Source organism: Vogesella lacus, assembly GCF_979366295.1.
This window is the reverse complement of the sequence record NZ_CEETQT010000006.1, coordinates 169,425-226,073: the sequence shown is the minus strand read 5'-3', so window position 1 is coordinate 226,073 and position 56,649 is coordinate 169,425. Positions and strand designations below refer to the sequence as shown.

Sequence of the window (56,649 nt, the reverse complement as noted above, 5' to 3'; positions counted from 1 at the left end):
GACGCGGGCTGGTGGCCGCCGGCACAGGCACCGCTGCGGCAGCCTATGTGCTGAACCGGCCGTTGAGCAGCATTGCCGATTACGATTTGCGCCTGCGCAATATGGCCAACACCGCCTATGCCGATCAGGGCTTGGCCGGGCGACAAGCTGGCCTGCGCGAGATGCGTGAAGTCATTCGCCACAGTGGCGGCAACCGCGATGCAGCGGCCGAGGCGCTGGACAATATGATTGCCAGTGGCAGCCTGGGAGAAGGCAAGGCTGGCCGTCAGGCCGCTTTCGACATGCTGCCGGTGGTGATGAAGTACGCGACTGCCGGCGATGCGAATCCCAACGAGCTGGTGGATATTGCCCTCAAGGCCAGAAAGACGTTCGACATCCGCAATCCGGCCAAGGCGCTGGAAATGGCACTGCAAGGCGGCCAGCTTGGCGGCTTTGAAATGAAGAATATGGCCAAGTGGCTGCCGGCACAGATGGCGGCCGCCTCGCTGGCCGGCATGAAGGGCGAAGCCGGCCTTGCCAAGCTGGTAGCACTCAATCAGAGCGCGGTGACCACCGCCGGCAGCAAGGACGAAGCCGGTAATAACGTCGTCAACTTTCTGGCCAAGCTGAATGCCAGCGAGACCGCCGGTGATTTCAAGAAAGTCGGCATCAACTGGCACCAGCGCCTGATCGACGGGGCCAAGGCCGGGCGGGATGCGGTAGATGTGTTTGGCGACACCATAGACGGTCTGCTGCAAAAGAATGCCGCCTACAAAAAGCTGCAGGGCGAGTTGGCCAGCGCCCCGCCTGAGGCACGCAAGGCCAAGCTGGATCAGATGTCGGCCATCCTGCAGGGCGCAGTCGTCGGCAAAATTTCTGCCGACCGGCAAGAGCTGATGGCCGTGCTGGCCTATCTGAACAACCGGCAGGAACAGGCTGCCAACGAGCGCAAGATTCTGGCGGCCAAGCCCGGCGAAGCAGCCGACATCAACCTCGCGCTGATCAAGGAAAGCGAAGCCTGGAAAAGCCAGCAGTTCGACAACACCGTGGCTGAAAAGCAGTTCGACGCCATGAAAGGACTGTCCGAAACCGTCGGTGACACCAAGCTCAAGCTGGTGGACTACGCCGCGCAATATCCGGGGCTGTCAACGGCGCTGGTCGGGGCGACAACCGCGCTGACGGCACTGGCGGCGGCAGCGGGTGCGGCCAGCCTCAGCAGCATGCTGACGGGCGCGGGTAGGGCGTCCGTGTTGTCCGGGGTGGGTAGCAAGGCTGCTGGTGCCTTGCGCGGCCCGGCTACCGGCATGCTGGCCAGGGCAGGTGTTGCCGGAGGTTTGTCATGGCTGGCGCTGCAAGGAGCCAAGGCGGCCGGTCTGCCGGATGTCAACCGTGCCCAAGGGCAAAAAGACCTGAAAAACGGCGATTTGCTGGGCGCATCCCTGCATTTGCCGGCGGGGGAATTCCTGTCTGCATGGTGGCGTAACGAGCACAAGACAGCTGCGCCGCCGGCCCGACCCGCATCGCCTTTTGCCCCGCCCGCCAGCTCGCCCTATCCGGCACGCAATGCCCCGGCCAGCCTGCCGGTGCCGCAGCTGTCCGTATTGCAGTCGGCAGTCAGTGCCAGCGCGCGCATGGATGCCGCCGCGCTCAAGTTCCAGCAGGCCGCCAGCCAGCCGCAGCCGGTGCATGTCACGGTAGACGTTAAAAACGGCAATATCGTCGCGGCCGTTAACGCCGCCAACAGCTTTACTGCCCGGAGAAACTGATGGCCTGGCAAGACACCCTGCTGGATGCCTCGTTCCGGGGCATCGTCTTTGATTGTGAATCCACCCGCGACAGCGCCCGCCGCGATGTCGTGCAACACGAATACCCGTACCAGGACGGCGCGGATACCGAAGACCTTGGCCGCAAGGCGCGGCAGTTGTCGCTGACGGCAGTATTCTGGGGCGATGATTACGATACGCGGCTGCAACGCTTCCTGCAGGCGCTGGATACTCCCGGAGCCGGCGAGTTGATCCACCCGGTATTCGGCAGCATCAAACAGGCGCAGCTGCTGGATTACAGCATCGAGCACGATGCCGACAGCGTGGATGCCTGCCGCATCAGTCTGAACTTTGTCGAGCACACCACCGGCCAGCCATTTTTTGTCCAGCAGCTGGCCGTGCAGAAAGCCGCCCAGACCAGCCAATTGGCCAGCATCAGCCGAGGTGCCGGCATCAAGGTCTTTGCCGGCATCATTGACCGCTTGCGGGCGCTGGCCAACCCCGCCCAGCTGGCGGCCATGCGTGGCTTGCTGGCCGCCACGATTGGTGCCATCCGTGCGCAGCTGCAAGAACTGATCAGTGTCGCGCTTGACCTGATCGACGCCCCTCATGCCTTTGCCGCCGATGTGCTTGGCCTGTTCAGCCAGCTTGCCGACCTGCGCGGCTTTGATGCCGAGGTCTGGTTTGCCGACTGGCAAAGCCTGAGCAAGCAGCTGGATAGCCTGGTGCTGTTGCCGGAAAAGCTTGCAGCTGGCAAGAGTCTGAGCGATGAGCCGGCCGGTACCGTGCCGGGCATGGGTACCGGGGATGGCACTGGCACAGGCTCTGGCACCGGATCAGGAGCAGGCACCGGGTCAGGTACTGGAACCGGGTCAGGAACCGGCTCGACCGCTGGCAATCTGGCCACGGCACTGGCGGGGCTGGATGGTGGTACTCGTTTTGTCACCGCGTCCGCCTTGCCCACCGCCACGGTTACTGCCGTCAGTCTGCTGCTGCAGCTTGGCAAGGCCACCACGCTGGCAGACACCGCCGCGCAACTGCTGGCCATCGAGGCCGAGCAGCCGCGATTGTCCCCGGTGGAGATCCAGATCCTTGCGGCCGACGTGCGCCATGCCGTGCAAGCCACCATCGACCTTTATCGCCGCGAGCTTGACCTCGAGACGGCACGCCCGGTGGTTGAAGCCTTGAAAGACACCGCATTGGCCGTGCAGGCAGCAGCGGCCAGCATCATCACCCTGCGCCCGCCCTTGATACGCCGCCGGGTCGAGGCGGCGGCCAACCTGCATCTGCTGGCACATCACTGGTATGGCGACTACACCCGCGCCGCCGAACTGGCACGGCTGAACCCGCAGTTGACCAACCCGAATTTCATTGCCGCCGGAGACACGCTCAATGCCTACGCCCGATAACACCGTCACCCTGCTGGTAGGCGGCAAGGCACACGGAAACTGGCAACGCTACGAGATCGACAGCGACTTGCTGATTCCGGCCGATGCCTGGCAATTGCAGCTGGGTTTGCAAGACGGCCAGCTGCCGCCAGCGGTACAACCCGGTGCCGACGTGACGGTGATGGTTGGCCGCGACGTGGTGTTGACCGGCCGGATTGACGATATCGACGACAGCATCAGCCACGACGGCCATACCCTGAGCCTGTCCGGCCGCGATCTGGCCGCCACGCTGGTGGATTGCAGCGCCCCGGTGTTTACCGCCAAGCAAATCACCTTGGCCGAGGTGGTGGCCAGCGTGGTCAAGCCGCTGGGCATTCAGCGGGTAAAGGTACTGGCCAAGGGCGGTGCGCGTGACAAGGTCAGCATTGATCCGGGCGATACCGCCTGGGACGTACTGGCACGCGCCGCCGAAGCTGTCGGCCTGTGGCCGTGGTTTACGCCCGATGGCACGCTGGTGGTCGGCGGGCCGGATTACAGCACCCCGCCGGTCGCCAGCCTGATCCTGCGCCGTGACGGCAAAGGCAATAATGTGCAAAGCCTGAGTCGGCAGCAGAGTCTGGCCGCGCGCTATTCCGACATCACCGTCCTTGCCCAGGCACACGGCACGCAGGCAGATGCAGGCCGCCACGCGCTGAAAGCCCAGGTCAAAGACCCGGCGGTGACCGTCTACCGGCCAAAGATCGTGCAAGACGCCGATGCCGAAAATATGGCCGACACCCGCGCCCGTGCACGCAAGCTGCTATCTGACAGCCGCCTGCAGGGCTTTACCCTGACAGCGACGGTCACCGGCCACCGCATCAGCAGCGGCCAACTGTGGCAGCCCGGCCAGCGCGTGCATGTCCTCAGCGAACCGCACGGCATTGATGGCGTGTATTTCCTGATGGCGCGCAAATTCCAGGGCGGCCGGGAGCAAGGCACAACCACCACGCTGACGCTGAAAGAAGATGGCGTGTGGGTGCTGGATGCGCATCCGGACAAGCGTGACAAAAAGCGCGCAAAACGCCAGAAAAAGGACGATGGCCTGAACGCCATCGACGTGGGTTAAAGCATGATTCAGGACATCGACAAACGCATCCGCCGTGCGCTATCCGGCATCCGCCAGGCTTTCCGTGGTGTGCTCACCCGGACAAGCAACGCACCCGGCAGCCTGCTGGTACAGGGCGAAGGCCTGGCCGCCGAACCGCTGCAGGATGTGGAGCTGTTCCAGCAGTTTGGCTTTACCTCCAATCCGCCACCCGGTACCGCCATCATCGTGTTACCGATGGGCGGGCGCACCAGCCACGGCATCATCATCGCCACCGAAAACGGCCAGTACCGCGTGCAAGGCCTACAACCGGGCGAAACCGCCATCTTCAATGCCTTTGGTGACACCTTTGTCTTTAAAGACGGCCAGATCGACGGCACCACCAAGACCTTCACCCTGACGGCGACCGAGAGCATGAAATTCGACAGCCCAACAGCCGAGTTCACCGGCGCGGTGACGGTGCAGCAGCAGCTGTCCGGTAATGGGGGGTTGGCGGTTCAGGGCGGAAACGGTGCCACGTTTAGCGGCGATGTGCAGCAGACCGGTGGCAGCTATGTGACGGATGGGGATGTGGTGGCGAGCGGCAAGAGCCTAATGCATCACAACCATCCTGGTGATTCGGGCGGTGTTACGGGCACTCCAAACTAATTCAGCCAACTGTAACGTTGGCTGAATCATTCCATCTAAAAAAGCTCATAAGCGGCGAAAGATACGTGGGTCAACGCCAATGGATCCGACTCACTTCAGGCTTGACCATAAGAACGTTAGCTAGCTCATCATGTAGTTCAAGAAATGCTTGATCATGTGCGGGGTTTGTGAATTTTGTCTTGGACTGGTTGTCTTGACTGTAAGTAAAGAGGTCCGCCGGTACAGTCACATCCCACCCTTGGCGGCGGCGGAACTCTGCAATCAATGACCCAAAGGTAGGTTCTCTGTGTAGGACGTGGCACGATTGGAGATCAAGCAGTTCTTGAGTAACCTCACAGCGAGGCTCTGGCTTGCCACAATGAGCCTGTCTTAGCCGATTGATTTTAGTCTCTACCGCTACGTGACATGCATCACGAAAGTCTTCTTGGATTGTGCCCTTAACGCCATCCACTGCCTTCGGGAGCGAGAAGTCGGTAAAAGTCCCATCAATACGCATAACATAAAAACAAGATGTATTTCCGTGTTCTGGAGAACGATCTTTATAAAAGTGCAGTACTCCGGCTCCTTTTTTTATCGCAGCCTCGTGGTGATTTTCGAGCAAAGCAAGCAACGCTGCGTGGTGCGCTGCATCTTCTACTTTTTGCTTATCTACATACTGATCAGAGATGTTGCGGAAGAAACCTTTCGCACTTGTCTTCGTTTGGAACTCCAGACCCTCACCCAAATATACCTTCTTCGCCATCTTCCTCTCCCGTGACAATGATTAGTGCATATTATTTACACCTGTAACATGTAAGAGCGCAAGACTTGCTACGTACCAAAAGTACTGAAGCCCTTCCACTCCGCCCACCCCTACCATGCCCATCACACTGCAGGGCATGGACGCCTTACTCTCCCCCGACACCGCCGATTACACCGGCACCCGCACCGATACCCTGGCCAATGCCGTCTATCTGCGCCTGAGCACGCCACTGGGCAGCTGGTGGGCTGATCCGCTGCTGGGCAGCCGCCTGCACGAGCTGCAACGCGAAAAAGATGTCAGCCGCGTGGCGGTGCTGGCGCGTCAGTACACCGAGCAGGCATTGCAGCCGCTGCTGGATGATGGCCGCACCACGCGCCTTGCCGTGACGGTCGAGCGGCAGCCGGGGCGGCTGGCGTTGCAGGTCGAGGTGGCTGATGCCAGCGGCCGCCACCAGACCTTTACACATGTAGTGGTGGTGGGCTGATGTTTCCCGTTCCCGATTTCGACGCGATCCGCGCCGCCCAGCTGCGCGATATCCGCAACCGCCTGCCCGATGCCGATACCGGCAGCGACAGCGACTGGTTTGTCCGCGCCAGTGCGACAGCCAGCGCCATCGAAGGCTTGTATCAGCATCAGGCCTGGCTGGCGCGGCAGATCTTCCCCGACACCGCCGACGAAGACTTGCTGCTGCAACACGCGGCCTTGCGGGGTCTGTACCCGAAAGCCGCCACGCCAGCAGAAGGCCGGGTGCGGCTGGCCGGCACGGTCGGCACGGCCTTTGCCGCCGGCATCGTGCTCAAGCGCAGTGATGGCCTCAGCCTGCAAACCTTGGCCGCCGGCGTCATTGGCAGTGGCGGTAGCGCCGAGGTGGCCGCCCGTGCGGTGTTGCCAGGCGTGGCTGGCAATACTGCCGCTGATACACCGCTGGTGCTGGTGACGACACCGTCCGGGCTGGATAGCCGTGCTACGGCGCTGGCCCTGGGGGGCGGCACAGACACGGAGTCCGCAGCCAGCTTGCTGGCCCGGCTGCTGGATGTGTTGCGCCGGCCGCCTGCCGGGGGCAATCGCTGGGACTTTCGCCGCTGGGCGCTCGAGGTGCCCGGTGTGGCCGCCGCGTTTTGCTATCCGCTGCGGCGTGGGCCTGGCACCGTTGATGTGCTGGTGACAGCCGATGCCGGCCTGCCTTCAGCCAGTACGCTGGCGGCGGTGCAGGCTTATATCGAGGCGCGCCGGCCGGCGGGCATGCAGGACGTCAAGGTTCTGGCCCCGGTGATCCGCACTGTGAATTTTCGGGTGGCGCTGCGTGTAGCCGGCCAGCTGGCCGACTATCAGGCCACCGTCCAGCAGCAGCTGGCGGGCTGGATGGCACAGCTGGCACCGGCGGATGACGTGATCAAAAGCCAGGCCGAGGCGCTGATCAGCACCATTCCCGGTGTGATCGACCGCGCAGTGCTGGAGCCGGCCACCAATATCAGCGCGCTGAACAATGACAGCACGGTCGAGTGGTGCCAGTTGGGCAACGTGGTGGTGGTGCCCTTATGAGCCATGCCCGCCTGTTGGCCAGCCTGCTGCCACCGCTGAGTTATGCCACTGAAGCCCCGTGCCTGAAGGCTGGCCAAGTGGCGGAAGGTGCCGCCCTGGACGCCGCGCAGGCCAGTGCCCGCGCCATGCTGACCGACCAGCCCTGGCTATTGGCCGACCCGCGTTTGCTGGCCGACTGGGAGCGGGTGCTGGCGATCACGCCGGCCGCCACAGCCACCACCGCCGAGCGGCAGCAACAGATTCGCGTGCGCCTGCTGGCCACCGGTGGCCTGACGCTGGCGTACTTCAAAAAACTGCTGGAAGCCAGCGGCTACAGCGTCTTGCTGGACGAGCCGCGCGGTTTTCGGGCCGGCGAGCATAGTGCCGGTAACCGCCTCTACGCCCCGGCTGCCGTGCGCTTTTACTTCCGCATCCGCCTGCGTCGCAATGGCCAGCCTGTGAGTGCCAGCGACAAGGCAGCACTGGCCGCGTGGCTGGAAGACATCAAACCGGCCTACAGCCACTTCGATATCGAGGACTAGACATGAAGCGCATCGATACTGCCGATGGCAAGTTCAACGATGGCGACCCGTTTGCCGGCGTGCAGGGCACGGTTGTCACCGCTGCATGGCTCAATGCTGTGCAGGAAGAGATTCTCACCGTTATCACCCGTGCCGGTCTGACGCTGTCAGCGAGTCCGGATCAGCTGGCTAATGCGATTGATGGTTTGTTGGCCGCTCACCGTACACAAAGCAATGCGCTTTATGCAGCCAAGACCCTGCCGGTTGCCAGCGAGGTATTGCGCGGCATTGTCGAGCTGGCAAGTAATGCCGAAGCATTGGCGGGTGCAGATACCAGCCGTGCCGTGACGCCGGCTTCGCTGGCTGCTGTTGTGGCAGCCCACCTGGCTGCTATCGACCCGCATCCGCAATATCGCGATGCCAGCAATCTTAATGCAGGTCAGATTGCGGCCACATTACTGCCAGTGGCCTCTGTCCCTCTGCGATCAACCAATATTGTGGCAGGTACGGATCTGAACACGATTCTGGAGCCGGGTTTTTACACCCAGACCGCTAACTCATATGCCCAAAGCGGCAGCAATTACCCGGTTCCGAAGGCTGGCTCATTAGTGGTTCAGCGCGCTGCCGGGATAACCCAGCAGTATTTCACTTACAACGATGGCGCACCGGAGGTTTACTTCCGGGCCATGTATGAGTGGCCTGCCGGCAACGTCAAATGGTCGCCGTGGAACCGGATTATTCATAGCGCAAACGCGAACGAGATGATCCGGACGCCCGCTGCCCGCTTTTACTTTGCCCATTGCTGATTACAGGAGATCTCTATGCCATCCGGCGTATTTTTTGCAGGCATTGCGCCTGCCGGCCAGCTGGTCGATACCGGGCTGGTGCCTGCTGGTCGATACCGGGCTGGTGCCTGCTGGCACCGTGCGCACCGTTACCATTCGCATTACTACCGACTATGTTCCGGTCGATCTGCAACTGTATGCGGGGCCAACGGTTACTGCCGACCGCGCACGCCGATTGGAACCCAGAAAACTGACCATCAAACCAAATGGCCTGTACCTGCTGAGCGGTGAAGTCATCGGCGCGGGTGAGCGCGTGGTGGTGCAGGCATCCGCCGAGTGCGTGGTACGCATCACCGGCTTTGAGGAGATGGCATAAATGGTGGCAAGACTGATCAGCCCGCAAGGGAGCGATATCCCGTTTGCTGTCTTGCCGGGGCAAGACATTTACGGCACGGGTCGGGTACGGGTGTTTACTTCTACCGAGAGCTTTATCGCCACTACAGATCGCGCCCGCGTGTCGTGCATCGCCCCCGGTGGTCGCAGTGGCAACAGCGGAGCCAGCGGCAATGGCATTGACGGGGCCAGTGGTGGCTCGGGTGGTGGCGGCGGTGCGGGTGGTGGTGGCGGCTTTGCTCAAGCGGAAATTGGCCTCGTCGTTGGCGATGCCTACACCGTGACGGTGACGCCAGCCGGCACGGTCTCGTTTTCAAACCTGATCAGTGCGACAGCCGGTTTGGCTGGCACCAACGGGGCGGCTGGCACCGCAGCGAGCAGTGCCACGGTTGCCGGCAAGGGAGGCGCTGGCGGTGTCGGTGGCAATGGCGGTACGGGTGCTGGCGGCCAGATCAACCGCCAGGGTGGTAAAGGCGGCAATGGTGGCGCGGGCGTGGATGGCATTGTCGATAGCGTGGGCTACGCCCCTGCCCAGTCGGGTGGCGGCGGCGGTGGCGGCGGTAGCAGCGGCCTGGACGGTGGTCAGGCGGGCGGCAACGGTGCGCCAGCCACGCGGAATTCAGATGCCAATTCGACCGCAGCAGGACAGCCAGGGGGGGGGCGGCGGCGGTGCCGGCACCGGTGGCGATGGCGGCCATGCGGCCACCAGTACCTCTGGCGCGGGTGGTGGTTCCGGTGGCTCGGCCACAGGTGCCCAGCCGGGCGTCAATATCTCGGGCAACAGCACGGGAGAAAGCGATATCTACGCCTTCAGCCCACGCTCGCCGGTAGATATGGCATGCCGGGGTGCTGGTGGCACGCTGACGCAAAAGCCGGGTAGCGGGGGCGGCTCGGCAGGTGGCAGTAGTGGCGATGTCGGCATTGCCGGTATCGGTGCCGGGGCTGGCGGTAGTCCGGGGGCCACCGGGCAAACCCAGCAAACCAATGGCAATAACAATGTGACAGCCGCACCAGGTGTGGCCGGCATCGCGGTGCGTACTGTCCCTGGGCTGGGTGGTGGCGCGGGAGCACCCGGAGGTGCCGCCGGGCCAGGGGCGGGCAACCGGATTGACGGGGGTATCCCGCTGGCCGGTGCCGGCGCGGCGGGTGCCAGTGGCCAGCCGGGTGGCTTGGGCTGTGTCGTCGTCGAGTTTTAAAGGAGAACCATAATGGCCAAAGCGTGGATGATTGACGGTGTAGTACACGATGTCGTGCGGGGCGACCCGGTGGCGCTACTGCACCCGGACATTGCTGTTTACTACGACACCGATGTGGCGGATACGGTGCAGCCTGGCGCAAAGTTGATCGACGGCGAGTGGGTCAATCCCGCTGTCGAGGTGCCAATGCCCGATACGCCAGTAGTGCCGCCAGTGAAAGTCTCGCCGGTCGAATTCCGCTTGCTGTTCACTGCGCAAGAACGGGTAGCGATCAATGCGGCCCGTGCGACCGATCCGGTGATTGATGACACCTACAGCATCATCGAAGACCCGCGCCTGACGCATGTCGATCTGGGCCTACAGTCGACACGCGATGCGATTGACTACCTGATTGCCAAGGGGCTGGTCGATCCGGCCCGGCGTGACGCGATTCTGCTGGGGGCCTTGCAATGAGCCGCGTCTATCTGCTGCTGTTATATCCGCTGTGCGTTCTCGCCTCGGTATTAGCGGCGCTACGCATGGCCTGGGCGATTGCAGCCAATCCGCAGCGCGCCTGGCGTTTGGCGGTGGCGCATGACCAACTGGCCAATGCAGCAGCCAACGGCGATGAGGATGAGACCATCAGCAGCCGTGCCGGCAAGGCGAAACGTGCCGGCCGCCGCTGGGGCTGCGTGCTCTGTGGTCTGCTCGACCGGCTAGACCCGCAGCACTGTGACAAAAGCATCGAAGAAGACGAAGGGCAACAGCCAGGCGTCTGAATCAGAGAGACAGCGACCGGGCGGGTGCTACGAACACCCACCCAGACAGCTGACCCGCAGAGATAGCCTGCAAGTCAACCCGAGGCTGCCGCCTTCAGCGCTGAAAGCGCGGCAAGTTTAGCGGTTTTTTTGACACTTGCAGATGAAAAACGACATCCGTTGCGGTGCATGCCATCGCAAACTGGCAGAAGGCCAGTACATCACCCTCAGCATCAAGTGCCCGCGTTGCGGCACGCTGAATCACCTGAAGGCCGAGCGCCTCGATCAAGAGCACCACCGAGTGCCGCAACCTGGAGAATGTCATGGACGCCAGTCCCATCATTCCTTGGCTGGGCGGCAAACGACGCCTGGCTGACAAGCTGTTCCCGCTGTTCCCGCCGCACGAGTGTTATGTCGAGCTGTTCTCCGGCGGGGCAGCCCTTTACTTCTTGCGGCAAGTGCCTGCGCCGGTCGAGGTGCTTAACGACGTCAATGGCGAGTTGATCAACCTGTATCGGGTGGTGGCCAACCATCTGGAAGAGTTTGTCCGCCAGTTCAAATGGGCACTGAGCAGCCGCGAGGTGTTCAAGTGGCAACAGCAGACCCGCCCCGAGACGCTGACCGACATCCAGCGCGCGGCACGCTTCTTCTACCTGCAGCACCATGCTTTTGGCGGCAAGGTCGACGGCCAGAGCTATGGCACCGCGACGACCGCGCCGATGTTCAATCTGTGCCGGATCGAAGAAAACCTCAGCGCCGCCCATTTGCGGCTATCCGGCACCAATATCGAGAGGCTGTCGTGGCAGGACTGCCTGAAACGTTACGACCGGTCGCACACCTTCTTCTACGCCGATCCGCCATACTGGCAGACCGAGGGTTACGGCGTAGCCTTCGAGCTTGACCAGTACCTGCAGCTGGCCGAAGCGATGCGGACATGCAAGGGCAAGGTGATGGTCAGCATCAACGACCACCCCGACATTCGCGAGGCGTTCAAGGGATTCTGGATGGAAGGACTGGACATCAAGTACAGCACCGGCAACGTCCAGGGCAAGCCACAAACCAGCCGGGAGCTAGTCATCACCAATTGGGAGCCGCAGACAATGGGCGGCCTGTTCTAACGCCTAAACAAAAAGCCCTGCCAAAGAGCAGAGCTTGTGCCAAATCCCCCGCAAAACGGGCTATCGGCGGTGTGCCAAAACAATCGCAAAACTGTGCCAAATCGCGCGCAAGGCTACAGTATGTGCCCCCTGTGTGGATGCCCCCTTTTATGCCCCCCGAGACGGGGGCATGTCAAGACACGCTATGACACGTCGTGAGAAAAGAAAAAACCCCGAAAGCTAGTGCTGTCGGGGTTTTTGAGTCTTCATGACACGTCATGAAGTGTTTGTTTGGTGGAGCCGGCGGGAATCGAACCCGCGTCCGGAAATCCTCTACGAAGAGTTCTACATACTTAGTCGTGTCATTTGGATTTAACCGCTATCACGCCGACGGACAGGCTGGATATTGGCGAGTTACCTTAAGTTTGATACCCAACCAAGTAACCCGATTGAGTACGATCTGATGTTAAGTGACTCTGCGGAGGTTGCCCTCACAGCCCATCAGCAAACTGCTGCAGAGTCCAGCCTTAAGCGGCTAGAGCGTAAGTTTCGTCGTTTGCGACTATATATTTTCAGCGTTTTACGGGGTAACTGAAATCCCGGTATGCCCTCATCCGCTTTGCAATCCCCGTCGAAACCAGGTCGGCCCCAGATGTGAGAATTGAAGTATAACTTGAAATGCCCGTGGATGCTAGCCGGCTGGCGATGTGTCTTCGTTTAGCCGGTTGGCAAGTACGGCATTGTCGCGGCCGGCCTTTTTGGCGCTGTATAGCGCGCGATCGGCTTCTTCGTAGAGTGCTCGCGCACTGGATTGCTTGTCGGGTATCTGACTGGCGATGCCGATGCTGACGGAAACACGCCCCAGCGGGCTCTTCTCGTGAGGCAGCTGCAAGCTCAACAGCTCGTGTCGTAACTCTGCGGCCAACCTTTCTGCCTGGGTTTCGTCATGCCTTGCCGCCAGAATGGCAAACTCTTCACCGCCGATGCGCGCTGGCAGCAGGCTGTCGTGCCGGCAGACTTTCTGCATGACGCTGGCCAGGGTGCGCAGTGCATCATCGCCAGCGGCATGGCCGTAGTGGTCGTTGAAGCGTTTGAAGTGATCGACATCAACCAGTAGCAAGGAGAGTGGCAGTTCGTTGTGGCGGCATTCTTGCAGGGTCAACAGGAAGCGGTCGTCAAACTGGTGGCGGTTGGCGAGGCCAGTGAGCTTGTCGGTGAAGGCCAGTCGCTTGAAATGATTGTGTTGCAGCAGCTGATTGAGGACGCTGCTTAGCGGTATCAGCAGGGCAAGCGAGGCGAGAGGCAGGTAGTAATGCCAGAGGTATTGCAGCGCCATCATGCCGGCGATCAAAGCTGCACTGACGGCGAGTGCGGCCAACATCTGGCGTTTTCGTGGCCGTCTTAGGCCCAGGATTTCCCAGGCGGTGGCCAGCAGAAAGATGATGGCGGCCGTGATGGGCGTGCTGACTTTCTGTAGCGTGCTGTTTTGCTGGATGGCCTGTGCGGTGGCTGCCTGGATACTGACACCGTTAACACTATTGTCATTGCCAAGAATCGGCGTTTGGTAGCGATCGCCGAGCCCGCCGGTGGTTACGCCAATAATCACGGTCTTGCCTTGTAACGCGCTGACCGGACCACTGCTGTCGAGCACATCAACAATGGAGATGGTCGGATAGCCCGTGCTGCCCAGCAGGTGAGGCAGAATGCGCTCGTCACGGTTTATCCATTCTGCTGTGCGCAGATTGCTGACCAGACTGTCAGTTTTGGGGGTGTTGCCCGAAAGCAGGGCTGCAAAAGCCGGCAGGTGGGCGCTGCCGATGCCGCTGGCAAGATAGGTGCGGCGAATCTGGCCGTCAGGGTCTGCGGGGTAGTCAATGATGCCTACCCCTTTGGCGGCGCGGGCAAACTGCGGCAAGGGCAGGGTTTCCTGCAGCTGACCGTTATTGTTTTCGGCAATGGCGGGCAGATAGACGTTGCCATGCGTGCGTATGGCTTGGGCTAGCGTGATGTCAGATTGAGGGGAGGTCGAGGCTTCGGCCAGCACCAGATTGACGCCGAGCTGGCGTGCACCTTGCAGCTTGGTGATGGATTCGGCCAGCAGCTCGCGCGGCCAGGGCCAGCGTCCCAGCCGACTCAGACTCTTTTCGTCAATCGCGACGATGACGATTTCTTCGCTGGGCGTGTTTGCCATGGCCGAAGCCAGGTGATCCTGCAACCACCACTCGAGGCGGTTGAAAGGTAGCAGGCTGCAAAGCACGGCGATGCCGGACAGCAGGAGTAGCGGGAGCTTGCGTGGGGCGCCGGGCATGATCAGTCGATGGTGAGTGTGCGTTGCGGTTCGCGGCCAACGTAGCCGTTAGCGCCGTTGATCAGCACTGTCAGCCGGTAGTTGCCTGGAAAGAGTGGCTCGCTCATCGCCCAGCTGGCATTGGTGGACTGCAAAACAATATCGGCCTCCTTGCGCGTCAGGTTCTCGATGCGCAGCTCGTAGCTGGCCTTGGCCAGCGGATACTCGCGCCCTTTGAAGCGCAGCAGGTGGTGTCTGCTGGCGCGCCAGAAGCCTTGTTCGGCATGGATGGCAAATGTCCGGCTGAATGGGCCGGCTTGGGATTGTTCATCCAGTGTGGCTACGCGCCAGTACCAGGTGCCTGCAGCCGGTAGTTGATGCTGGTATGTGGGTGAGTCGAGCGTAATCTGGCTGGCATCGCGCATGTCGGCGTTGGCCGAGATTTGCAGCAGGTAGCGCCGTTTTTGCTCGCCGGCCAGGCGGATGTTCATTTCGCGACCTTGCAGCTTGTCGCCATCTTGCGGCGCAACAATCAGCGGTGTGGCCGGCTGGCTGCGCAATTCGAACTCTCGCTCGACAGGAATGCCCTGCAGGCCATCGGCCTGGCGGCTGCGCACCGCCAGCAGATACTTGCCATCCATCAGTGGTGGATAGTAATAGCCGTGATCGCGACCGGAGTCGTCGATGATCTGGCGCTTGGGTGATTGCCGCGTCAGGGTGACCTGATAACCGGCCATGCCTGCTACCTCGGGCCAGGTGAGTACTGGCGGATTTTCGTTTTGCAGGGCTGCAATGCCGTCAAGAATTGGCGGCATCGGCAGTGGCTGGCTTTTGCCCGGTGGCTGGCCAGCGATAGTGACATTGCCTTCGCCGCCTTGCAGCTGTTGCGCGGCTTCACCGGCATTGACACCAACCAGTCCGCTGGCGACTTCGGTAGCCGAGCGGCCCGGCTGATCGATATTCACGCGGAAGCGGGTGCCGCGTACCGCGGTGACAGCGCTGGGGGTGGCAATATCATGCCGCGTCGGCATCAGCGGGTTTTTCAGGATGATGTTTTCAACGCTGCCCTGTTGCAGCAACAGCAGATTACTGTTGGCCGCCGTGCTCGGGAAGTGGGTGGCGGTCTGCACCTTGAGTCTGGCTTGCGAGCCAAGGCTGATCAGGCTGCCATCTTCCAGAATCAGTTTGAGCGCACTCTGGGCGCCGGTGCGGATTTCGCTGCCTGGGGCAAGCTTGAAACGCTGTCCCGGCTTGAGCACTTCGCCGGCAATGTCGGCGCTGCCGACCAGGTCGCTGACGGTGGCACTGCTGACATGCTGTTTCATCCAGTTAAGCGGAATGCGCAAGGCACTGCCTGCTTGCAGTGCATACGGATTGCGAATACCGTTCTGCTGTTGCAAGGCCGGTACCATGGACAGGCTCTGCAAATGAGTGCGAGCGATGCTCCACAGGTTCTCGCCGCTTTTTACGGTGTAGTACCAGTCGGTATTGGTGTCGGCGTGGGCCAGACCGAAAAAGCTGCTGGCGATCAGTGTGAGGGCGTGCGGCTTGTGCATGTCAGTGTGTCGTCTTTATAAATATCCTGTTTTAATTAATTTAAGCATTGCGCCAGATTAAAGTCCATCATCTTGCTCGGGCAGAATGCTCAGCAAGTCCAATGGTTGCCCGACCCGATAATCTGCCTGCCAGGCTTCCGGCGTATCGCTGTCACTAATATAGCCCCAGTCGGCCAGTACGGTTTTCATGCCGACCACGCGGCCGGCCTGAATGTCGCGCTCGGCATCGCCAACGTACAGACAGTGCTCCGGGGCGATGCCGATTTGCGTGCAGGCATGCAGCATGGGCGCCGGGTCGGGCTTGGGGACGCCCACTGTATCGCCGCTGACCACTACGGCCGGGGTGCTGGCAAAGGGCAGGGCCGGCACCAGGCGATCGGTGAAGCGCATCGGCTTGTTGGTGATGATGCCCCAGGTGATGCCGCGCTCGTCCAGCTGTTCGATTAGGGTATTTACGCCATCAAACAGGATGGTCTCGTCGGCAAAGCTGTGTTCGTAATGATCGAGAAAACGCAGGCGATACTCTTCAAAGCGCGGATGCTCGCGACTAATGCCAAAACCGAGGCTGACCAGACCGCGCGCGCCGTGACTGGCGATCGGGCGCACGGCATCGTAAGGTTGCGGCGGCAAGCCTTCTTCGGCTAGCAGGCGGTTGAGTGCGGCGCCCAGGTCGCGGGCGGTATCGGCGAGGGTGCCGTCGAGGTCGAACAGGACTGCCTTGATCATGTAGGGCTCCGTAAAAACAAAATGCGGCCAACCTTGAAAGGTTGGCCGCAGCAGCATGAAGATTAACGAACGGTCTTGCCGAGGAACAGGCGATAGGCCGGATTGTCGGTTTCGTCCGCCCACGGGTAGCCAAGGTTGGCGAGGAAGTCGGCAAAGTCGGCACGATCTTCCGCCGGCACCTGGATGCCGATCAGCACACGGCCCGAGTCGGCACCGTGGTTGCGGTAGTGGAACAGGCTGATGTTCCAGTTGGTGTGCATGGCCTCGAGGAAGCGTTTCAGCGCGCCCGGACGCTCGGGGAATTCAAAGCGCAGCACGCGCTCGTCTTTCAGCTGTGGCGCATGGCCGCCCACCAGATGGCGGATGTGCAGCTTGGCCAGCTCGTTGTCGGTCAGATCAAGGCCGTCCAGCTCGTTGGCCTGCAGGTCGGCAATGATGCGGCCAACCTCGTCGCGACCGCTGATCTGTACGCCGACAAACACGTGCGCGGTGCCCGGGTCGGCAAAGCGGTAATTGAATTCGGTGATGTTACGGTTGCCGATAATGGCGCAGAACTTCTTGAAGCTGCCCGGCTTTTCCGGAATCGTCACCGCAATGATGGCCTCGCGGCGCTCGCCCAGTTCGGAGCGCTCCGACACATGGCGCAGACGGTCGAAGTTCATATTGGCGCCACAGTTGATGGCGACCAGCGTCTTGCCCTGACAGCCTTCGCGCTCGATATAGGCCTTGGCGGCCGCGACGGCCAGCGCGCCGGCCGGCTCGGTAATCGCGCGGGTGTCTTCGAAAATGTCCTTGATGGCGGCGCAGATCGCATCGGTGTCGATCAGCATGATCTCGTCCAGCAACTCGCGGCACAGGCGGAAGGTTTCCTCGCCCACCAGCTTCACTGCCACGCCATCGGCAAACAGGCCCACGTCTTTCAGTTCGACCCGATGGCCGGCCTTGATGGATTGTTTCATCGCGTCGGAATCCACCGGCTGTACGCCGATCACCTTGATATGCGGCTTCAGGCGCTTGATATAGCTCGCCACGCCGGCGGCGAGGCCGCCACCACCGATGGCCACGAATACCGCTTCGATATCGCCGGGGTGCTGGCGCAGGATTTCCATGCCGATGGTGCCCTGGCCGGCAATCACGTCCGGGTCGTCAAACGGCGGGATATAGGTTTTGCCGGTTTCGGCGACCAGCTTCATCGCATGCTGGTAGGCGTCGCTGAACGATTCGCCCGACAGCACCACTTTGCCGCCGCGGCGGGTTACGCCGTCGATCTTGATTTGCGGCGTGGTGGCCGGCATCACGATGGTGGCTTCACAGCCGATCTTGGCGGCAGACAGGGCCACGCCTTGGGCGTGGTTGCCGGCGCTGGCGGTAATCACGCCACGTTCGCGCTGTTCGGCTGTCAGCTTGGACATCTTGTTATAGGCGCCGCGCAGCTTGAAAGAGAATACCGGCTGCAGGTCTTCACGCTTGAGCAGAATGGTGTTGCCGGTACGGCGGCTGAGGTTGGCCGCATGATCCAGCGGGCTCTCGATAGCGACATCGTAGACGTTGGCGGTGAGGATGCGCTCCAGGTAGTCGTTGGGTTTCTGCATGGTGATCACTTTGTCGGTAGTTTTTTCATTTTGAAGGAACAGATTAGCAGGAAGGCGGTCTGCACGGGAAGCGCCGTTGGCATTGCATGCTGCAACGCACGATGCTCTTCACATGCCGAAACAGTTTTCTGTAAGTACGACGGGGCTGACAGCCGCCCCGGTCGGGGTAGAGCATGTATAATGCAGGCCAATTTTTTCCGAAATTCACCGCCCACCTACGTGTTGCCAATGAAAAAGATGCTTTGCGCGCTGCTAAGCGCGACCGTCACGCTGACTGCCACCCTGCCTGCCCACGCTGCCTTTGTGCCGCCAGTACCGGAAATCGCCGGCAAGGCCTACTATCTGCTTGACTACCAGAGCGGCCAGATCATCGCGGCCCGCGATCCGGACATGCGTGTTGATCCGGCGTCGCTGACCAAGCTGATGACTGCCTATCTGACCTTCAAGGCACTAAAGGAAGGTCGCCTGAAGAAAGACCAGCTGCTGACCGTGTCGCCGGTAGGCTGGAAGACCGAAGGCTCGCGCATGTTCCTCGATCCGAAAATCCCGGTATCGGTGGATGACCTGATCAAGGGCATGATCGTGCAGTCCGGCAACGACGCCTGCGTGACGCTGGCCGAAGCGATTGCTGGCACTGAAGAAGTATTCGGCCAGATGATGACGGCCGAGGCCAAGCGTCTGGGGATGAATGCTACCAGCTTCAAGAACTCGACCGGCTTGCCGAATCCCGAGCACTACACCTCGGTGCGCGATCTGGCGACGCTGTCCAGCGCCATCATTCATGACTTCCCCGAGTACTACCCGACTTACTCCATCAAGTCATTTACTTATAACAACATCACCCAGCCAAACCGTAACCTCTTGCTGTATCGTGACCCGAACGTTGACGGCATGAAGACCGGCCATACCGACGCGGCAGGTTATAATCTGATTGCCTCCAGCAAGCGCGACGGTCGTCGTGTGGTGTCGGTGGTGGTCGGTGCGGTCAGCCCCGAAGCGCGTGCAGTAGAAAGCTCCAAGCTGCTGAACTACGGCTTGCAGTTCTTCGAAACGCCCAAACTGTACGAAGCAGGCAAGGAAGTTTCCTCGCTGCCGGTATACAAGGGCAGTGAAGACAAGCTGTCCATCGGTTTTGACAAGGACATTTTTGTCACCGTGGCACGCGGCAATGCGGCCAAGCTGAAAGCCGAAATGACCACCTTGCAGCCGGTGATTGCCCCGATCAAGAAAGGTCAGGAAGTCGGCAAGCTGACGGTGTCGCTGGACGGCAAGGTGCTGTACGCAAGCCCGATTCGCGCGCTGAATGCGGTGGAAGAGGGCGGCTTCTTCAGCCGGCTGTGGGATAGCATCAAGCTGTGGCTGGGCTGGTAAGTCCGGTAGTTTGATCGCGGTTTTATAGAGGGCGGCCCACGGGTCGCCCGTGATTATTTGATTCAGGAAGTGTCATGACTAGCCAGAGTACCGATCTGAAAGACCTGCTCGAATTCCCGTGCCGGTTTCCGATCAAGGTCATGGGTGAGCGCCACCCGGATTTCCAGCCCACCATTTTCGAAGTCGTGCGTGTACACGCGCCGGACCTCGACATGACGCATATCACCGTACGTGACAGCTCCAGCGGCAAATACACTTCGCTGACCGTTACCGTGACGGCGCACTCCAAAGACCAGCTCGATAGCATCTATCGTGCCCTGTCCAGCCACCCGCTGGTGAAGTGGGCGCTGTAAGCGATGAGCCGACTCGTCAAGCATCTGGGCCTCGTCGATTACGAGCCAACCTGGCAGTCCATGCAGGTCTTCACCGATCAGCGTCAGGCAGATACCCCTGACGAGCTGTGGTGTCTCGAGCATCCCCCCGTTTATACTCTCGGCCTTGCCGGCAAGCCCGAGCACCTGATCATGCCGTCCAGCATTCCGGTAGTGAAGTGCGACCGTGGCGGCCAGGTTACCTATCACGGTCCCGGCCAGCTGGTGGTGTACTTGCTGATCGACTTCAAGCGCATGGGCATCGGTGTGCGCGAGCTGGTACGCCGCATCGAGCAATCGGTGATCGACCTCCTGGCCGAGCTGGGCATTACCGCCTATGGCGACGAGAATGCGCCGGGGGTGTATGTGGCGGGCGAGAAGATTGCCTCGCTGGGCTTGCGCATCAAGAACGGTGCGGTCTACCACGGGCTGAGCCTGAATGTGGATATGGATCTCAAGCCTTTCGAGTGGATCAACCCTTGCGGTTACGCCGGGCTGAAAGTCACGCAACTGAAGGATCAAGGCGCTGCGCTTAGCGTGGCCGAAACCGCTGCCCGACTATTGCCTCATCTCGAGCGCAATCTGGCAGTGCAGAAGGAGACAACATGAAACTGGACAACCAGGCAGGTGTGAAGCACAAGGGCGCGGACAAGACCGCGCGCATTCCGATCAAGATCGTGCCGCTGGACGAAAAGCTGAAAAAGCCGGAGTGGATTCGCGCCAAGCTGCCGAATGGCCAGCGCTTCCAGGAAATCAAGCAGATCCTGCGCGAGCAAAAGCTGCATACCGTCTGTGAAGAAGCCACCTGCCCGAATATCGGCGAATGCTTCAGCAAGGGCACGGCTACCTTCATGATCATGGGTGACATCTGCACCCGTCGTTGCCCGTTCTGCGACGTTGGCCACGGCCGCCCGAATCCGCTGGACCCGAACGAGCCCAAGCACCTGGCCGAGACCGTAGCCGCGCTGCGCCTCAAGTATGTGGTGATTACCTCGGTAGACCGCGACGACCTGCGTGACGGCGGTGCCCAGCACTTTGCCGACTGCATCAGCGAAATCCGCAAGCTGTCGCCAAGCACCCAGATCGAAGTGCTGGTGCCGGACTTCCGCGGCCGCCTCGATGTTGCGCTCGACATCCTGGCCCAGAATCCGCCGGACGTGATGAACCACAACCTCGAAACCGCCCCGCGTCTGTACAAGCAGGCCCGTCCGGGTGCCGACTACATCCACTCGCTTGAGTTGCTGCAGCAGTTCAAGCAGCGCTGCCCGGATGTGCCGACCAAGTCCGGCATCATGGTCGGCCTTGGCGAGACCGACGAAGAGGTTTACGAGGTGATGGCCGATATGCGCAAATACGATATCGACATGATCACCATCGGCCAGTATCTGCAGCCGACTGACGGTCACCTGCCGGTATTGCGCTATGTGCATCCGGACCTGTTCAAGCAGTTCGAGAACAAGGCCTACGACATCGGCTTCAAGCATGCGGCAGTCGGCGCGATGGTACGTTCCAGCTACCATGCTGACGTCCAGGCGCACGAAGCAGGCGTAACCGCTTAAGGTTGGCCGCAACCCTTACGGCGCCGCAAGGCGCCGTTGTCATTTCAGAGGCCGGCATCGCCGGTACGGAGAGAAAAATGGTCAGCAATGAAGCGTGGCGCAGTGCCTGCGCCCTGCAGCAGGAAATCGAAAAGCAGCTGCTGCCGGCGGTACAGGCCGCCAAGCTGTGCGTGAAAGCTGGTCCGTTCGAGCGCAGCGTACAGAGCGAGGGCGGCGCAAAGATCGCGCTGGCCAGCAGCCTGCCGCTGATCAAGCGCACCAAGCAGCGCAAGGAATACATCGCCGGCTGGCTGGACATCCAGATCAGCCTGGGCGGCAATGGCGTGCCGCTGCGTGCCGATGGCTCGCCATTCGGGCCGGTGCTGCATATCGCGCACTGGGCCTGCGAGTTTGCCTTCGAGTACGACGCCTATGTCGGCTTCCCGGCCAGCCAGTGGCAGCCGTGGCAGCGCAAGGGCGAGCTGTTGCTGTGGGACGAGAGCGAATCGGCGTATGGCGACGAATGGCTGTACACGCTGGATCTGGCCGCGGTGAATGCCGACAACATCGACCAGCTGCTGCTGATACCGGCGCTGGCGCTGCTGGCGGGCGATCATGCCGCCTTGCCGGCTGACCTGCCGGGTCTGCTGCGTTATCAGGACGTCGCCGACAGCGAAGGTACCGACCTGCGTATCGCAGGCTGAGTTTGCCAAGTCACGAACAAGGGCGATGCCATGCGGCATCGCCCTTGTAGCATCTGGCCAAGCCGGACTATCAGGGTTGGCCGCAAGGCTTGCGGCCAACCTTTGCGCTAGCTGTTGGCAGTGCGGCCAAACCAGCGGCCGGCCTTGCAGCGGCGCGGCCGCATTACCAGATAGTAGGCCAGCGGTATCACGAACAGCGTCAGCACGGTCGAGAAAGTCAGGCCAAACAGGATGCTGGATGCCACCGGCCCGAACAGCAGTGACTTGCCGCCGATGCCGAAGGCCAGCGAGAACAGGCCGGCAATGGTGGTGACCGAGGTGATGATGATGGGCACCAGCCGGCGGCGCGCCGCATAGACGGTAGCGTGCAGGGTGCTGATGCCACTGCTGCGCCGCTCGTTGGCCGCATCAATCAGCACAATGGCCGAATTCACCGCGATACCGGTCAGCGCAATCACGCCATACAGCGTGTACAGGCTGATCGGGTTGCCGGACAGGAACAGCCCCAGCGTCACGCCGGTAAAGGCCAGCGGCACCGTGGTGAGGATCAGGAATGGCTGCCAGTAGCTGCGGAACTGTGCGGCCAGGATAAGGTAGATCAGGCCGATGCCCAGCAGGAACAGCTTGGCCATCGAATCCAGGCTTTCCTGGATGTCATCCAGCTCGCCCGAGAAGTCGAGATCCACGCCGGGATAGCGCTGCTGCATGCCGGTCCAGGCGGCTTTCAGCTGATTGTTGGCCGCAACGGTGTCGGTCTGCGTCTTGTCGAGGTTGGCCTCGATGGTGATGGCGCGGCGCAGCTGATAGTGGCGGATAAAGCCCTTGGATTCGCGCATGGTCGCCATTACCAGATCGCCCAGTGCCACTTCGCCGCCGCTTGGCAGGGCGATGCGGTAGGCCAGCACCTGGCTGACATCATCGAGCGTGCGCGGACTGGCACGCACCACCACATCGACCTTTTCGCCCTTGTCACGCACGCTGGCCACGGTTTCTCCTTCACCGTACAGACGGATCAGCCGTGCAATATAAGCCGCCGACAGGCCGGTGCGCTCCAGTGCTTCGGGGCGCAGTGTCAGCGTCAGCTCGCCACGGCCGGGCACGTCATCATCGGCAAGATCCTTGATGCCGGCGATGCGGCCAACCGCCTGCTTCAGCTCGTCGGTAGCGGCGCGCAGCTGGGCGTAATCATCACCACGCACCTTGACGCTGATCGGTTTGCTGCTGGGCGGGCCTCCGGAGATTTCCAGCACGCTGAGCCGGGCTTCGCCCTGATAGGCAGCAAAGCGCGCACGCACGGCATCGGCAATCTCGGGCGATTCGCGCATATCGCCGCTGCGCGGATTCAGCGAGACCAGCACCTGGCCGTAGCGGTCGCCATACAGCGGCTCGGTATCGGTGAATTTGATGCCGGAATACGAGGTCACCGAGCGCGCGTCGCCATCCTGCAGGGCGGGGCGGATCAGGCGCTCGATGCGCTCGACCTCGGCCTGGGTCTTTTGCAGCGTTACGCCGGATGGCATGTCGACATTCACATAAAACAGCCGGATCGGGTCAAAGGCAAAGAACTGCAGCTTGACGAGGCCGCCGGCCACCATGCCGACCGCGCTGACCATGATCAGTACGCTGGCCGCCAGCGACAGTTTGGGCCAGCGCATTACCTTGATCAGCAGCAGCGAGTAACGCACACGCAGCAGGTGATTGAAACGCTCGCGCCACACCTGCACGCTGGTGCGTCGTTGCAGGTCGGGGCGCAGCGCCATCATGTGCACCGGCAAGATCCAGAACGCCTCGATCAGGCTGATCAGCAGCGCCACGGTGACGACAAAGGGCACCACGAACATGAATTTGCCGAGGATGCCGGGCAGCAGCATCAGCGGCAAAAAGGCGGCGCAGGTTGTCAGTACCGAGGACAGCACCGGCCAGGCCACTTCGCTGACACCGTTGACCACCGCATTCCGCACCGGCTCGCCGCGTTGCAGACGGTAATACACCGCCTCGACCACTACTACGGCATCATCCACCAGCATGCCCAGTGCGATGACCACCCCCAGCAGTACGGTCAGGTTAAGCGTCGAGTCGATCATGTCGACCACAAAAAAAGTGCCAGCCAGCGCAAACGGGATGCCAAGGCCGACCAGCAGGGCGATGCGGCTGCCCAGAAACAGCCAGCACACCAGAATCACCAGCAAGAGGCCGAACAGTGCATTGCTTTCCATCACGCTGATAGCGTGGCGGGTCGGGTTGGTCTGGTCGTCCACCAGCGCCAGCTGCATGCCGAGGCCGGCAAGCTCGGGGTTTTCTGCGGCAATAAAGCTGCGCAGGGTCTCGACCAGCTGCAGGGTGTTGGCGCGGCTTTCCTTGGTGATGGCCAGCAGAATGGCTGGCTGGCCGTTATAGCTCACCAGCTGCGAAATGCGCTCGGTGCCGCGCGCGATGCTGGCCAGCTGATCCAGCTGCTGCTGGCCGCTGGCGGTGTTCACCGGCAAGGCTGCCAGCGTCTCGGGGTCGCTGCTCTTGCCCTCCAGCCGGACCAGCCATTCGCTGTCGGCAACGCGGGTGCGGCCGCCGAGGGTATTTTTCATCCAGCTGGCCACTGCATCCGAGACCTGGGTCGGGTTGCTGCCGGTTGCGGCCAACCTTGCCGGATCAAAGTCGATATGCAGCTGCGGGTCAGCGAGGCCGGTAGTCAGCAGGGTGTCGACGCCTTTCAGCCCCTCGATATCCTGTTTGATGCGCCGCGCCGTGCTGCGTAGCAGCTCGGTGTCGCTGCCGGTCAGCGCCACCATCGCCGTCGGGTAGCCGTTGGAGGTGGTGATCTCCATGATTTTCGGCTCGATGGCATCGGCCGGCAGCTCGGTATTGGCCTTGTTCTGGATTTCGCGGCGCAGCTCGGTCATGCGCTTGTCGAAGTCGGCATCACTGATCTCGTTGAAGCGCACCAGGATGGACGACACATTCTCGCGGCTGTTGCTGGAGACGTATTTGACGTCCTTCACCCCGCGCAAGGCGTCTTCCAGCGGCGAGGTGATGTCCTGCTCGATATCGGCGGCCGAAGCGCCGGGCAGGGCGGTGATGATGGACACCCAGTTGAAGTTGATTTCAGGATCTTGCGCGCGCGGCATGCCGGTATAGCTGAGGATGCCCAGCAACAACACCACGACAAAGGTGATATTGGCCAGCGGATGGTTGCTTAACAGGCGGTCAATGAATCGCATCTCGCCTCCGCATCAAGGTTTTTTGCCAAGGGCAAAGCGGCCTTCGTCAACCAGCCGCGTCTCCAGTGGCCAGTCGACAGTCAATGGCCGGCCGGCTTGCGCCTGTGGCAGCGCGACAAACTGCAGCTTGCCGGCTGTCTCGCGCCAGACGCCACGTTTGCCCTGATATTCGACAATCAGCCGCGCCGGAATCGCCGGTAGCACCGCGCGCCACTGCAGTTGGCCGCTGCTACCGGCCGCCGGTGCCTCGTTCGCCGGGGCAAAAATCACCTCGCGCGTCTGGGTGCGGCTATCAAGCTGCGGGGCAATGCGCAGCAGTTTCAGCGGGTAATCCTTGCCCTGGCTGCGAAACTGCCATTTGCCCGCCTGCTGCAGGCTGGTGATGTCGGCCTGTGGCACGCGTGCGCGCAGCTCGCTGTCGTTTTGCTGGCTCAGACTCAGCAGCACCTGGCCGGGGCTGGCTGTCTCGCCGACTGCGGCCAACCTTTCCTTTACCACCCCATCAAACGGCGCGCGGATCACGGTTTTGTCCAGCGCCAGTCTCGCCTGTGCCAGCGAGGTGCGGGCGATGCTGATTTCGCTGTCGATGACGGCCAGTTCGGTCTCGCGCTGGGCCAGCGCCTGTGCCGAGACAAACTGCGAGTTGCTGAGTGCGCGGGTCTGTTCAAGCTGCAGCCTGGCGAGTTTGCGGCGGTTTTCCTGCAGAAATAGCTGGGCGGCAGCCTGATCGACGGCCAGTCGGTACTGGCGATCATCCAGCTTCACCAGCACGCTACCTTTCTTCACACTGCTGCCCAAGCTTGCCGGCAGGCTGTCGATACGGGCGGAGAGTTCGCTGGTAAGGCGGCTTTCATTTCTGGGGCTGAGCGTGGCCAAGGCCTGATAGTTCTGGAAGCTGGCCAGCTCGGACAGCGGGCGGGTGGTATAGGGGGCTGCATGAATGGCGGGAGCCGCCAAAATCAACCCTGTCAGCAGTGGCTTGAGCATGGTGATTCTCATGGGAAGAGTGGTATTGAAATGGTGTTGGCATGCATTATCCGTTTGTAATCAATGCACTGTCCAATAAATCTGCATATGGTGAAAGATGCCTTAATAAGGCATTAATTTAGATTAATTACATTATGTTTTCTTATTAAATAGAATATAAATCTTGGCTTTGACGTGGTGTTGAGAGCTGTATTTAATGAGAACCCTTCTTGTATGTGGGGTTATCATGAATATCCGATTCAGGCTTGCCTGCCTTGGCGGTTTGGGCGTTGCCGGTGTTGCCATCATCGGCTTGAGCAGCTTTTTCCAGATTCAGCATTTACGCCAGGGCTTGTCCTCGATTGTCGATACCCGCATTCCGCAGATGCAGGAGCTGGCAGAGGTGTCTGAGGACTTTGGCGATAGCCGTCGTATCGCGCTGATGTTCATGACTGAAGTGCGCCCCGAAGAGCATGCCAAGCTGGAAAAGACCTTCGACAAGGAGCTGGGCGAAGCGCGTCAGGGTGTGACTCGCTATATGGCTTCGCTGGAAGAAGGGGCCGAGAAAGTGCAGATGCAGCGCCTCGAGCAGGATTTGCAGAACTACGAAGCCGTGGTGCGCGAGATTTTCCGCTTGCAGCGTGGCGGTTTGCCGGATGAAGCCAAGGCCAAGGCCTATGATGTGCGGCCGTTTGCCAATGGTGTGACTGAAACAACCCAGCAGCTGAAAGAGCAAAAGCTGCAGTACATCGAGACCGCCAACGCCGAGATGCTGGCCAATGCCGAGCGTGCGGTGCGTTATGGCATCGCGATCTCGCTGCTGTTTACCCTGTTGCTGGCGGTGATTGCCGTTTGCCTGGCGCGCAGCATCAGTGCGCCGATGTTGTCTCTGCGCAAGGCGATGCAGCGCATTGCCGCCGATCTCGATCTGGGCCAGCCGGTGAAAATCGTGCGTCAGGACGAGATTGGCAGCACGGTTGAGGCCTTCAACCAGCTGCAAGCGGTGCTGCGTGACAATCTGCAGCAGATGCAGGGCCTGGGCCGCAGTGTGGCCGACGAGGCGCAGAGCCTGCATGGTCAGGCCGGCAATATGTTTAATGCGGCGGGCGAAACCAGTCAGGCCGGCAGCAGCATGGCCGCGACGGTAGAAGAAATCGCCACCAGCATCCAGCAGGTAGCAGACAGTGCGGCCAACGCCGATATGCTGGCCAGCCGTGCCGGACACGCGGCGGTAGCCGGCAACGACAGTCTGGGCGACAGCATCGCCTGCCTGTCCGGCATGGCCAAGCAGGTGCAGTTGTCGGCCGGCCGTATCGACAGCCTGAAGCTGCGTGCCAGCCAGATTGGCCAGACGGTCGAGCTGATTCGCGATATTGCCGACCAGACCAATCTGCTGGCGCTGAATGCCGCCATCGAAGCGGCCCGCGCCGGCGAAAGCGGCCGCGGTTTTGCCGTGGTAGCCGATGAAGTGCGCAAGCTCGCCGAGCGCACCACGCGCGCCACGGTGGATATCGCCACCACCATCAATGCCGTACAGCAGGAAACCGCCGACAGCGCCCAGCTGATGCAGCAGGCCGTGAGCATGGTGGATGAAGGCGTGGCGAAAGCGGGTGTGGCGTCCGACGCGATGCAGCAGTTGTTGCAACAATCGGCCGAAGTGCAGCAGCAGATCAGCCACATCACCTTGTCGATGCGCGAGCAGTCTACCGCGCTGGCGCTGATCAGCAACGATATCGAACGCATGGCCGGCCTTGCCGACAGCAGCCATGGTGTGGCCGCCGGCCTGAATGCCAGCAGCCAGAGCCTGGGCCAGCATGGCGAGGCACTGCGCAATTTGCTGGCGCGTTACAAGCTGTAAACCCAGTCCGCCAAATGAATGCGGCCAACCTTGCGGTTGGCCGTTTTTTTTGTCCCTGATTGCCCTTGTCGCGGTGAGTGATCTTCTTGTGGAAGTCTTTGGCAGTAACGGCAGCTGGATTCTTGCCGTGGCTACCGCTGCTTGTGGCAGCGGTACTGCGCGGGGGATGTGTCTACTTTATCGCCTGGCATGCTGAATAGGCTTTGTATTCACGCGCTAATCAGCATTCAATCAAGAAAATTGTTCTTCATTAATTGGATTATTCGGGTAAATCTTCTTTATTGTGTTTTTTGGCGGAATCAACGTTCCGTTTTTGCTGGCGTAGCCGTCGCTTATCGAGTGCAATAGAAAAAATCAAACAATCCAAAAAGAATGTTTAATTAGATTAATATATCGGCCTGCGGCATCATGCACTCCATCGACAACGCCACGGCGTTAGCAACCACCAAGCCAACAAGGAGTGACACATGTCCATCATCAACAGCCAAGTTAAACCATTCGCCAGCAAGGCTTTCCACAACGGCCAGTTCATCGACGTAACTGAGCAGACCCTGCTGGGCAAGTGGTCCGTAGTGTTCTTCTACCCGGCCGACTTCACCTTCGTTTGCCCGACCGAGCTGGGCGACCTGGCTGATCTGTACCCGGAATTCCAGAAGCTGGGCGTGGAAATCTACTCCGTTTCCACCGACACCCACTTCACCCACAAGGCGTGGCACGACACTTCCGACACCATCAAGAAGATCCAGTACCCGATGCTGGCTGACCCGACTCACCTGATCTCCCGCAACTTCGGCGTGCTGATCGAAGAAGCTGGTCTGGCTGACCGTGGCACCTTCGTGATCGACCCGCAAGGCAAGATCCAGATCGTTGAAATCAACGCCGGTGGTGTTGGCCGCGATGCAGCCGAACTGCTGCGCAAGGTAAAAGCTGCCCAGTACGTTGCTGCTCACCCAGGTGAAGTTTGCCCGGCCAAGTGGAAAGAAGGCGATGCGACGCTGGCGCCGTCCCTTGATCTGGTAGGCAAGATCTAATTTTTGCGGCGCTTCGTCCCGATAGCTTTGTCGGCGGCGCGGCGCGGGGGCTTGCCGTACTTCATGTACTGTCAGCGCCCCCGCTTGCTTGCCTTCGCGCTCTCGGGCCGAATCAACCACGAAAATCCCCAGGCAATGCCTGACACCCGACATTCAATGCCGGGTGCCCCGGAAAGCGGCCTTGCGGCCAACCCTGGCTTTGATGAAGCCGCTTTCCCGGGTACCCGTACCAAGGAGAACAAAATGCTGGACGCCAATATCAAAGCCCAATTGCAAAACTATCTGACCAATCTGCAGCACCCGATCGAGCTGGTTGCTAGCCTGGGTGGCGGTGCCAAGGACGAAGAAATCCGCAGCCTGCTGGCCGACATCGCCAGCCTGTCTGATAAAGTCAGCGCCCGTTTTGATGGCAACGATGCGCGCAAACCGTCCTTCACTGTTGGCCGCAGTGGCGAAACCGCCGCTCGCGTGCAGTTTGCCGGTGTGCCGATGGGCCACGAATTCACCTCGCTGGTGCTGGCGCTGCTGCAGGTTGGCGGCCACCCGTCTAAGGCCGGGCAAGAGCTGATCCAGCAGGTGAAAGACCTGCAAGGTGAATTTACCTTCGAGACGTACATCTCGCTGTCGTGCCAGAACTGCCCGGACGTGGTGCAGGCGCTGAACCTGATGGCCGTGCTGAATCCGGCTATCCGTCACACCATGGTGGACGGAGCCTTGTTCCAGGACGAAGTGACTAGCCGCCAGATCATGTCGGTACCGACCGTTTACCTGAACGGTGAAGTCTTCGGCCAGGGCCGCATGGGTCTGGAAGAAATCGTCGCCAAGCTCGATACCGGCGCGGCAGCGCGTGAAGCCGAAAAACTGGCGCAGAAAGACGCGTTTGACGTACTGGTAGTCGGTGGTGGCCCGGCTGGTGCTGCGGCCGCGATCTACACCGCGCGCAAAGGCATCCGCACCGGCGTAGTCGCCGAGCGTTTTGGTGGCCAGGTGCTGGACACCATGAGCATCGAAAACTTCATCTCGGTGAAAGAGACCGAAGGCCCGAAACTGGCAATGGCGTTGGAGCAGCACGTCAAGGAATACGAAGTCGACGTGATGAATCTGCAGCGTGCCAGCAAGCTGGTTGCCGCCAGCGAAAGCGCGAGCGGCCTGACCGAGATTCAGCTGGAAAGCGGCGCGACACTGAAAGCCAAATCGGTGATCATCGCCACCGGTGCGCGCTGGCGCGAAATGAATGTGCCGGGCGAAAAGGAATACCGCAACAAGGGCGTGGCTTACTGCCCGCATTGCGACGGCCCGCTGTTCAAGGGCAAGCGCGTGGCGGTGATTGGCGGCGGTAACTCCGGCGTCGAGGCGGCGATTGATCTGGCCGGTATCGTATCGCACGTAACCTTGCTGGAATTCGGTGATGCCATGCGTGCCGACGCCGTGCTGCAAAACAAGCTGCGCAGCCTGCCGAATGTGACGGTGATCCTGCAGGCGCAGACCACCGAAGTGACTGGCGATGGCAGCAAGGTCAACGGTCTGTCCTACACCGACCGCGTGTCCGGCGAGGCGCGTCATATCGAACTCGAAGGCATCTTCGTGCAGATCGGCCTGCTGCCGAATACCGACTGGCTGAAAGGTACGGTCGAGCTGTCCAGCCGTGGCGAGATCATCACCGGCCGCCATCAGGACACCAGTGTGGCCGGCGTGTTTGCCGCCGGTGACGTCACCGACGTGCCGTACAAGCAGATCATTATCGCCATGGGCGAGGGTGCCAAGGCCGCGCTGGGCGCGTTCGATCACCTGATCCGCAGCAGCGCACCGGCCGCCTGACCAATACGCAGAATCCTGTTTTCCTCCATTTGCCCCGTGCTTTCAGCCGGGGCCTTTTTGTTTTTGCCTTGCGGCCAACCGTGGGCAAGGCTAGCAAAGCTAGGCCGCAAAAAAAACGGCTGCCGGACTCGCGTCGGGCAGCCGTCTTGCCAGCAGCAGACAATCAGATACGGCGCATCTTGAACTGCTTGGCCTTGATGCGGCACTGGCTGAAGCGCTCGAACGCCCAGTCGATGATGTCGCGATCCAGCGCCACATAAGTGCGCATCTCGGACACGCTGATCTTGCCGACCTGCTGTTTTTCCAGCCCGCACTCGACAGTCAGTGCGCCCAGAATATCGCCCGGACGCAGCTTGTCACGCTTGCCGCCGGCAATCTCCACCATGCACATCGGCGGCAGCAGCGGGCCGCCCGGCGCCGGTTTCAGCTTGCTGGCGTCGTCCCACGGCAGCGGGCTGCCCTGATACGCCTCGATCATGCCCAGACGTTTTTCATCGCGTGCCACCGCCAGCGTCATGGCAATGCCGACGTTATCGACGCGGCCGGTGCGGCCGATGCGGTGAATGTGGACTTCCGGATCGTGCGCCACATCAACGTTGATCACCAGATCCAGATCCTTGATATCGAGGCCGCGTGCGGCGACATCGGTGGCCACCAGCACGGTGGCGGACTTGCTGGCAAAGCGCACCAGCACCTGGTCGCGGTCGCGCTGTTCCAGGTCGCCATACAGCGCAATCGCCGAGAAGCCGGCATCTTGCAGCGCCTCGACCAGCGTCTTGCATTGTTCCTTGGTATTGCAGAAAGCCACCGCGCTTTGCGGGCGCACATGCTGCAGGATGCGCGCCACGGTGTCGAACTTGTCTTCCGGCGTCACCTTGTAAAACCATTGCTCGATCTTGCCGGCGTCGTGCAGCGACTCGACGCGCACTTCCAGCGGCTCGCGCATGAACTGGCGTGCCAGCTCGCGGATATTATCGGGGTAGGTGGCGCTGAACATCACCGTCTGGCGGCGGCGCGGACAGGCGCGGATGATGCCGACGATCTCTTCGATAAAGCCCATGTCCACCATGCGGTCGGCCTCGTCCAGCACCAGCATGCTGATACCGGCCAGCTGCAGCGTGCCGCGTGACAGGTGATCCTGCAGGCGGCCCGGCGTGCCGACAATGATGTGCGCGCCGTGTTCCAGCGAGGCAATCTGCGGCCCCATCGGCGTGCCGCCACACAGCGTCACCACCTTGATATTGTCGATGCCGCGCGCAAGGCGGCGGATTTCCTGCGCCACCTGATCGGCCAGCTCGCGCGTCGGGCACAGCACCAGACCTTGCGCGGCAAACCAGCGCGGGTTCAGCTGTTCCAGCATGCCCAGCGCAAACGCCGCGGTCTTGCCGCTGCCGGTCTTGGCCTGGGCAATCACGTCGCGGCCATCCAGAATCGCCGGCAGGCTGGCAGCCTGAATCGCGGTCATCTGGTGGTATTCAAGAGTGGCGAGGTTGTCGATCAGCGCCTGCTGCAATTTCAGGCTGGCAAATTTTTCTTTTTTCACAATGACTTGTCTGCATTTGGCAAGGCGGGGAGTGTAGCACCACCGCGCCTTGCGGCCAACCTTTGCAAGCCGCGTGATGAACACTGGCTGGGTGGGGCAAGCAGCCCCGCCTGAGTGGGTACTTGTCAGGCTTGTGTGGCCGAAACACGCGCTAGATAAGGCTTGCTGACAGCTGCATGAGGAGATAGGCACAGCCGGCGCTGTGTTATGCACACCGACACGGGCCTACGGGCGAATTGCAGCGAAAAACAGTCCCGCATGGATGTGTACTTGCCAGCAGGCACGGGCATCATCGCCTTGCATGTCATGTACATATCGAAATATGATGCCGAGTCATACACATCAACCAAGGAAATAGACACCTGAACAGGTGTCTATTACACGTTAGAAGGTTGCTGTCAGGTGGGTTTCTTCGGCTGGCGGCGACTTGCCAGCTTGGCGCTTCGTCATGCAGCTTGGGCTGCCATTTGCAGACTTGCTGCGTCGGACGTAAACAATCTGGCTGGAGGCATTGCCGGTTTGTGCGGCCAACCTCTTGTTGCTTTGTTGGCTGCTGTTGCAAGGTTTTTTTGGTGGGCTGTGCGGGTGCGGTTCTGCTCCGGCGCAGTTCTAACATTTTATTCAACTGGACGCGCTGACGCGCGCCAGTTAATTCACACGTTAGCACTTGCCCACGGCGGTGCTTATTTCACGTTCGTTAAAAATCCGGTTTTTGTTTGTGCCAGTGTTTCCAAACTAGGTTTTGCCTTTGGTTTTCTAGCCCAGTTTTTCCGGTGTTCTATTGGCACTGGTGCAGGTTCAGCTTTCCGGCTATGCTGCTGGCTTCGGGTGGCTGTTGTGTGGGCTTGGGTTCTAACGCGGCAGTCAACGCGAACGGCTTTCAGCCGCCGGTTACTTTGGTTCGTTAGCTTCTCTCCAATAATGGCAGTGGGCATAATATTTATACATAAACATATTAAGTGGGTAAGATGACAATGGTTAGAGTTATAGGTGCAGGTTCATTTGGCATTGTGGAGGAGTTGGAAACAGAGAGTGGAAATATAGCAATAAAAAAGCTAATTCTATCAACTGACCAGCAAGAAAATAATGAATTAAAACGACGATTTAAAAGGGAGGTTGAATATCAAAGTAGACTTGTTCATCCGAACATAGTTCCAATAATTAGCTATGAATTAGAAAGTGATTTGCCATGGTTTACAATGCCTTTAGCAAAATGTCACTTAGGGGCTGAATCAGTGCAGCTAAATACTGCTGACAAGATTTGCATAAGTCATATGATAATGGATGGGATCGAATATATTCATCAATGTGGTAAAATTCATAGAGATCTTAAGCCTCGAAATATTCTTCGTTTTCATACTGTTTGTAATTCGTATTATTATGCCATCTCAGATTTTGGTTTAGTTGCAGATAGAAGTAGAGAAGATTCAACAGTATTAACGATGACTAATGCGAAAATGGGAACGTTGCCATATATGCCAATTGAATGTTATGAGGATGCAAAAAAGGTTTCATTTCAATCAGACATATATTCATTAGGTGTAATTCTTAAATACATCTTTGATGGTGAAACTGGTACACCTTTAAGAGAGAGGAGTTCACATTGTATTATTTCTTCAGTTATTAGTAAGTGCACAAAGGATAGATTGGATGAACGATATAAATCAATAGCAGAAGTTAGGGATGACTTTATAAATCTGACGAATAAAATAGTTTAACCATGAGGCATTAGTAATGTTAAATATTTTATCATCCTCATCTTTTTCGTTTTCCAAAAAAGCAGAACAAGATAACTCTGATTGTGTATTAATGCCGAAAAGGCTTGGTGATGGTTATATTTTTGCTATTGCTGATGGCGTGGGAAAAAAAGTTGGATCTTCGGTTGCATCAAGTGAAGCAATTGGATATTTGGAAAATATAACAGATGAAAAAGAAATTTTAGATTTTAAATTAATATTTAAAAAAATTAAAATGCAATTGCAGAGACGAGCTAAAAAAGACTCTCGACTTTATTCAATGGCTACGACTTTAACTGTTTGCTATTTGACGAGCGAGGGTATTAGATTTGCTCACACTGGTGATACTAGGTTATATATAAAAAACAGCAATAACAAATTGAAGCAATTAACAAAAGATCAAACAGAGCATGAATACTTGATCTCTGAAGGTGTATTTGCACGAAAACAGGTTCAATCGCTACCGCGAAGTAATGTTCTATATTCTGTATTATCACCTAATTCAGAGTTGAATGTGGAAACTGGTCATGTTGAATGTCTATCAGGATCGATATTTTTAATGTCTGATGGGGCGTATGATTTTTGGGAAAACAATCCTAAGTTTTCCAACTCGACAATGGAAAATGTTTGTCATTTCGCATCTAGTCTGCGCAAAAGAATAATTAAAACTGGCCCTAAAGATGATTTTTCTTTTGTTGGTATTGATTTTCAATATATAGCTAACAAATAAATGCAGGGGGCGCAAAAAGCCGCGCCCCTGATTTAAGCGTTAGGCACCTTGAAGAAACAACCAATGGAAAAAATGGATAGCCTGTAACCCCAAGACTTTGAAAGGCGTTGATTGCGTGAGCATCGCAAAATAGGTTGAGGAGTACTCACGATTCCTAAATTCCCAAAGTTCACATTTTTCTGAGTTATTTGGAAACAAGGCTAGCACGGTAGGTTGGGCTGAACTTGTGAAGCCCAACGTTCACCGCGTAAAGGTTGCTCACAAGCAATTACGGGTTTGCGGCCAGCCACGTAGGCCGGGTTCGCCATAGGCGATACCCGCGCTGTCATGCCATGATTTTTCCTGTTTCACGCGGGTATAGCCTTGCGGCCAGCCCACACTACCAATTGGGTGTCAGGTTTCATGGTCAAACCGCTTAATTCCGCCGGTGACAAGCATCGGGCAATCGTTATGCGATGTTTGGCGGGTCTGCTTCTTGTGCCAGCGTGCGCGGGTTTGCCGTTTGTCTTGTTTGCCACGCTGACCGGATTATCGGGAGATTCGCCAGCGAGCGCCTTGGTGCTGATGGCGAGCGGCAATATATTGTTTTTATGTGGCTCGGCCTTCAGGCCCGGTACTCATCTTTTGGTTCTGTCTGCTGCGGTTTTGCTGCCCGGCGTCATGTTTTATGCCGGGTATTCGATGGATAAGCAATTCTGGTCAGGCCATAACGACAATCTGTGTAAAGAACTCAGGTCAAACCCGACTTGTACAGAAGATGACCGCGGGTTTTCCTGTGGCAATTGGAGAGACGGCATGGCTTTGAGCGTGCCCGGCGCAATCTGTCTGGACAAAAAGCTTGATTAAGGGCCGTGCGGATATCGCAGCTGTCGGCGTGCTCGGGCCCTTGTGAGATGCCGCCATCAGCAACAAACCTGACCGCATCACCGTGAGTCACGCAGCAAAACAAAAAGGCAGCCTCGGCTGCCTTTTTGCTTGTCACGGATTGTGCTTATTTGAGGCGCAGCGGGATGTACAGCGTGCTGCTTTCGCGCTTCACTAGCAGGGCGATGTTGCCGCGGGCTTCGCGCAGGGCGCGTTCGAAGTCGCGGACGGTGATGATTTCGCTCTGGTTCAGGCCGATAATCACGTCGCCGTTCTGCACGCCGGACTGGGCGGCCGCGCCCTTGGCCTGATCGACAAACAGGCCGCCGCGTATGCCCAGCTCGCGGCTGTCGGCGCTGTCTAGTACCGACAGGGTGAGTCCGAGCTGGTCAAAGCGGAAGCTTTGCGGCTGGGTGTTGCCAGGCTCAGGGGCGGTGCTGGCGACTTCGCCCGGCAGCTCGGCGAGGACGGCATCAACCGATTTTTCTTCGCCCTTGCGCCAGATGCCAAGCTTGATCTTGGCGCCAGGTGGTTGGTCGCCCACCATGCGTGGCAGATCGCGCGAGCTTTCTACCAGCTGGCCGTTGAGCTTCAGGATGATGTCGCCGACCATCACGCCGGCGCTGCTGGCCGGACCTTTCGGCTCGACGCGGACTACCAGCGCGCCACGCGGACGGTCAAGGCCGAAGCTTTGGGCCAGTTCGCGGTTGACCTCTTGAATGTGAACGCCCAGTTGGCCGCGGCTGACTTTGCCATTGGTTTTCAGCTGTTCGGCGACTTTCATCGCCAGATCGATCGGGATCGCAAACGAGATGCCCATGAAGCCGCCGGAGCGGCTGTAGATCTGCGAGTTGATGCCGATGACTTCGCCTTTCAGGTTGAACAGCGGGCCGCCGGAGTTGCCGGGGTTGATCGCGACGTCGGTCTGGATGAAGGGCACATAGCTTTCGTCCGGCAGGCTGCGGCCCTTGGCCGAGACGATGCCGGCGGTGACGGTGTTGTCAAAGCCGAACGGGGTGCCGATGGCGGCTACCCATTCGCCGACTTTCAGCCCGCTAGGCTCGCCGATCTTGACTGTCGGCAGGCCGCTGGCGTCGATTTTCAGCACGGCAACGTCGGTGCGCTTGTCGAGGCCGACAAGCTTGGCCGACAGCTCGCGCTTGTCAGTCAGCACCACCTTGATCTGGTTGCTGCCGGTGACGACGTGGGCGTTGGTCATGATCAGGCCATCGCTGCTGATGATGAAGCCGGAGCCGAAGGACAGGTTTTCGTCAGAAGGAATTTCTTCTTGCTGGCTGTCGCCGCCGTTGCCACCGCCGTGCGGTGGCATGAAGCGCTTGAAGAATTCGTAGAAGGGGTCGTCCTCGGGCAGGCCAAGTGGTTGGCCGCGCGAACTGGCGCTGGCGGTTTTGCTGGCCTGGATGTTGACCACGGCCGGGCCTTCGCGCTCGACCAGCAGGGTGAAGTCAGGCAGCAGCATGGCCACCTGGCCGTTTTCCTGGGCCGGGATGGCCACGGTGGAGACGGGCTTTTCATCCTTGAACAGGGCTTCGATCTTGCTGCAGCCTGCAAGGCTGATCACCAGGCCGGCAATGACAAGTAGCTTGATACCGGGTTTGTTCACCGACGTATTCCTTCTGATTTCTTTGTTTTTTTACTGATAAGCCTATTGCCGCCAAACTTCAACTGCCGGCAAAACATCTTAATGTTTAAGACGTCATGGCAAATCTTGTTCGCTTATCTTAACGGTTTTGCCGGATATTCGCAGAGGTCTGCAATGACGCAGTGATCGCAATCGGGCTTGCGCGCCTTGCAGACATAGCGGCCATGCAGGATCAGCCAGTGGTGCGCGTCCTGTTTGAATTCGGCCGGGGTGAAACGGTCCAGCCGGTCTTCGACCTCGCGCACGTCCTTGCCGGCTGCCAGCCGCGTGCGGTTGGCTACGCGGAAGATATGGGTGTCGACGGCAATGGTCGGCTGGCCAAAGGCGGTATTCAGCACCACATTGGCAGTCTTGCGGCCAACCCCGGGCAGTGCCTCGAGCGCGGCGCGTTCTTGCGGCACTTCGCCGCCGTGCTGCTCCAGCAGGATTCGACAGGTGGCGATGGTGTTCTTGGCCTTGGTGCGATACAGGCCGATGGTCTTGATGTAGTCTTCCAGCCCCTCGACGCCCAGCGCCAACATCTTGTCCGGCGTGGGCGCGGCCGGAAACAGCCGGCGCGTAGCCTTGTTGACGCCGACGTCGGTTGCCTGCGCCGACAGCAGCACGGCAATCAGCAGCTGGAACGGCGTGTCGTATTCCAGCTCGGTGGTCGGGTGCGGATTTTGTGCCTGCAGGCGGCGGTAGATTTCGGCGCGCTTGTCCTTGTTCATGCCTGTTCTCCTTGCGGCAATGGCGGCGCAGGGTTGGCCGCAACCACGCGCGCCTTGTCGGCGGCGCGGGCATCCAGCCAGTTCTTGCCGGCAATCAGGCAGCCCAGGCCGATAAAGGCACCGGGTGGCAGCACCGCCATCAGAAACTGGTAATCGGGGATGAGGTGCAGCGTCAGCACGCGCGCCCAGTCGCCCAGCAAGAGGTGAATGCCGTCAAACAGCGTGCCCTTGCCCAGCAGCTCGCGCAGCGCCCCCAGCAGCAGCAGGACCCAGGTCAGGCCCAGCCCCATGAAAAAGCCGTCCAGCGTCGCGTCGCGCGTCGGATTGCGCGAGGCATAGGCCTCGGCGCGGCCCATCACGATGCAGTTGGTGGTAATCAGCGGGATGAAAATGCCGAGCACCTGATACAGCTCGTGCCACCACGCATTCATCGCCAGATCGACGCAGGTCACCAGCGTGGCGATGATCATGATGAAGATCGGGTTGCGGATGTGATGCGGAATCCACTGTCGGCCAGCCGAAATGGCTGCGCCCGACAGCGTGGTAACAAGGGTGGTGGCAAGGCCCAGCGCCAGCGCATTCACCGCGCTATTGCTGACGGCCAGCACCGGGCACAGGCCCAGCAATTGCACAAGGCCGGGGTTTTGCTTCCACAGGCCGTTGTGGCTGATTTCACGCCAGGGGCTGCGGCGGGTTTCGCTCATGCCGGCTCCTTTGCCAGGAAAAATTCGGGGTGGTCACGGAAGGTGCTCAGCGCGCGGCTGACGGCGTGGCTGACGGCCCGCGCGGTGATGGTGGCACCGCTGACATAGTCGATATCGCCGCCATCCTTGCGCACCTTCAGCGGTGCGTTGGCTGGCGTCTTGCCGGCAAACTGATTGATCCAGTTGCTGCGCGCCGCCTCGATATAGTCGCCAAGGCCGGGGGTTTCCTGATGCTGTGCCACGCGCACCGCGTGCAGGCTGCCGTCGGGCAGGATGCCGATCAGCAGGCGGATCTGGCCGGCGTAGCCGTCCGGCGCGACAGTCTCGATCACCACCGCCTTGAGCTGGCCGCCTTGCCAGGCGCTGAAGGTCTGCACCGGCTGCGGGCTGCCCAGTGCACTGCGGATAGCCGGCGGAATGTTACGGGCGGTGTCGGCCAGCGGCTTGTCCAGCGTGGCCGGCGGAATCACCTGGCCGAGCACGGCCGCGCGTTGCTGCGCCTGGCTGGCGGCGATTTCGTCGCGGGTCAGCAGCCAGGTGCCGGCCAGCAGCACGGTCAGGCCCAGCGCAAATAGCGCCAGCCGTGTTGCGGCCAACTTGCTCTCATGCCATGCCTGTTTCATCGACGGCCTCCGCGATGGCCAAACACCGTTGGCCGCGTGTATTGATCAAGCAAGGGCACGCACAGATTCATCAGCAATACGGCAAATGCGATACCGTCGGGGAAGTTGCCGAAGCTGCGGATCAGCACCGTCAGCACGCCGGCTGCGACGCCGAAAATCAGCCGGCCACGCGGCGATGCCGCGCCGCTGACCGGGTCGGTAACGATAAAGAATGCCGCCATCGCGGTGGCACCGAACAGCAGATGCTGCAGCGGGGTCATGCGCAACTCGGGTGCCAGCAGATACAGCAGGCTGGCGCAGGCCAGCACGCCGGCAATCAGGCCGGCCGGCGCATGCCAGCTGATCACGCGCTGCTGCAAGAGGTAGAGGCCACCGGCCAGCCAGGCCAGTGCTTGCGGCCAGGCTTGCATCAGCCAGCCGGCGTCGCTGAAGGCCTGACCACCGGCACTGGCCATGCGTGCCAGATCCAGCGGCGTGGCGCTGCTGATGGCATCGGGCATCAGGCCGGCAGGCAACTCGCGCCATAAAATCCACTGCCACTGCGCGAGTGGCTCTAGCATCAGCTGCGGGTTGCCCCACTGCGCCATCTGCGCGGGGAAGGACAGGATCACCAGCGCAAAACCCAGCATCGCCGGATTGAACGGGTTGTTGCCGAGGCCGCCGTATAGCTGTTTGCCGACGATGATGGCAAAGGCGGTGGCAACCACCACCAGCCACCACGCACCAAGCGGCGGCAGCGCCAGCGCGATCAGCCAGCCAGTCAGCACCGCCGACAGATCAGCCAGCGCCGGGCGTATCGGCCGCGCACGCAGCTTCAGCACGGCGGCTTCGGCCGCCAGCGCGGTGACGGTGGCCAGCAGCAGTTGCAACAGCAGGCCGCTGCCTTGCTGCCAGACGCTGACGGCGATGGCCGGCAGCATGGCCAGCAGCACCTTGAGCATCACGTTCGACACCGACAAGGCGCGGAACAGATGGTTGGCGTGTATCAGTTTCATGGCTTGTCCTGCGGCCTCATCGCGGCCGCTTCAGGGTTTTCTGCTGCCTTGGCGGCTTTGCGTGCCGCGGCGCGTGCCATTGCGGCTTCGATCGCGGCGCGTTTTTCGTCGGTCATGCCGGCTGGCTCGGGGCTTGCGGCCAAGGTTGCGCTGGCTTCGGTTGCGACAGGAGCTTCGCTGCTTTCGGCTGCCTTGGCGGCTTTGCGTGCGGCGGCGCGAGCCATCGCGGCTTCGATCGCGGCGCGTTTTTCCTCAGTCATGCCGGCAGGCTCGGGGCTTGCGGCCAAGGTTGAGCTGGCTTCGGCTGCGGCAGGGGCTTCGCTGCTTTCTGCTGCCTTGGCGGCTTTGCGTGCTGCGGCGCGTGCCATCGCGGCTTCGATCGCGGCGCGTTTTTCCTCAGCCATGCCGGCAGGCTCGGGGCTTGCGGCCAAGGTTGCGCTGGCTTCGGTTGCGACAGGTGCGTCGCTGATTTCGGCTGCCTTGGCCGCCTTGCGTGCGGCGGCGCGAGCCATTGCGGCTTCGATCGCGGCGCGCTTTTCCTCAGTCATGCCGGCTGGCTCCGGGCTTGCGGCCAAGTTTGTGCTGGCTTCGACTGCGGCAGGAGCTTCGCTGCTTTCTGCTGCCTTGGCCGCTTTGCGTGCGGCGGCGCGTGCCATCGCGGCTTCGATCGCGGCGCGTTTTTCATCAGTCATGCCGGCTGGCGGTGCGGCAGCTTCGCCAGTGGCCGTCGCAGTCGCATCCGGTTGACGGGCGGCAGCGCGGGCCATGGCGGCGGCAATCGCTGCGCGCTTGCTGTCATCCATGCCGCTGGCAGGCTTGCTGTCTGTAGGCGGCGTGTCGCTGGCTTTGGCTGCGGCCTGGGCGGCGAGTTTTTCGGCCTGGGCGGCGGCGCGGTCGGCCATGCGCTGGGCTTTTTCTGACTTGTCGCGCTCGATGCGGAACTGGCGGAACTCGTGGCGCTGACGCGCGAGTTCGGCGGCCTTGCTGTCGCGGTCGGCGGCCCAGATTTCGCTCTTGGCAAAACGGTAGTAATCGACCAGCGGAATCTGGCTCGGGCAGACATAGCTGCAGGCACCGCATTCGATGCAGTCCATCAGGTAAAGATCGCGCGCCTTGTCGAACTGGCGCGCCTTGGCATGCCAGTACAAGTCCATCGGCTGCAGGCTGACCGGACAGGCGCTGGCGCAGTCGCCGCAGCGGATACAGGCGCTGGCGGTGGGGCGAGGCGGGAAAAGTGCCGGCGACTTGGCCAGCAGGCAGTTGCCGGCCTTGGTGAGGCCCAGCTCGCGCGAGGGCAGGGTGAAACCCATCATCGGGCCGCCGAGCACCACGCTGTCGCAATCCGGCTCGACACTGGCCTGTGCCAGCAATTCGCTGGCCGGCGTGCCGATCAGCGCCTCGAAGTTGGCCGCATCTTTCACCGCACCACTGACAGTGACGATGCGGCTGATCAGCGGCTCGCCATAAAGCACGGCGCGTGCAATCGCGTAACAGGTGCCGACATTGAGCGACTGCACGCCCAGCGAGGTCGAGCGGGTGCCGTGCGGAATCGCCTTGCCGGTCAGCAGGTAGATCAGCTGCTTGGCACCGCCGCTCGGGTATTTGGTTGGCACCGGCACGACTTCGAAACCGTGGCGTGCAGCGGCGGCGCGCATGGCGGCAATCGCCTGCGGCTTGTTGTCTTCGATGCCGATCAGTACTTCGCGCGCCTGCACGGCGTGGCGCGCAATGGCAATGCCGTCACACAGGGTGTCGGCGCGTTCGCGCATCAGCCTGTCGTCACAGCTGATGTAGGGCTCGCATTCGGCACCGTTGATCACCAGGGTGTCGATCTGGCCGCGCAGCTTGAGCTGGGTCGGGAACACTGCACCGCCAAGGCCGACCACGCCCATTTGCGCGAGGTGTTCGGCAATCTCGCTGCCTTCGCGCATCTGCCAGTCGGTCAGTGCCGGCTTGTCGCCCCATTCCTCGCGGCCATCGCTTTGCAGGCTGATGGTGAGCTCCGGCAGGCCGGACGGGTGGGCAAACGGTGCTGGGGCGATGGCGGTGATGAGGCCGGAAGTCGGCGCGTGCAGATTGGCCGAGATGCGGCCGTCGGCGCGGGCGATGATCTCGCCCTTGCGCACGCGCTGGCCGACGGTCACACAGGGAATGGCGGCATTGCCCATGCTCTGGCGCACTGCCAGTTGCAGCAGCGCCGGCAGTGCCGCCTGGCGGATCGGGCTTTCGCTGCTTTGCAGCTTGTGTTCGGGCGGGTGAATGCCGCCCGGAAAATCATGCAGGGTTCTCATGCTTGCTTACCGTCGGCGGCAGGGTTGGCCGCAGCGCCGACAAGGGGCTGAATCGGGATCAGCGGGTATTGCCATTTCCAGTTGTCGAGCTGGCCGTCGAGCGGTTCCATGCTGATGCAATCGACCGGACAGGGCGGCAGGCATAGCTCGCAGCCGGTGCATTCGGCGGCAATCACGGTGTGCATCTGCTTGGCCGCGCCCAGAATGGCATCCACCGGACAGGCCTGGATGCACAGCGTACAGCCGATGCAGTTTTGCTCGTCGATCAGCGCCACGGCGCGGCTTTTCGGTTGTGGTGCGTCATCGGCAAAGGGCTTGAATTCGACGCCGAGCAGCTCGGCCAGCTTGCGTATGCCGTCTTCGCCACCTGGCGGGCATTTGTTGATGTCGTCCTCGCCCTTGGCTAGCGCCTCGGCATAGGGGCGACAGCCCGGATGCTGGCATTGGCCGCACTGGGTCTGTGGCAGGATGGCGTCGATCTTGTCGGCCAGCGGGTCACCTTCTACCTTGAAATACACCGAGGCAAAGCCGAGCAGTGCACCCAGCAGTAGCGCAAGGCCCAGCATCACGGCAACGGCCAGTAGCAGCTCGCTCATTTCACCCACCCGGCAAAGCCCATGAAGGCCATGCTCATCAGACCGGCGGTAATCAGCGCAATCGGCACGCCGCGAAATGGTGCCGGCACATCCGCGCCTTCGAGGCGTTCGCGCAGCGCGCCAAACAGGATCAGCACCAGCGAGAAGCCCAGCGCCGAACCCAGGCCGTAAATCAGCGATTCGGCAAAGCTGTGATGTTGCTGCAGGTTCAGCAGCGGCACGCCGAGCACGGCGCAGTTGGTGGTAATCAGCGGCAGGTAGATGCCGAGTGACTGGTACAACACCGGGCTGGTCTTGTGGATCACCATTTCGGTCAGTTGCACGATGCCGGCGATGATGGCGATAAAGGTAATGGTGCGCAGAAACTCCAGCCCCAGGCTTTCCAGCAGCAGATTGGCCAGGTGGCTGCTGCCGGCACCCAGCGTCAACACGAAAGCAGTCGCGGCACCCATGCCGATGGCGGCTTCCAGCTTTTTCGAGACGCCCATGAAGGGGCAGAGGCCCAGCATCTTGACCAGCACCACATTGTTGACAAGCACGGTGCTGACCAGGATCAGGAAATAGTAGTGCAAATCCATCGGGAATCACTGTATTGGCAAGCCGGCGATTATCCGCCTTAGTCCTGCGGGCTTCAACCATGCTGTCGTGTAGGTAGTCACTACTGGATCAGATCTTGCTAGGCCATGCGAGGAACAATTCTGCGACAGTAGATTGCATACATTAGGCATAAATAGATGTTAAGGGCTTATGCTATCAAATGGCTTGCGATAGCCTAGGCTGACATTTAAAGAAAACAGCAAGTAATCTGTCGATCTGGAGCGCGGTATGAAGAAGTCTGTAAGCATCGGTGGCCGACTGGTTTTGGTGCAGGTAGTGCTGATGGTTGTCATGGTCGGCATCCTGATGGTGCCCGCCTATCTGTTTTCCAAGAAAATCCTGCTGGAGCGCACCCAGGCGGCGCAGCAGCAGCTGATCGGCCAGTCGGTGAATATGGCTGTCGGCTTTGACGACGCGCTGCGCATCGCCGCCCAGCAGTTTGACCGCATGTTTGCGGCCAGCTTTGACGGGGCGTTCAAGCTGGATGCGCAGCAGAAAGTCGATACCGGCGGCGCGATGCTGCCGGTGCTGATGAATGGCAGCCAGCTGCTGAACAATAATCATGATCTGGCAGGGCAGTTCGCCATTCGCAGCGGTAATCCGGCCAGTGTGCTGGTGCGTGATGGTGATGATTTCGTGCGGGTGTCGACTTCTCTGCTGACCGCTGATGGCAAGCGCGCGGTCGGCAGCAAGCTGGAGCGCAGCAATCCGGCTTACGACAAGCTGACTAACGGTCTGCCTTTCCAGGGCAAGGTGGTGACTTTCGACAAGGATTATGTCGTCAGCTATACGCCGATCAAGGACGATAACGGCAAGGTGATCGGCGCGACTTCGGTAGCGCTGAGCGCCTCCGAAGGGGTGGGTGGCCTGCTGGCGCGCCTGTCCAAGGTCAAGCTTGAGGCGTCCGGCCATCTGTTCATTATCGGGGTCGACAAGAGCAGCAATGATTACGGCCGCTTCGTGCTGCATCCCAAACTGTCAGGCCGCAGCATAGACAAGGATGTGGATGCGGATGGCGCGGCGTATCTGAAAGCCATGCTGGAACAGCCATCCGGCACCCTGACGGTGCGCAAAACCGACGAGAATGGCCTGCCGGTCGAGCATATGCTGACCTGGCAAAGGCTGGATGCATGGGGCTGGCTGATTGTCAGTGACGAGCTGACCAGTGAACTGCAACAGGGCAACAAGGTCTTGCTGCAGGGCCTGGTAGCCGGCTGCGTGTTGTTGGTGGCCTTGCTGTCGCTAAGCCTGTGGTGGCTGACCGGCCGCTTGGTGGCGCGTCCGGTGCGCAAGCTTGTGCAGGCAGTGGGCGAGGTGCGCGACAGCTGTGACCTGACTCGCCGGCTGGATGTGACGCGCCGCGACGAGATTGGCGAGATTGCCGATGCGATGAACAGCCTGCTCGAACGTTTCCGCCAGGTGCTCAACAGCACGCGGGATCATGCGCAGGAGCTGGAAAGCGCCGCGATTGACCTGTCGGCCAAGGCCGAGTCGGCGGTGTTGGCCGCAACCGAACAGCAGGAAAGCGCGATGGCGATGGATAGCCACGCAAGCCAGCTGAATGCCGGCGTGCAGAGTATTGCCGGCGTCGCGGCCGAAGCCAGCGATACCGCGCGCAATTCCAGCGAAGCAGCCAAGCAAGGCAGCCGCAGCCTGGTGGCAGCAGTGGATGAGGTCAATCTGATTGCCAATACGCTGAACGATGCCGAGAGCAGTCTGCACAGTCTGGAAGGCAGCGCGCGGCAGATCAGCACCATCATTGCGGTGATTCGCGATATTGCCGATCAGACCAATCTGCTGGCGCTGAATGCGGCGATCGAGGCGGCGCGTGCCGGCGAATTCGGTCGCGGCTTTGCCGTAGTGGCGGATGAAGTGCGCAAACTGGCCGAGCGTACCAGCCAGTCGACACAGGAAATCGGCAGCATGATCAAGGCCATGCAGCAGGCGACAGATGGTGCGGTTGGCTCGATGCGCGAATCGGTGCGGCTGGCGGCCAACGGTGCGGCGATTACGGCCGAAGCCCGTCAGGCGATCGAGGCGATTCTGACGGCCTCGGCCGAAACCATGGCCGTGGTTGGCCGCATCAATGAACAGCTCGCCATCCAGCAGCAAAGCGTGCAGGAAATCTCCGGCCATGTGGCGGCGGTGGCCGGCAAGGCCGATATCGGCAGCGAGGCGGCTCGACGTTCGTCCGATACCGCCAAGGACATGCAGGGGCTGGCCAATGCCCTGCGTGACGAGGTGAATCTGTTCCGTACCTGACGGCACGCAGAAGAAATGCTGTTGACCTCTTGAAATTGCGCTTGGTTCTCCTCAAGTACGGGCTAGACGATAGCTGAAGGAGCCAATCATGCGCTTTGACAAACTCACCACCAAATTCCAGCAGGCCCTGGGCGATGCCCAGAGTCTGGCCCTGTCTGCCGATAACGGCTTCATCGAGAGTCAGCATGTGCTGCTGGCGATGCTGGACGATGCCGATAGCGGCATCGGCAGCCTGCTGGCGCGTGCCGGCGTCAATGTCAGTGCGCTGAAGGGCAGCTTGCGCGAGGCGATTGGCCGCCTGCCCAAGGTCAGCGGCAATGGCGGCGAGATTACCGTGTCGCGCGATCTGGGCAATCTGCTGAATCTGACCGACAAGGCCGCGATGAAACGTGGTGACCAGTTCATCGCCAGCGAGCTGTTCTTGCAAACCTTGGCCGCAGACAAAGGCGAGACTGCGCGTCTGTTGAAACAACATGGCGGTACCCAGCAGGCGATTGATGCCGCCATCGAGGCGGTGCGTGGTGGGGCGAGTGTTGATAACGCCGATGCCGAGCAGCAACGCGAAGCGCTGAAAAAATACACGCTGGATCTGACCGAGCGTGCACGCGCTGGCAAGCTCGATCCGGTGATTGGCCGCGACGACGAGATTCGCCGCGCGATTCAGGTGCTGCAGCGCCGTACCAAGAATAATCCGGTGCTGATCGGTGAGCCGGGCGTGGGCAAGACCGCGATTGTCGAAGGGCTGGCGCAGCGCATCGTCAATGGCGAGGTGCCGGAAAGCCTCAAACACAAAAAGCTCTTGGTGCTGGATATGGCCGGGCTGATTGCCGGTGCCAAGTTCCGCGGCGAATTCGAAGAGCGTCTGAAAGCCGTGCTGAACGATGTGGCCAAGGACGAAGGCAATATCATCCTGTTCATCGACGAAATCCATACCATGGTCGGTGCCGGTAAGGCGGATGGCGCAATGGACGCCGGCAATATGCTGAAGCCGGCGCTGGCGCGCGGCGAGCTGCACTGCCTGGGCGCGACCACGCTGGATGAATACCGCAAGTACATTGAAAAAGATGCCGCGCTGGAGCGCCGTTTCCAGAAGGTGCTGGTGGACGAGCCGACGGTGGAAGATACCATCGCCATCCTGCGCGGCCTGCAGGAAAAATACGAAATCCATCACGGTGTGGACATCACCGACCCGGCGATTGTCGCCGCGGCCGAGCTGTCGCATCGCTATATCACCGACCGCTTCCTGCCGGACAAGGCGATCGACCTGATCGACGAGGCCGCCTCCAAGATCAAGATGGAGCTGGATTCCAAGCCGGAAGAAATGGACAAGCTTGACCGTCGCCTGATCCAGCTGAAGATCGAGCGCGAGGCGGTGAAGCGCGAGAGTGACGAGGCATCACGCAAGCGCTTGCAGTTGATCGAGGAGGAAATCACCGCCTTGTCGCGTGAGTACGCTGATCTCGAAGAAATCTGGAAAGCCGAAAAGGCCAGCCAGCAGGGCAGTCAGGCGATCAAGGAAGAAATCGAGCATCTGAAAATCGAGATGGAAGAGCTCAAGCGCAAGGGCGACTGGCAGAAGCTGGCCGAATTGCAGTACGGCAAGCTGCCGCAGCTGGAAAATCGCCTGAAAGACGCCGAAGCGGCCGATAGTGGTGACAGCAAGCCGAATCGCCTGCTGCGCACCCAGGTCGGCTCGGAAGAAATCGCCGAAGTGGTGTCGCGCATGACCGGCATCCCGGTATCACGCATGTTGACTGGCGAACGCGAAAAGCTGCTGAAGATGGAAGACGTGCTGCATCAGCGCGTGGTTGGTCAGGATGAGGCCGTTACCGTGGTGGCAGATGCGATTCGCCGCTCGCGCTCTGGCCTCGCTGATCCGAACCGGCCGTATGGCTCCTTCCTGTTCCTTGGCCCGACTGGCGTGGGCAAGACCGAGCTGTGCAAGGCGCTGGCCGGCTTCCTGTTTGACAGTGAAGATCATCTGATCCGCATCGACATGTCGGAATACATGGAGAAGCATTCGGTGGCGCGGCTGATCGGTGCGCCGCCCGGTTATGTCGGCTACGAAGAAGGCGGCATGCTGACCGAGCAGGTACGCCGCAAGCCGTACAGCGTGATCTTGCTGGATGAAGTCGAGAAAGCCCATCCGGACGTGTTCAATGTGCTGTTGCAGGTACTGGATGATGGCCGCCTGACCGATGGCCAGGGCCGCACCGTGGATTTCAAGAACACGGTGATCGTGATGACCTCGAATATGGGCAGCCAGCACATTCAGGCGATGGCCGACAGCGATTACCAGGTGATCAAGCTGGCGGTGATGGCCGAGGTGAAGGCGCACTTCCGCCCCGAGTTTGTGAACCGTATCGACGAGCTGGTGGTGTTCCACGCATTGGGTGCGGCCAACATCAAGTCCATCGCACGCATCCAGCTGAAACGGCTGGAAGAGCGGCTGGCCAAGCTGGATATCAGCCTGCAGGTCAGCGACGAAGCCTTGTCGCTGATTGCCGAAGCCGGTTTCGATCCGGTGTATGGTGCACGACCGCTGAAACGCGCCATCCAGAGCGAGCTGGAAAACCCGCTGGCCAAGGCGATTCTGGCCGGCAAATATCCGCCCAAATCGACGATCATGGTCGAGGAGGCGGCCGGCAGCCTGCGATTCGTGTAAAATCGCCGCAAACAAAAAAGCCACTCCGCGATGGAGTGGCTTTTTTTTACTGCGCGGATATGGATCAGGCAGCGAAGTTCTGGGCAACGAAGTCCCAGTTCACCAGCTTCCAGAAGCCTTCCAGGTAGTTCGGACGGCTGTTGCGGAAGTCGATGTAGTAAGCGTGTTCCCACACGTCACAGGTCAGCAGCGGCTTCTTGTCGGTGGTCAGCGGAGTGGCGGCGTTGCTGGTGGACACCAGTTCCAGGCTGCCATCAGCATTCTTCACCAGCCAGGCCCAGCCGGAACCGAAAGTGCCGACGGCACAGGCGGCGAAAGCTTTCTTGAACTCGTCGAAGGAGCCCCACTTGGCGTTGATGGCATCAGCCAGCGCGCCGGAAGGCAGACGCTCTTCGCCGGCAGCGTTAGGGGCGAAACCGAACCAGTAGAAGGTGTGGTTCCAAACCTGGGCTGCATTGTTGAAGATGCCGCCGGTGGATTTCTTCACGATCTCTTCGAGGGACGCGTTTTCGAACTCGGTGCCCTTGATCAGATTGTTCAGGTTGGTGATGTAGGTCTGGTGATGCTTGCCGTAGTGGAATTCCAGGGTTTCCTTGGAAATGATCGGAGCCAGGGCGTCCAGTGCATATGGCAGTTCAGGCAGTTTGTGTTCCATCGTGCTCTCCAGAGTTAGAAGTGAAACAGCATGGGCTGTTAGACTCTCGAAGTTTACTGTAATTGCGGTATTCCGCCAATTGTTGACTAAATCGCTAGACTAAAGGTTTTGCGTGTGCATTTTGATGTAATCGTAATAGGTGCCGGCGCGGCCGGCATGATGTGTGCGGCCACGGCCGGCCAGCGTGGCCGCCGTGTATTGTTGCTGGATCACGCCGAAAAACTGGCGGAGAAAATCCGTATTTCCGGCGGCGGCCGCAGCAATTTCACCAATATCAATGCCCGGCATGACAACTATGTGTCGGAGAATCCGAATTTCTGCCGCTCGGCGCTGGCACAGTTCAGTGCGCGTGATTTTCTCGACATGATCGAGCGCCACGGCATTGCCTGGCACGAGAAAAAGCTCGGCCAGCTGTTTTGCGATGACAGTAGCCAGCAGCTGATCGACATGCTGGATGCCGAATGCCGCGACGCCGGTGTCGAGCGTCGTATGGGTGTGAAGGTCGACAAGGTTGGCCGCAACGATGCAGGCTTTAGCGTGACGTGTACGCTGGGCGATATCAGTTGTGAGTCGCTGGTGATTGCCACCGGCGGGCTGTCGATTCCGCAGATCGGTGCCACCGGCTTTGGCTACCAGATTGCCGAGCAGTTTGGCCTTGCGGTGACCAGGCTCGATCCGGCGCTGGTGCCCTTGACCTTCCATGTCGAGGATGCCGAGCGCTTCGCGCCGCTGGCTGGCGTGTCGCTGGATACCGAGGTGCGTATCGGTAAGGTGCGTTTTCGCGAAAACGTGCTGTTCACCCACAAGGGCCTGTCCGGCCCGGCGATCTTGCAGATTTCCAGTTACTGGCAGCCGGGGCAGGAGATCATCATCGACCTCGTGCCGGATATCGATGCCGAAGCCTGGCTGGAAGAGCGTGCCGGCAGCGAGCAGCTGCTGGCCAATGCCATGGGCGAACTCGGTTGGCCCAAGCGTTTTGCCGAAGCCTGGTTGGCCGCACAGGAGGCCAATGTCCGCGGCAAGGATCTGTCACAGAAAAAGCGCCGCCAGCTGGCCGAAGTGTTGCACAACTGGCGGGTGCTGCCCAATGGCACCCAGGGCTATAAAAAGGCCGAGGTCACCCGCGGCGGGGTGTCGACCAAGGCCTTGTCGTCCAAGACCATGATGGCCAATGAAGTGCCGGGCCTGTTTTTCATTGGCGAAGTGGTGGATATCACCGGCTGGCTGGGTGGCTACAACTTCCAGTGGGCCTGGTCGTCCGGCTTTGTCGCCGGCAAAAACTGCTAGAATGCCAGACTGATTCCCGAAGCTTGGCCGCGGCCAGGCTTTTGCCTTGAGTGGATACCATGAACGAATACGACTTCCAGGATGCGACGGTCAACGCCATCCGCACGCCGCCCCATTCCATCGAGGCCGAGCAGTCGGTGATTGGCGGCCTGCTGCTGGACAATAGCGCCTGGGAAAAAATCGCCGACCTGCTGACCGAGGCGGATTTTTACCGTCACGATCATCGCCAGATTTTCAAGCACATTGCGCGCATGGTGGACATTGCCCGTCCGGCCGACGTGGTAACCATTGCCGAGAGTCTGGACAAGAGCGCCGAGCTCGCCAGTGTCGGCGGCATTGCCTATCTCGCCTCGCTGGCGCAAAACACGCCGTCTGCGGCCAACATCCGCCGCTATGCCGAAATCGTGCGCGAGCGCTCGGTTATGCGCTCGCTGGCGCAAGTCGGCACCGAGATTGCCGAGTCGGCCTACAACCCGCAGGGCCGCGATGCGGCGCAGCTTTTGGACGAAGCCGAGGGCAAGGTATTCCAGATTGCCGAATCCACCGCCAAGTCCAAGCAGGGCTTCCTCGAAATGCCGGCCTTGCTGAAAGAAGTGGTCGAGCGTATCGACATGCTGTACAGCCGCGAGAATCCGGACGAGGTGACGGGCGTGCCGACCGGCTTTGTCGATCTGGATGCCAAGACTTCTGGCCTGCAACCTGGTGACCTGATCATCGTAGCTGGCCGTCCGTCGATGGGTAAGACCGCGTTCTCGATGAACATCGCCGAGCACGTAGCTGTAGAAGAAAAGCTGCCGGTGGCGGTGTTCTCGATGGAGATGGGCGGTACCCAGCTGGTGATGCGTATGCTGGGTTCGGTTGGCCGTCTCGATCAGCACGTGCTGCGTACCGGCAAGCTGGGCGACGAGGACTGGTCCAAGCTGACCAACGCCATCGGCAAGCTGTCCGAGGCGCCGATGTATATCGATGAAACCCCGGCGCTGACGGCACTGGAATTGCGTGCGCGGGCGCGGCGTCTGGCGCGTCAGCATGGCGGCAAGCTTGGCCTGATCGTGATCGACTACCTGCAGCTGATGTCGGGTTCCGGCCGCAACGACAACCGTACTGCCGAACTGGGCGAGATTTCGCGTGGCCTGAAAGGTCTGGCCAAAGAGTTGCAGGTGCCGGTGATAGCGCTGTCGCAGCTGTCGCGTGCGGTGGAGCAGCGTACCGACAAGCGGCCGATGATGTCTGACCTGCGTGAATCCGGTGCGATCGAGCAGGACGCCGACATCATCATCTTCATGTACCGCGACGAGTACTACAATCCGGATTCGCCGGACAAGGGCCTGGCCGAGGCGATTATCGGCAAGCACCGTAACGGGCCGGTAGGTCGCGTACGGCTGGCCTTCCTGGGTCATTACGCCAAGTTTGATAATGCTGCCGTGCATGGCGTGTCCGGCTGGGCTGACGCCGAAGGTTAAGCAATTTGTTGCGGCCAACCTTGCAAGGTTGGCAGCAAGTCTAGACAGGGAATCCCGATGAGCTATTTCGACAAGCATGTATTTGTCTGCTGTAACCAGCGCGCCGAAGGCGAGATGTGCTGCAACAACCACGGTGCCAGTGATCTCTTGGCTTATATGAAAGACCAGATCAAGGCGCGTGGCCTCAATGGTGCCGGCCAGATTCGTGTCAACAAGGCTGGTTGTCTGGGTCGTTGCGATGAAGGCCCGGTGCTGGTGGTTTATCCGCAGGAGACCTGGTACACCTTTATCGACAAGGAAGACATCGACGAAATCGTCGAAGAGCATATGGTGAATGGCCGTATCGTGGAAAGGCTGAAAATCTGATGTTGAAACCAGCGCAGAAGGTGATGATTGCCGGCCCGGTTGGCGTGCTTGAAACCATTTTCATCCCGCCGGCGACAGCCTTGCATGGCATCGCCGTGATTTGTCATCCGAATCCGACTCAGGGTGGTACCAATACCAACAAGGTCATCCAGACGGCGGCCAAGGTGCTGTCGCAGCTGGGTTATGCCTGCTATCTGCCGAATCTGCGCGGTGTGGGTGAAAGCGGCGGCCAACATGACTTCGGTAATGGCGAGGTGGATGATGTACTGGCGGTCATCGAGCATGCGCGGCGTGAGCAAGGTGATGAGGGCGAACTGCCGCTGGCGTTGGCGGGTTTCTCCTTTGGAGGCTTTGTCGCCGCGCGGGTGCGTGAGCGCATCGAGGCTGACAAGTTGTTGCTGATGGGGCCGGCTGTCGGCAAGTACGACATTCCGACGCCGCATGTGCCGGCGGATACACTGGTGATTCATGGTGAGGCGGACGAGGTGGTGCCGCTGGAGAATGTGATGGTCTGGGCGCGCGAGCAGCACTTGCCGGTGCTGGTGATGCCGGAGGCCGGTCACTTCTTTCATGGCCGCCTGATACAGCTGGGGCAGTGGATCAAGCGTTGTTGGTAAAAAAGCCGGGAGATATCCCGGCTTTTTTGTGATTTGTCATGAATGGACTATCTATTCGATGGTAATTTCTTTTGCCACTTTGCTTTGTGGCCAATTGCTTTATGAAAACTATAAATAAAGTATATAAACTGCATAAGTAAGCCTGAATACCCACCGGAGATACCCATGCTTAACCGTCTGAAGATTGGCAGCAAGCTTGTCTTGCTAGTCGTACCGTTCGGATTGCTGTCCATGTCGCTTGCCAGTTATTTGTCCATGCAAAGATACGAGTACCTGCAAGACATGCAGCATGCCAAATCCCTGGTGATGGTGGCCAAGGATGCGACTGCGCTGATCGATACACTGCAGGCGGAGCGTGGCTTGACTAACGGCTTCATGAGTGGTGCGGCAACAAGTGTACCGGCCCCTTTGCAGCAGGCGCGTGGCAAGGCAGATGCTGCGGTAGCTGCATTTGAGACGACCTTGCAAACGCTGGATGAGAGCGAGGTGCAGCAGATGGCCGGCGCTGCCCTGACTGCTGCCAAAGAGTTGCTTGCCAAACGCAGTGTCGTCGATGGCAAGCAAGCGCCGGCACCGGAAGTATTTGCTGCTTATACCGGGCAGATCGAGAAGCAGATGTCATTGTTGGCCGGTCTGGGTGGCTCGACCAATGATGCGGAAGTGATTCGCTATAGCACGGCAATTTCGAATACCGCATGCATCAAGGAATACGCCGGGCGCGAGCGAGGGTTTGTTAACGGCGTACTGTCGGGTGCTGGATTTGTTCAGGCGAGCTTGCTGCAAGGTAGTGGCCTGGCAGCAAGGCAGCAAGCCTGCGAGGGTCAGCTGACGGTGCTGGCGGATGAGGCATGGCGCGACAGTTTGTTGCCATTCCTGCAATCCGATGCGGCCAAGGCCTTGGCCGCAATGCGTGTCAATGTTTATCAGGCACCGTTGGGTCAGCCGGTTGCTGTGACGCCTGAGCAGTGGTTCGCTGCAACCTCTGCACAAATTGGCCAGCTCAAATCGGCACAGGAGTCGCTGCTGGAGGCCTTGAGCGGAAAGGTAGATTCGCATATTGCCGAGGCCAAGGCCTATCTCTACGGCACTATCGGCATTTCAGCAGCCTTGATCCTGTTGTTGCTGGTGGGTGGGATGGCGGTGTATCGCAGCATTCGCAATCCGATTGTTGGCCTTTCCGGCTTGATGACCGCGATGAGTCGTGATCTGGATCTGGCACCAAGAGCCAAGCAGCAAGGCGATGATGAAATCGCAGCGATGGCCAACGCGTTTGATCATCTGGTTGATACTTTTGCGGGCACGCTGAAGGTGGTCAAGCAAAGTGCGCATGGTCTGATGGGCTCGGCGACGGCACTGCAGGGTGTGTCTGCGCGCGCAGCAGTGGCTGCCGAGACCCAGAGCGAGTCCTCTACGGGGATTGCGGCGGCGGTCGAGCAGATGACGGTCGGCATTGCATCTGTGAGTGACAATACTCAGGAGAACCTCGAGGTTGCTCAGATGATGCAGCGTGGTGTCACGACCGGACGTAATCGCATGCAGCAAACTACCGAGGCAATGAAGTCTACCGCCAAGACGGTTGATGAGGCTGGCGCCTTGATTCTGGGTTTGGCTGATAAGTCGCAAAGTATCCGCCAGATCATCACTGCAATCCGTGATATTGCTGACCAGACCAATTTGCTGGCTTTGAATGCGGCTATCGAGGCAGCGCGAGCAGGTGAGATGGGGCGCGGTTTTGCGGTGGTGGCGGATGAGGTCAGGAAGCTTGCCGAGCGTACCGGCAAGGAGACAGTCGAGATTACTCACCTGATTGAAGTCATCACCAATGAAACCGCTACGGCTGCGAATCAGATGCAAATGGCGCGCGGCCAGATGGATGAGGGTTTGGCTTTGGTTCGCGATACTTTGTCCGAGCTGGATGCGATTCACAGCGAGGCTGATCAGACTGCAGCCAAGAGCGAGGAGACTGCCGCGGCGATGCGCGAGCAGACAGCTGCCAGCAATGAAGTGGCCGTCAATATCAGCAAGATTGCCTCGCTGGCCGAGGAAAATGCCACGATTGTTGAAGAGGCTGCCGATCTGGCAAGTCGACTGAACGATACTGCGAGTAGTCTGGTGGCTCAGGTGGATCGCTTCAAGCACACCAGTCACTAATGACCCCAGTCAAAAAAAAGCCACCTCTATCAGGTGGCTTTTTTTATTTGCAGTGAGGGCCAACATCCAGTGCGGCCCAGCCTTCGTGGCCAAGCTCTTCTACCACTTCGATATTGCGCTCGAAAATGGCTTCCGGGTCAGGGAACGCTTCGACTGCCCTGGCGATACTTGATTCCCGAATCAGGTGCAGTGTCGGATAGGGCGAGCGGTTGGTCAGATTGCTTGGGTCGTTGATGGTGGTGTCGGCAAACTGGAAGCGAGGATGGAAACTGGCTACCTGGATTTCGCCTTCCAGTCCGAGTTGCTCGAGAGCTGCGTCAGCAATTTCCAGAAAGTCATTGAAGTCCAGAAAACGTGTCAGGGCCAGTGGGTGTACCAGCAGGGTGGTATCGGTTTCTTCCGGCGGAGTTTCCTGCAGCAGCTTGAGCTCCATCATCAGGTGTTCAAGCAGGGTGGCCGGGTCTTTGGCTTCGCTGACCACGATGCGAACCTGATTTTTTACATAGACCGATTTGGCAAAAGGGCAGAGATTAAGGCCGATCACGGCTTTCTCCAGCCAGTTTTTCGTATCCTGGATAATGATTTCTTGATCTGGACTTTGCATTTTTGACCCTTGAAAAACAAAAAAACCCGGACAAGTCCGGGTTTTGCGCTTTAAACAAGCAGCGGAAAATTATTCCGGCTGAATGTTGGAAGCTTGCTTGCCCTTAGGGCCTTCAACGATGTCGAAGCTTACGCGCTGGTTTTCAGCCAGGGTGCGGAAGCCTTTAGCGTTGATCTGGGAGAAGTGAGCGAATACATCGTCACCGCCGTTGTCTGGAGTGATGAAGCCAAAGCCCTTGGAGTCGTTGAACCACTTAACGGTACCGGTTGCCATGTTCTGTTCCCTTTATGGAATAGCGTTGGTAATTTGAGAAAAGCGCATGTCAATCAAGGGAAATGACGAACTGTGGTACGGGCAATGCCACTACAACAACTGACAGATCACATCTTGAAAAACTGCAGCTCGCAGTCTGCCTGCAGAGACGGTTCTCGGCAAGTGTTTTTTTATGCTTGCTACAAAATTCTTAAGCAACAGTTCAATAAATAGCGGTGATCCTTGTGATTTATCAATAAATACAGCGTGTGCAATCCTGGGCGTTGCTAGTCTTATATTGGCTATAAATCATCTAACAACAAAGAGTTGTAGCGGAGGCTTGTTATGGAGGCAGTGCTGGAGCGTTTCAGAATTGAAGATGAAGAGC

General features: G+C 59.8%; 52 protein-coding genes and 1 other RNA gene (2 of these 53 running past the window's edge). 33 read left to right on the top strand and 20 right to left on the bottom strand.

Translation table 11 applies throughout. The annotated features are described in order from the left end of the window. The 4 genes in view from ACZ9W6_RS09875 to ACZ9W6_RS09860 are tightly spaced (at most 3 nt apart) and all read left to right on the top strand, a layout consistent with a single transcriptional unit that may run on beyond the window. Positions 1-1,745, top strand: partial view of a phage tail tape measure protein gene (locus ACZ9W6_RS09875; RefSeq protein ID WP_465190951.1) — the 3' portion only. Its footprint begins 787 nt before the window's first position; only the last 1,745 of its 2,532 coding nucleotides appear in the window; its start codon lies off the left edge, out of view; it ends in the stop codon at positions 1,743-1,745. After that, positions 1,745-3,151 (top strand): DNA circularization protein, encoded by a 1,407-nt coding sequence (locus ACZ9W6_RS09870; protein WP_465190950.1) that lies wholly within the window; start codon positions 1,745-1,747, stop codon positions 3,149-3,151. Before ACZ9W6_RS09875 ends, ACZ9W6_RS09870 begins: the two co-directional genes overlap by 1 nt. After that, positions 3,135-4,235, top strand: a complete 1,101-nt coding sequence (locus ACZ9W6_RS09865) for a phage baseplate assembly protein (RefSeq protein ID WP_465190949.1) — start codon at positions 3,135-3,137, stop codon at positions 4,233-4,235. Before ACZ9W6_RS09870 ends, ACZ9W6_RS09865 begins: the two co-directional genes overlap by 17 nt. A gap of 3 nt (positions 4,236-4,238) precedes the next feature. Then, positions 4,239-4,862 (top strand): phage baseplate assembly protein V, encoded by a 624-nt coding sequence (locus ACZ9W6_RS09860; protein WP_465190948.1) that lies wholly within the window; start codon positions 4,239-4,241, stop codon positions 4,860-4,862. A gap of 70 nt (positions 4,863-4,932) precedes the next feature. On the opposite strand, the gene ACZ9W6_RS09855 is transcribed toward ACZ9W6_RS09860, so the two are convergent. Next, positions 4,933-5,604 (bottom strand): DCL family protein, encoded by a 672-nt coding sequence (locus ACZ9W6_RS09855; RefSeq protein WP_465190947.1) that lies wholly within the window; start codon positions 5,602-5,604, stop codon positions 4,933-4,935. Positions 5,605-5,740: 136 nt separating this feature from the next. Here ACZ9W6_RS09855 and ACZ9W6_RS09850 point away from each other — a divergent pair, with 136 nt between their 5' ends. The 10 genes from ACZ9W6_RS09850 to ACZ9W6_RS09805 all read left to right on the top strand — a co-directional run bounded on the left by ACZ9W6_RS09850 (position 5,741) and on the right by ACZ9W6_RS09805 (position 11,875). After that, on the top strand, positions 5,741-6,088 hold the full coding sequence (locus ACZ9W6_RS09850; protein WP_465190977.1) for a phage GP46 family protein: 348 nt from the start codon (positions 5,741-5,743) through the stop codon (positions 6,086-6,088). Further along, positions 6,088-7,146 (top strand): baseplate J/gp47 family protein, encoded by a 1,059-nt coding sequence (locus ACZ9W6_RS09845; RefSeq protein ID WP_465190946.1) that lies wholly within the window; start codon positions 6,088-6,090, stop codon positions 7,144-7,146. Before ACZ9W6_RS09850 ends, ACZ9W6_RS09845 begins: the two co-directional genes overlap by 1 nt. Continuing rightward, entirely contained in the window at positions 7,143-7,667 is a 525-nt protein-coding gene (locus ACZ9W6_RS09840) for a putative phage tail protein (protein WP_465190945.1), read from the top strand. Before ACZ9W6_RS09845 ends, ACZ9W6_RS09840 begins: the two co-directional genes overlap by 4 nt. A gap of 2 nt (positions 7,668-7,669) precedes the next feature. Continuing rightward, complete coding sequence (locus ACZ9W6_RS09835; RefSeq protein WP_465190944.1) at positions 7,670-8,452, top strand: pyocin knob domain-containing protein; 783 nt, start codon at positions 7,670-7,672, stop codon at positions 8,450-8,452. Between the two features lie 34 nt (positions 8,453-8,486). After that, positions 8,487-8,807, top strand: coding sequence for a hypothetical protein (locus ACZ9W6_RS09830; RefSeq protein ID WP_465190943.1), 321 nt, complete (start codon positions 8,487-8,489; stop codon positions 8,805-8,807). A gap of 397 nt (positions 8,808-9,204) precedes the next feature. After that, positions 9,205-10,020, top strand: a complete 816-nt coding sequence (locus tag ACZ9W6_RS09825) for a hypothetical protein (protein WP_465190942.1) — start codon at positions 9,205-9,207, stop codon at positions 10,018-10,020. 12 nt (positions 10,021-10,032) lie between these two features. Further along, positions 10,033-10,473, top strand: coding sequence for a hypothetical protein (locus ACZ9W6_RS09820; RefSeq protein ID WP_465190941.1), 441 nt, complete (start codon positions 10,033-10,035; stop codon positions 10,471-10,473). Next, on the top strand, positions 10,470-10,778 hold the full coding sequence (locus ACZ9W6_RS09815) for a hypothetical protein (protein WP_465190939.1): 309 nt from the start codon (positions 10,470-10,472) through the stop codon (positions 10,776-10,778). Before ACZ9W6_RS09820 ends, ACZ9W6_RS09815 begins: the two co-directional genes overlap by 4 nt. Before the next feature lie 142 nt (positions 10,779-10,920). Beyond that, positions 10,921-11,133, top strand: a complete 213-nt coding sequence (locus ACZ9W6_RS09810; protein WP_465190938.1) for a Com family DNA-binding transcriptional regulator — start codon at positions 10,921-10,923, stop codon at positions 11,131-11,133. Beyond that, a complete protein-coding gene (locus tag ACZ9W6_RS09805) occupies positions 11,081-11,875 on the top strand; it encodes a DNA adenine methylase (protein WP_465190937.1) in 795 nt (264 codons plus the stop codon). The genes ACZ9W6_RS09810 and ACZ9W6_RS09805 overlap by 53 nt, the downstream gene beginning before the upstream one ends. 271 nt (positions 11,876-12,146) lie before the next feature. On the opposite strand, the gene ssrA is transcribed toward ACZ9W6_RS09805, so the two are convergent. From ssrA to ilvA, 5 genes are all read right to left on the bottom strand, one after another. After that, positions 12,147-12,504, bottom strand: a transfer-messenger RNA (tmRNA) gene (ssrA, locus tag ACZ9W6_RS09800). A gap of 41 nt (positions 12,505-12,545) precedes the next feature. Further along, on the bottom strand, positions 12,546-14,162 hold the full coding sequence (locus ACZ9W6_RS09795; protein ID WP_465190936.1) for a diguanylate cyclase: 1,617 nt from the start codon (positions 14,160-14,162) through the stop codon (positions 12,546-12,548). A gap of 2 nt (positions 14,163-14,164) precedes the next feature. Next, positions 14,165-15,697, bottom strand: coding sequence for a FecR domain-containing protein (locus tag ACZ9W6_RS09790; RefSeq protein WP_465190935.1), 1,533 nt, complete (start codon positions 15,695-15,697; stop codon positions 14,165-14,167). A gap of 57 nt (positions 15,698-15,754) precedes the next feature. Then, positions 15,755-16,423, bottom strand: a complete 669-nt coding sequence (locus ACZ9W6_RS09785; RefSeq protein ID WP_465190934.1) for an HAD family hydrolase — start codon at positions 16,421-16,423, stop codon at positions 15,755-15,757. 62 nt (positions 16,424-16,485) lie between these two features. Further along, on the bottom strand, positions 16,486-18,024 hold the full coding sequence (gene ilvA, locus ACZ9W6_RS09780; protein WP_465190933.1) for a threonine ammonia-lyase, biosynthetic: 1,539 nt from the start codon (positions 18,022-18,024) through the stop codon (positions 16,486-16,488). Between the two features lie 219 nt (positions 18,025-18,243). Here ilvA and ACZ9W6_RS09775 point away from each other — a divergent pair, with 219 nt between their 5' ends. The 5 genes from ACZ9W6_RS09775 (at position 18,244) to ACZ9W6_RS09755 (ending at position 21,999) form a co-directional block, all read left to right on the top strand. Further along, a complete protein-coding gene (locus ACZ9W6_RS09775) occupies positions 18,244-19,386 on the top strand; it encodes a D-alanyl-D-alanine carboxypeptidase family protein (protein WP_465190932.1) in 1,143 nt (380 codons plus the stop codon). A gap of 74 nt (positions 19,387-19,460) precedes the next feature. Next, entirely contained in the window at positions 19,461-19,739 is a 279-nt protein-coding gene (locus tag ACZ9W6_RS09770; RefSeq protein WP_465190931.1) for an HP0495 family protein, read from the top strand. Positions 19,740-19,742: 3 nt separating this feature from the next. Then, entirely contained in the window at positions 19,743-20,366 is a 624-nt protein-coding gene (lipB, locus tag ACZ9W6_RS09765; protein ID WP_465190930.1) for a lipoyl(octanoyl) transferase LipB, read from the top strand. Further along, positions 20,363-21,316: a lipoyl synthase gene (gene lipA, locus ACZ9W6_RS09760; RefSeq protein WP_465190929.1), complete on the top strand. Its 954-nt coding sequence runs from the start codon at positions 20,363-20,365 to the stop codon at positions 21,314-21,316. Before lipB ends, lipA begins: the two co-directional genes overlap by 4 nt. 77 nt (positions 21,317-21,393) lie before the next feature. Beyond that, on the top strand, positions 21,394-21,999 hold the full coding sequence (locus ACZ9W6_RS09755; protein ID WP_465190928.1) for a hypothetical protein: 606 nt from the start codon (positions 21,394-21,396) through the stop codon (positions 21,997-21,999). A gap of 107 nt (positions 22,000-22,106) precedes the next feature. On the opposite strand, the gene ACZ9W6_RS09750 is transcribed toward ACZ9W6_RS09755, so the two are convergent. Then, positions 22,107-25,214 (bottom strand): efflux RND transporter permease subunit, encoded by a 3,108-nt coding sequence (locus tag ACZ9W6_RS09750; protein WP_465190927.1) that lies wholly within the window; start codon positions 25,212-25,214, stop codon positions 22,107-22,109. 12 nt (positions 25,215-25,226) lie between these two features. After that, positions 25,227-26,201, bottom strand: a complete 975-nt coding sequence (locus tag ACZ9W6_RS09745) for an efflux RND transporter periplasmic adaptor subunit (protein ID WP_465190926.1) — start codon at positions 26,199-26,201, stop codon at positions 25,227-25,229. A 226-nt stretch (positions 26,202-26,427) separates the two neighbouring features. On the opposite strand from ACZ9W6_RS09745, the gene ACZ9W6_RS09740 reads away from it, so the two are divergent. The 3 genes from ACZ9W6_RS09740 (at position 26,428) to ahpF (ending at position 30,887) form a co-directional block, all read left to right on the top strand. Further along, a complete protein-coding gene (locus ACZ9W6_RS09740) occupies positions 26,428-28,038 on the top strand; it encodes a methyl-accepting chemotaxis protein (RefSeq protein WP_465190925.1) in 1,611 nt (536 codons plus the stop codon). 467 nt (positions 28,039-28,505) lie between these two features. Further along, on the top strand, positions 28,506-29,069 hold the full coding sequence (gene ahpC / locus ACZ9W6_RS09735; RefSeq protein ID WP_465190924.1) for an alkyl hydroperoxide reductase subunit C: 564 nt from the start codon (positions 28,506-28,508) through the stop codon (positions 29,067-29,069). A gap of 156 nt (positions 29,070-29,225) precedes the next feature. Continuing rightward, positions 29,226-30,887 (top strand): alkyl hydroperoxide reductase subunit F, encoded by a 1,662-nt coding sequence (ahpF, locus tag ACZ9W6_RS09730; RefSeq protein WP_465190923.1) that lies wholly within the window; start codon positions 29,226-29,228, stop codon positions 30,885-30,887. Between the two features lie 163 nt (positions 30,888-31,050). Here ahpF and dbpA read toward each other — a convergent pair whose 3' ends face one another. Continuing rightward, positions 31,051-32,430: an ATP-dependent RNA helicase DbpA gene (gene dbpA / locus ACZ9W6_RS09725; protein ID WP_465190921.1), complete on the bottom strand. Its 1,380-nt coding sequence runs from the start codon at positions 32,428-32,430 to the stop codon at positions 31,051-31,053. Between the two features lie 968 nt (positions 32,431-33,398). On the opposite strand from dbpA, the gene ACZ9W6_RS09720 reads away from it, so the two are divergent. The 3 genes from ACZ9W6_RS09720 (at position 33,399) to ACZ9W6_RS09710 (ending at position 35,742) form a co-directional block, all read left to right on the top strand. Next, positions 33,399-34,148, top strand: coding sequence for a serine/threonine-protein kinase (locus ACZ9W6_RS09720; protein ID WP_465190920.1), 750 nt, complete (start codon positions 33,399-33,401; stop codon positions 34,146-34,148). Positions 34,149-34,164: 16 nt separating this feature from the next. Next, positions 34,165-34,896, top strand: a complete 732-nt coding sequence (locus tag ACZ9W6_RS09715; RefSeq protein ID WP_465190919.1) for a PP2C family protein-serine/threonine phosphatase — start codon at positions 34,165-34,167, stop codon at positions 34,894-34,896. Positions 34,897-35,298: 402 nt separating this feature from the next. Further along, entirely contained in the window at positions 35,299-35,742 is a 444-nt protein-coding gene (locus tag ACZ9W6_RS09710) for a hypothetical protein (protein ID WP_465190918.1), read from the top strand. 145 nt (positions 35,743-35,887) lie between these two features. Here ACZ9W6_RS09710 and ACZ9W6_RS09705 read toward each other — a convergent pair whose 3' ends face one another. From ACZ9W6_RS09705 to rsxA, 8 genes are all read right to left on the bottom strand, one after another. Next, complete coding sequence (locus tag ACZ9W6_RS09705; protein WP_465190917.1) at positions 35,888-37,384, bottom strand: DegQ family serine endoprotease; 1,497 nt, start codon at positions 37,382-37,384, stop codon at positions 35,888-35,890. A gap of 113 nt (positions 37,385-37,497) precedes the next feature. Then, the gene (nth, locus tag ACZ9W6_RS09700; RefSeq protein ID WP_465190916.1) at positions 37,498-38,133 is read right to left on the bottom strand and encodes an endonuclease III; all 636 of its coding nucleotides are present in this window, start codon (positions 38,131-38,133) and stop codon (positions 37,498-37,500) included. Further along, positions 38,130-38,837 (bottom strand): electron transport complex subunit E, encoded by a 708-nt coding sequence (locus ACZ9W6_RS09695; RefSeq protein WP_465190915.1) that lies wholly within the window; start codon positions 38,835-38,837, stop codon positions 38,130-38,132. The genes nth and ACZ9W6_RS09695 overlap by 4 nt, the downstream gene beginning before the upstream one ends. Next, positions 38,834-39,460, bottom strand: a complete 627-nt coding sequence (locus ACZ9W6_RS09690; protein ID WP_465190914.1) for an RnfABCDGE type electron transport complex subunit G — start codon at positions 39,458-39,460, stop codon at positions 38,834-38,836. The genes ACZ9W6_RS09695 and ACZ9W6_RS09690 overlap by 4 nt, the downstream gene beginning before the upstream one ends. After that, complete coding sequence (locus ACZ9W6_RS09685; RefSeq protein WP_465190913.1) at positions 39,457-40,455, bottom strand: RnfABCDGE type electron transport complex subunit D; 999 nt, start codon at positions 40,453-40,455, stop codon at positions 39,457-39,459. The genes ACZ9W6_RS09690 and ACZ9W6_RS09685 overlap by 4 nt, the downstream gene beginning before the upstream one ends. Beyond that, the gene (gene rsxC, locus ACZ9W6_RS09680; protein WP_465190912.1) at positions 40,452-42,746 is read right to left on the bottom strand and encodes an electron transport complex subunit RsxC; all 2,295 of its coding nucleotides are present in this window, start codon (positions 42,744-42,746) and stop codon (positions 40,452-40,454) included. The genes ACZ9W6_RS09685 and rsxC overlap by 4 nt, the downstream gene beginning before the upstream one ends. Further along, positions 42,743-43,342, bottom strand: a complete 600-nt coding sequence (gene rsxB / locus ACZ9W6_RS09675) for an electron transport complex subunit RsxB (RefSeq protein WP_465190911.1) — start codon at positions 43,340-43,342, stop codon at positions 42,743-42,745. Before rsxB ends, rsxC begins: the two co-directional genes overlap by 4 nt. After that, positions 43,339-43,920 carry an electron transport complex subunit RsxA gene (gene rsxA, locus ACZ9W6_RS09670; protein ID WP_465190910.1) on the bottom strand — a complete coding sequence of 194 codons (582 nt, stop codon included), beginning with the start codon at positions 43,918-43,920 and terminating at the stop codon, positions 43,339-43,341. Before rsxA ends, rsxB begins: the two co-directional genes overlap by 4 nt. Positions 43,921-44,167: 247 nt before the next feature. On the opposite strand from rsxA, the gene ACZ9W6_RS09665 reads away from it, so the two are divergent. Then, positions 44,168-46,201 carry a methyl-accepting chemotaxis protein gene (locus ACZ9W6_RS09665; protein ID WP_465190909.1) on the top strand — a complete coding sequence of 678 codons (2,034 nt, stop codon included), beginning with the start codon at positions 44,168-44,170 and terminating at the stop codon, positions 46,199-46,201. A gap of 88 nt (positions 46,202-46,289) precedes the next feature. After that, positions 46,290-48,866, top strand: a complete 2,577-nt coding sequence (gene clpB, locus ACZ9W6_RS09660) for an ATP-dependent chaperone ClpB (RefSeq protein WP_465190908.1) — start codon at positions 46,290-46,292, stop codon at positions 48,864-48,866. 64 nt (positions 48,867-48,930) lie between these two features. Here the strand turns inward: clpB and ACZ9W6_RS09655 are convergent, their stop codons facing one another. Continuing rightward, entirely contained in the window at positions 48,931-49,521 is a 591-nt protein-coding gene (locus ACZ9W6_RS09655) for a superoxide dismutase (RefSeq protein ID WP_465190906.1), read from the bottom strand. Positions 49,522-49,635: 114 nt separating this feature from the next. Here ACZ9W6_RS09655 and ACZ9W6_RS09650 point away from each other — a divergent pair, with 114 nt between their 5' ends. From ACZ9W6_RS09650 to ACZ9W6_RS09630, 5 genes are all read left to right on the top strand, one after another. After that, entirely contained in the window at positions 49,636-50,808 is a 1,173-nt protein-coding gene (locus ACZ9W6_RS09650) for a BaiN/RdsA family NAD(P)/FAD-dependent oxidoreductase (RefSeq protein WP_465190905.1), read from the top strand. Between the two features lie 59 nt (positions 50,809-50,867). Continuing rightward, entirely contained in the window at positions 50,868-52,271 is a 1,404-nt protein-coding gene (dnaB, locus tag ACZ9W6_RS09645; RefSeq protein WP_465190904.1) for a replicative DNA helicase, read from the top strand. Between the two features lie 57 nt (positions 52,272-52,328). Next, entirely contained in the window at positions 52,329-52,637 is a 309-nt protein-coding gene (locus ACZ9W6_RS09640) for a (2Fe-2S) ferredoxin domain-containing protein (RefSeq protein WP_465190903.1), read from the top strand. After that, a complete protein-coding gene (locus tag ACZ9W6_RS09635; protein ID WP_465190902.1) occupies positions 52,637-53,254 on the top strand; it encodes an alpha/beta hydrolase in 618 nt (205 codons plus the stop codon). Before ACZ9W6_RS09640 ends, ACZ9W6_RS09635 begins: the two co-directional genes overlap by 1 nt. A 165-nt stretch (positions 53,255-53,419) precedes the next feature. Beyond that, positions 53,420-55,405: a methyl-accepting chemotaxis protein gene (locus tag ACZ9W6_RS09630; protein ID WP_465190901.1), complete on the top strand. Its 1,986-nt coding sequence runs from the start codon at positions 53,420-53,422 to the stop codon at positions 55,403-55,405. Positions 55,406-55,448: 43 nt separating this feature from the next. On the opposite strand, the gene ACZ9W6_RS09625 is transcribed toward ACZ9W6_RS09630, so the two are convergent. Together ACZ9W6_RS09625 and ACZ9W6_RS09620 are read right to left on the bottom strand one after the other, a co-directional pair. Next, complete coding sequence (locus ACZ9W6_RS09625; protein ID WP_465190900.1) at positions 55,449-56,009, bottom strand: DUF1415 domain-containing protein; 561 nt, start codon at positions 56,007-56,009, stop codon at positions 55,449-55,451. A 69-nt stretch (positions 56,010-56,078) separates the two neighbouring features. Beyond that, on the bottom strand, positions 56,079-56,282 hold the full coding sequence (locus ACZ9W6_RS09620) for a cold-shock protein (RefSeq protein ID WP_465190899.1): 204 nt from the start codon (positions 56,280-56,282) through the stop codon (positions 56,079-56,081). A 324-nt stretch (positions 56,283-56,606) separates the two neighbouring features. Here ACZ9W6_RS09620 and ACZ9W6_RS09615 point away from each other — a divergent pair, with 324 nt between their 5' ends. Further along, a protein-coding gene (locus ACZ9W6_RS09615) for an HD domain-containing phosphohydrolase (protein WP_465190898.1) crosses the window boundary here: on the top strand, positions 56,607-56,649 show its beginning. Its footprint extends 1,070 nt past the window's final position; the window shows 43 of its 1,113 coding nt (coding positions 1-43); it begins with the start codon at positions 56,607-56,609; its stop codon lies beyond the right edge, outside the window.

Coding starts and splice junctions, on each gene's coding strand:
- ACZ9W6_RS09850 (WP_465190977.1), top strand. CDS start 5,741: ATGGACGCCTTACTCTCCCCCGACACCGCCGATTACACCGGCACCCGC.
- ACZ9W6_RS09755 (WP_465190928.1), top strand. CDS start 21,394: ATGGTCAGCAATGAAGCGTGGCGCAGTGCCTGCGCCCTGCAGCAGGAA.
- ACZ9W6_RS09750 (WP_465190927.1), bottom strand. CDS start 25,214: ATGCGATTCATTGACCGCCTGTTAAGCAACCATCCGCTGGCCAATATC.
- ACZ9W6_RS09815 (WP_465190939.1), top strand. CDS start 10,470: ATGAGCCGCGTCTATCTGCTGCTGTTATATCCGCTGTGCGTTCTCGCC.
- ahpC (WP_465190924.1), top strand. CDS start 28,506: ATGTCCATCATCAACAGCCAAGTTAAACCATTCGCCAGCAAGGCTTTC.
- ACZ9W6_RS09810 (WP_465190938.1), top strand. CDS start 10,921: ATGAAAAACGACATCCGTTGCGGTGCATGCCATCGCAAACTGGCAGAA.
- ACZ9W6_RS09710 (WP_465190918.1), top strand. CDS start 35,299: ATGGTCAAACCGCTTAATTCCGCCGGTGACAAGCATCGGGCAATCGTT.
- ACZ9W6_RS09835 (WP_465190944.1), top strand. CDS start 7,670: ATGAAGCGCATCGATACTGCCGATGGCAAGTTCAACGATGGCGACCCG.
- ACZ9W6_RS09820 (WP_465190941.1), top strand. CDS start 10,033: ATGGCCAAAGCGTGGATGATTGACGGTGTAGTACACGATGTCGTGCGG.
- rsxC (WP_465190912.1), bottom strand. CDS start 42,746: ATGAGAACCCTGCATGATTTTCCGGGCGGCATTCACCCGCCCGAACAC.
- ACZ9W6_RS09860 (WP_465190948.1), top strand. CDS start 4,239: ATGATTCAGGACATCGACAAACGCATCCGCCGTGCGCTATCCGGCATC.
- ACZ9W6_RS09635 (WP_465190902.1), top strand. CDS start 52,637: ATGTTGAAACCAGCGCAGAAGGTGATGATTGCCGGCCCGGTTGGCGTG.
- ACZ9W6_RS09720 (WP_465190920.1), top strand. CDS start 33,399: ATGACAATGGTTAGAGTTATAGGTGCAGGTTCATTTGGCATTGTGGAG.
- dnaB (WP_465190904.1), top strand. CDS start 50,868: ATGAACGAATACGACTTCCAGGATGCGACGGTCAACGCCATCCGCACG.
- ACZ9W6_RS09715 (WP_465190919.1), top strand. CDS start 34,165: ATGTTAAATATTTTATCATCCTCATCTTTTTCGTTTTCCAAAAAAGCA.
- ACZ9W6_RS09620 (WP_465190899.1), bottom strand. CDS start 56,282: ATGGCAACCGGTACCGTTAAGTGGTTCAACGACTCCAAGGGCTTTGGC.
- ACZ9W6_RS09630 (WP_465190901.1), top strand. CDS start 53,420: ATGCTTAACCGTCTGAAGATTGGCAGCAAGCTTGTCTTGCTAGTCGTA.
- ACZ9W6_RS09640 (WP_465190903.1), top strand. CDS start 52,329: ATGAGCTATTTCGACAAGCATGTATTTGTCTGCTGTAACCAGCGCGCC.
- ACZ9W6_RS09790 (WP_465190935.1), bottom strand. CDS start 15,697: ATGCACAAGCCGCACGCCCTCACACTGATCGCCAGCAGCTTTTTCGGT.
- clpB (WP_465190908.1), top strand. CDS start 46,290: ATGCGCTTTGACAAACTCACCACCAAATTCCAGCAGGCCCTGGGCGAT.
- ACZ9W6_RS09865 (WP_465190949.1), top strand. CDS start 3,135: ATGCCTACGCCCGATAACACCGTCACCCTGCTGGTAGGCGGCAAGGCA.
- rsxA (WP_465190910.1), bottom strand. CDS start 43,920: ATGGATTTGCACTACTATTTCCTGATCCTGGTCAGCACCGTGCTTGTC.
- ACZ9W6_RS09685 (WP_465190913.1), bottom strand. CDS start 40,455: ATGAAACTGATACACGCCAACCATCTGTTCCGCGCCTTGTCGGTGTCG.
- ACZ9W6_RS09745 (WP_465190926.1), bottom strand. CDS start 26,201: ATGCTCAAGCCACTGCTGACAGGGTTGATTTTGGCGGCTCCCGCCATT.
- ahpF (WP_465190923.1), top strand. CDS start 29,226: ATGCCGGGTGCCCCGGAAAGCGGCCTTGCGGCCAACCCTGGCTTTGAT.
- ACZ9W6_RS09775 (WP_465190932.1), top strand. CDS start 18,244: ATGAAAAAGATGCTTTGCGCGCTGCTAAGCGCGACCGTCACGCTGACT.
- ACZ9W6_RS09855 (WP_465190947.1), bottom strand. CDS start 5,604: ATGGCGAAGAAGGTATATTTGGGTGAGGGTCTGGAGTTCCAAACGAAG.
- lipA (WP_465190929.1), top strand. CDS start 20,363: ATGAAACTGGACAACCAGGCAGGTGTGAAGCACAAGGGCGCGGACAAG.
- rsxB (WP_465190911.1), bottom strand. CDS start 43,342: ATGAGCGAGCTGCTACTGGCCGTTGCCGTGATGCTGGGCCTTGCGCTA.
- nth (WP_465190916.1), bottom strand. CDS start 38,133: ATGAACAAGGACAAGCGCGCCGAAATCTACCGCCGCCTGCAGGCACAA.
- ACZ9W6_RS09770 (WP_465190931.1), top strand. CDS start 19,461: ATGACTAGCCAGAGTACCGATCTGAAAGACCTGCTCGAATTCCCGTGC.
- ACZ9W6_RS09655 (WP_465190906.1), bottom strand. CDS start 49,521: ATGGAACACAAACTGCCTGAACTGCCATATGCACTGGACGCCCTGGCT.
- ACZ9W6_RS09845 (WP_465190946.1), top strand. CDS start 6,088: ATGTTTCCCGTTCCCGATTTCGACGCGATCCGCGCCGCCCAGCTGCGC.
- ACZ9W6_RS09625 (WP_465190900.1), bottom strand. CDS start 56,009: ATGCAAAGTCCAGATCAAGAAATCATTATCCAGGATACGAAAAACTGG.
- ACZ9W6_RS09795 (WP_465190936.1), bottom strand. CDS start 14,162: ATGCCCGGCGCCCCACGCAAGCTCCCGCTACTCCTGCTGTCCGGCATC.
- ACZ9W6_RS09840 (WP_465190945.1), top strand. CDS start 7,143: ATGAGCCATGCCCGCCTGTTGGCCAGCCTGCTGCCACCGCTGAGTTAT.
- ACZ9W6_RS09870 (WP_465190950.1), top strand. CDS start 1,745: ATGGCCTGGCAAGACACCCTGCTGGATGCCTCGTTCCGGGGCATCGTC.
- ACZ9W6_RS09665 (WP_465190909.1), top strand. CDS start 44,168: ATGAAGAAGTCTGTAAGCATCGGTGGCCGACTGGTTTTGGTGCAGGTA.
- ACZ9W6_RS09695 (WP_465190915.1), bottom strand. CDS start 38,837: ATGAGCGAAACCCGCCGCAGCCCCTGGCGTGAAATCAGCCACAACGGC.
- ACZ9W6_RS09805 (WP_465190937.1), top strand. CDS start 11,081: ATGGACGCCAGTCCCATCATTCCTTGGCTGGGCGGCAAACGACGCCTG.
- ACZ9W6_RS09785 (WP_465190934.1), bottom strand. CDS start 16,423: ATGATCAAGGCAGTCCTGTTCGACCTCGACGGCACCCTCGCCGATACC.
- ACZ9W6_RS09690 (WP_465190914.1), bottom strand. CDS start 39,460: ATGAAACAGGCATGGCATGAGAGCAAGTTGGCCGCAACACGGCTGGCG.
- ACZ9W6_RS09740 (WP_465190925.1), top strand. CDS start 26,428: ATGAATATCCGATTCAGGCTTGCCTGCCTTGGCGGTTTGGGCGTTGCC.
- lipB (WP_465190930.1), top strand. CDS start 19,743: ATGAGCCGACTCGTCAAGCATCTGGGCCTCGTCGATTACGAGCCAACC.